The 57,671-nt window shown below is 40.4% G+C and carries 59 protein-coding genes, 6 tRNA genes and 3 rRNA genes (2 of these 68 only partly in view); 14 read left to right on the top strand and 54 right to left on the bottom strand.

Annotated elements, in window-relative coordinates; all coding sequences use genetic code 11:
- The 4 genes from bioD to O7776_RS19320 all read left to right on the top strand — a co-directional run.
- Positions 1-65, top strand: partial view of a dethiobiotin synthase gene (bioD, locus tag O7776_RS19305; RefSeq protein WP_274308511.1) — the 3' portion only. It extends 640 nt beyond the left edge of the window; 65 of the gene's 705 nt are visible here — the last part of the coding sequence; the start codon falls outside the window, past its left edge; its stop codon occupies positions 63-65.
- On the top strand, positions 46-1,413 hold the full coding sequence (gene bioA, locus O7776_RS19310; protein WP_274308512.1) for an adenosylmethionine--8-amino-7-oxononanoate transaminase: 1,368 nt from the start codon (positions 46-48) through the stop codon (positions 1,411-1,413). Before bioD ends, bioA begins: the two co-directional genes overlap by 20 nt.
- 3 nt (positions 1,414-1,416) lie before the next feature.
- Positions 1,417-2,007 carry a biotin transporter BioY gene (locus O7776_RS19315; RefSeq protein WP_274308513.1) on the top strand — a complete coding sequence of 197 codons (591 nt, stop codon included), beginning with the start codon at positions 1,417-1,419 and terminating at the stop codon, positions 2,005-2,007.
- 381 nt (positions 2,008-2,388) lie between these two features.
- Entirely contained in the window at positions 2,389-3,741 is a 1,353-nt protein-coding gene (locus tag O7776_RS19320) for an amino acid permease (RefSeq protein ID WP_274308514.1), read from the top strand.
- Here the strand turns inward: O7776_RS19320 and O7776_RS19325 are convergent.
- The 22 genes from O7776_RS19325 to O7776_RS19430 all read right to left on the bottom strand — a co-directional run bounded on the left by O7776_RS19325 (position 3,726) and on the right by O7776_RS19430 (position 20,223).
- Positions 3,726-4,007, bottom strand: a complete 282-nt coding sequence (locus O7776_RS19325; protein ID WP_337999450.1) for a LysE family transporter — start codon at positions 4,005-4,007, stop codon at positions 3,726-3,728. The genes O7776_RS19320 and O7776_RS19325 overlap by 16 nt on opposite strands.
- Positions 4,008-4,379: 372 nt before the next feature.
- Positions 4,380-6,179 (bottom strand): glutamine--fructose-6-phosphate transaminase (isomerizing), encoded by a 1,800-nt coding sequence (glmS, locus tag O7776_RS19330; RefSeq protein WP_274308515.1) that lies wholly within the window; start codon positions 6,177-6,179, stop codon positions 4,380-4,382.
- A gap of 703 nt (positions 6,180-6,882) precedes the next feature.
- Entirely contained in the window at positions 6,883-8,235 is a 1,353-nt protein-coding gene (gene glmM, locus O7776_RS19335) for a phosphoglucosamine mutase (protein ID WP_274308516.1), read from the bottom strand.
- 86 nt (positions 8,236-8,321) lie between these two features.
- Positions 8,322-9,332: a CdaR family protein gene (locus O7776_RS19340; protein WP_274308517.1), complete on the bottom strand. Its 1,011-nt coding sequence runs from the start codon at positions 9,330-9,332 to the stop codon at positions 8,322-8,324.
- Positions 9,325-10,161: a diadenylate cyclase CdaA gene (gene cdaA, locus O7776_RS19345; protein WP_241371100.1), complete on the bottom strand. Its 837-nt coding sequence runs from the start codon at positions 10,159-10,161 to the stop codon at positions 9,325-9,327. Before cdaA ends, O7776_RS19340 begins: the two co-directional genes overlap by 8 nt.
- Before the next feature lie 153 nt (positions 10,162-10,314).
- Positions 10,315-10,926 (bottom strand): zf-HC2 domain-containing protein, encoded by a 612-nt coding sequence (locus O7776_RS19350; RefSeq protein ID WP_274308518.1) that lies wholly within the window; start codon positions 10,924-10,926, stop codon positions 10,315-10,317.
- A gap of 13 nt (positions 10,927-10,939) precedes the next feature.
- Positions 10,940-11,503, bottom strand: coding sequence for an RNA polymerase sigma factor SigW (gene sigW, locus O7776_RS19355; protein WP_241371102.1), 564 nt, complete (start codon positions 11,501-11,503; stop codon positions 10,940-10,942).
- 145 nt (positions 11,504-11,648) lie between these two features.
- On the bottom strand, positions 11,649-12,554 hold the full coding sequence (gene rocF / locus O7776_RS19360) for an arginase (RefSeq protein ID WP_274308519.1): 906 nt from the start codon (positions 12,552-12,554) through the stop codon (positions 11,649-11,651).
- 185 nt (positions 12,555-12,739) lie between these two features.
- Positions 12,740-12,812, bottom strand: a tRNA-Lys gene (locus O7776_RS19365).
- A gap of 16 nt (positions 12,813-12,828) precedes the next feature.
- Positions 12,829-12,903: transfer RNA gene (locus tag O7776_RS19370), tRNA-Gln, on the bottom strand.
- A gap of 13 nt (positions 12,904-12,916) precedes the next feature.
- Positions 12,917-13,000: transfer RNA gene (locus O7776_RS19375), tRNA-Tyr, on the bottom strand.
- Between the two features lie 31 nt (positions 13,001-13,031).
- Positions 13,032-13,107 (bottom strand) — tRNA-Val (locus tag O7776_RS19380).
- 43 nt (positions 13,108-13,150) lie between these two features.
- Positions 13,151-13,225: transfer RNA gene (locus tag O7776_RS19385), tRNA-Glu, on the bottom strand.
- A gap of 139 nt (positions 13,226-13,364) precedes the next feature.
- Positions 13,365-13,440, bottom strand: a tRNA-Asn gene (locus tag O7776_RS19390).
- A 174-nt stretch (positions 13,441-13,614) separates the two neighbouring features.
- On the bottom strand, positions 13,615-14,898 hold the full coding sequence (locus O7776_RS19395; protein ID WP_274308520.1) for an alpha/beta fold hydrolase: 1,284 nt from the start codon (positions 14,896-14,898) through the stop codon (positions 13,615-13,617).
- 236 nt (positions 14,899-15,134) lie between these two features.
- Complete coding sequence (gene modB, locus O7776_RS19400; protein WP_274308521.1) at positions 15,135-15,815, bottom strand: molybdate ABC transporter permease subunit; 681 nt, start codon at positions 15,813-15,815, stop codon at positions 15,135-15,137.
- On the bottom strand, positions 15,796-16,617 hold the full coding sequence (gene modA, locus O7776_RS19405; protein ID WP_274308522.1) for a molybdate ABC transporter substrate-binding protein: 822 nt from the start codon (positions 16,615-16,617) through the stop codon (positions 15,796-15,798). Before modA ends, modB begins: the two co-directional genes overlap by 20 nt.
- Before the next feature lie 97 nt (positions 16,618-16,714).
- On the bottom strand, positions 16,715-16,948 hold the full coding sequence (gene moaD / locus O7776_RS19410) for a molybdopterin converting factor subunit 1 (protein WP_274308523.1): 234 nt from the start codon (positions 16,946-16,948) through the stop codon (positions 16,715-16,717).
- Complete coding sequence (locus O7776_RS19415) at positions 16,941-17,420, bottom strand: molybdenum cofactor biosynthesis protein MoaE (protein ID WP_274308524.1); 480 nt, start codon at positions 17,418-17,420, stop codon at positions 16,941-16,943. Before O7776_RS19415 ends, moaD begins: the two co-directional genes overlap by 8 nt.
- Positions 17,417-17,935 carry a molybdopterin-guanine dinucleotide biosynthesis protein B gene (gene mobB, locus O7776_RS19420; protein ID WP_274308525.1) on the bottom strand — a complete coding sequence of 173 codons (519 nt, stop codon included), beginning with the start codon at positions 17,933-17,935 and terminating at the stop codon, positions 17,417-17,419. The genes O7776_RS19415 and mobB overlap by 4 nt, the downstream gene beginning before the upstream one ends.
- A complete protein-coding gene (locus O7776_RS19425; RefSeq protein WP_274308526.1) occupies positions 17,905-19,194 on the bottom strand; it encodes a molybdopterin molybdotransferase MoeA in 1,290 nt (429 codons plus the stop codon). The genes mobB and O7776_RS19425 overlap by 31 nt, the downstream gene beginning before the upstream one ends.
- A gap of 12 nt (positions 19,195-19,206) precedes the next feature.
- Positions 19,207-20,223, bottom strand: a complete 1,017-nt coding sequence (locus tag O7776_RS19430) for a thiazole biosynthesis adenylyltransferase ThiF (protein WP_274310549.1) — start codon at positions 20,221-20,223, stop codon at positions 19,207-19,209.
- A gap of 114 nt (positions 20,224-20,337) precedes the next feature.
- On the opposite strand from O7776_RS19430, the gene O7776_RS19435 reads away from it, so the two are divergent.
- Genes O7776_RS19435 through moaC form a run of 3 tightly spaced genes read left to right on the top strand, consistent with a single transcriptional unit; the run spans position 20,338 to position 21,894 of the window.
- Positions 20,338-20,832, top strand: coding sequence for a MogA/MoaB family molybdenum cofactor biosynthesis protein (locus O7776_RS19435; RefSeq protein WP_274308527.1), 495 nt, complete (start codon positions 20,338-20,340; stop codon positions 20,830-20,832).
- Positions 20,829-21,419, top strand: coding sequence for a molybdenum cofactor guanylyltransferase (locus tag O7776_RS19440; protein WP_274308528.1), 591 nt, complete (start codon positions 20,829-20,831; stop codon positions 21,417-21,419). Before O7776_RS19435 ends, O7776_RS19440 begins: the two co-directional genes overlap by 4 nt.
- On the top strand, positions 21,412-21,894 hold the full coding sequence (gene moaC, locus O7776_RS19445; RefSeq protein WP_274308529.1) for a cyclic pyranopterin monophosphate synthase MoaC: 483 nt from the start codon (positions 21,412-21,414) through the stop codon (positions 21,892-21,894). The genes O7776_RS19440 and moaC overlap by 8 nt, the downstream gene beginning before the upstream one ends.
- Positions 21,895-21,939: 45 nt before the next feature.
- Here moaC and moaA read toward each other — a convergent pair whose 3' ends face one another.
- Genes moaA through O7776_RS19460 form a run of 3 tightly spaced genes read right to left on the bottom strand, consistent with a single transcriptional unit; the run spans position 21,940 to position 24,147 of the window.
- Entirely contained in the window at positions 21,940-22,956 is a 1,017-nt protein-coding gene (gene moaA, locus O7776_RS19450) for a GTP 3',8-cyclase MoaA (protein WP_274310550.1), read from the bottom strand.
- Positions 22,957-22,977: 21 nt separating this feature from the next.
- A complete protein-coding gene (gene fdhD, locus O7776_RS19455) occupies positions 22,978-23,787 on the bottom strand; it encodes a formate dehydrogenase accessory sulfurtransferase FdhD (protein ID WP_274308530.1) in 810 nt (269 codons plus the stop codon).
- A 12-nt stretch (positions 23,788-23,799) separates the two neighbouring features.
- On the bottom strand, positions 23,800-24,147 hold the full coding sequence (locus O7776_RS19460) for a Na-translocating system protein MpsC family protein (protein ID WP_274308531.1): 348 nt from the start codon (positions 24,145-24,147) through the stop codon (positions 23,800-23,802).
- Between the two features lie 631 nt (positions 24,148-24,778).
- Here O7776_RS19460 and fdhF point away from each other — a divergent pair.
- The 3 genes from fdhF to O7776_RS19475 are packed head-to-tail and all read left to right on the top strand — an operon-like array spanning position 24,779 to position 29,285.
- Positions 24,779-27,703, top strand: coding sequence for a formate dehydrogenase subunit alpha (gene fdhF, locus O7776_RS19465; RefSeq protein WP_274308532.1), 2,925 nt, complete (start codon positions 24,779-24,781; stop codon positions 27,701-27,703).
- 18 nt (positions 27,704-27,721) lie between these two features.
- Positions 27,722-28,198 carry a helical membrane plugin domain-containing protein gene (locus O7776_RS19470; RefSeq protein WP_274308533.1) on the top strand — a complete coding sequence of 159 codons (477 nt, stop codon included), beginning with the start codon at positions 27,722-27,724 and terminating at the stop codon, positions 28,196-28,198.
- 16 nt (positions 28,199-28,214) lie between these two features.
- Complete coding sequence (locus O7776_RS19475; RefSeq protein WP_274308534.1) at positions 28,215-29,285, top strand: P-loop NTPase; 1,071 nt, start codon at positions 28,215-28,217, stop codon at positions 29,283-29,285.
- 235 nt (positions 29,286-29,520) lie between these two features.
- On the opposite strand, the gene O7776_RS19480 is transcribed toward O7776_RS19475, so the two are convergent.
- The 4 genes from O7776_RS19480 to O7776_RS19495 form a co-directional block, all read right to left on the bottom strand.
- A complete protein-coding gene (locus tag O7776_RS19480) occupies positions 29,521-29,814 on the bottom strand; it encodes a hypothetical protein (protein ID WP_274308535.1) in 294 nt (97 codons plus the stop codon).
- 395 nt (positions 29,815-30,209) lie between these two features.
- Positions 30,210-30,324, bottom strand: a 5S ribosomal RNA gene (gene rrf / locus O7776_RS19485).
- A 64-nt stretch (positions 30,325-30,388) separates the two neighbouring features.
- Positions 30,389-33,316: ribosomal RNA gene (locus O7776_RS19490) — 23S ribosomal RNA — on the bottom strand.
- Positions 33,317-33,621: 305 nt separating this feature from the next.
- Positions 33,622-35,173: ribosomal RNA gene (locus O7776_RS19495) — 16S ribosomal RNA — on the bottom strand.
- The 16S, 23S and 5S rRNA genes sit together here, the layout of an rRNA operon.
- A 249-nt stretch (positions 35,174-35,422) precedes the next feature.
- Here O7776_RS19495 and O7776_RS19500 point away from each other — a divergent pair.
- Positions 35,423-36,070, top strand: coding sequence for a hypothetical protein (locus O7776_RS19500; RefSeq protein ID WP_274308536.1), 648 nt, complete (start codon positions 35,423-35,425; stop codon positions 36,068-36,070).
- A 41-nt stretch (positions 36,071-36,111) separates the two neighbouring features.
- Here O7776_RS19500 and O7776_RS19505 read toward each other — a convergent pair whose 3' ends face one another.
- The gene (locus O7776_RS19505) at positions 36,112-36,792 is read right to left on the bottom strand and encodes a KinB-signaling pathway activation protein (RefSeq protein WP_274308537.1); all 681 of its coding nucleotides are present in this window, start codon (positions 36,790-36,792) and stop codon (positions 36,112-36,114) included.
- A gap of 168 nt (positions 36,793-36,960) precedes the next feature.
- On the opposite strand from O7776_RS19505, the gene gerD reads away from it, so the two are divergent.
- Positions 36,961-37,554, top strand: a complete 594-nt coding sequence (gene gerD, locus O7776_RS19510) for a spore germination lipoprotein GerD (RefSeq protein WP_274308538.1) — start codon at positions 36,961-36,963, stop codon at positions 37,552-37,554.
- Between the two features lie 20 nt (positions 37,555-37,574).
- Here gerD and O7776_RS19515 read toward each other — a convergent pair whose 3' ends face one another.
- From O7776_RS19515 to O7776_RS19535, 5 genes are all read right to left on the bottom strand, one after another.
- On the bottom strand, positions 37,575-38,630 hold the full coding sequence (locus O7776_RS19515; RefSeq protein ID WP_274308539.1) for a P-loop NTPase: 1,056 nt from the start codon (positions 38,628-38,630) through the stop codon (positions 37,575-37,577).
- A gap of 74 nt (positions 38,631-38,704) precedes the next feature.
- The gene (locus O7776_RS19520) at positions 38,705-39,418 is read right to left on the bottom strand and encodes an N-acetylmuramoyl-L-alanine amidase (RefSeq protein WP_274308540.1); all 714 of its coding nucleotides are present in this window, start codon (positions 39,416-39,418) and stop codon (positions 38,705-38,707) included.
- A gap of 59 nt (positions 39,419-39,477) precedes the next feature.
- Positions 39,478-41,250: an ABC transporter ATP-binding protein gene (locus O7776_RS19525; protein WP_274310551.1), complete on the bottom strand. Its 1,773-nt coding sequence runs from the start codon at positions 41,248-41,250 to the stop codon at positions 39,478-39,480.
- Positions 41,251-41,275: 25 nt separating this feature from the next.
- The gene (locus tag O7776_RS19530) at positions 41,276-43,015 is read right to left on the bottom strand and encodes an ABC transporter ATP-binding protein (protein WP_274308541.1); all 1,740 of its coding nucleotides are present in this window, start codon (positions 43,013-43,015) and stop codon (positions 41,276-41,278) included.
- A 278-nt stretch (positions 43,016-43,293) separates the two neighbouring features.
- Positions 43,294-43,566 (bottom strand): 2-keto-3-deoxygluconate kinase, encoded by a 273-nt coding sequence (locus tag O7776_RS19535; RefSeq protein WP_274308542.1) that lies wholly within the window; start codon positions 43,564-43,566, stop codon positions 43,294-43,296.
- 212 nt (positions 43,567-43,778) lie between these two features.
- Between O7776_RS19535 and O7776_RS19540 the strand changes: the two genes are divergently transcribed.
- On the top strand, positions 43,779-44,603 hold the full coding sequence (locus O7776_RS19540) for a methyl-accepting chemotaxis protein (RefSeq protein ID WP_274308543.1): 825 nt from the start codon (positions 43,779-43,781) through the stop codon (positions 44,601-44,603).
- Positions 44,604-44,710: 107 nt separating this feature from the next.
- Complete coding sequence (locus O7776_RS19545; protein WP_274308544.1) at positions 44,711-45,745, top strand: C45 family autoproteolytic acyltransferase/hydrolase; 1,035 nt, start codon at positions 44,711-44,713, stop codon at positions 45,743-45,745.
- A gap of 181 nt (positions 45,746-45,926) precedes the next feature.
- Here the strand turns inward: O7776_RS19545 and rpsI are convergent, their stop codons facing one another.
- The 19 genes from rpsI to rplF form a co-directional block, all read right to left on the bottom strand.
- Positions 45,927-46,319, bottom strand: a complete 393-nt coding sequence (rpsI, locus tag O7776_RS19550) for a 30S ribosomal protein S9 (RefSeq protein WP_241370766.1) — start codon at positions 46,317-46,319, stop codon at positions 45,927-45,929.
- Between the two features lie 29 nt (positions 46,320-46,348).
- Positions 46,349-46,786, bottom strand: coding sequence for a 50S ribosomal protein L13 (gene rplM, locus O7776_RS19555; RefSeq protein ID WP_274308545.1), 438 nt, complete (start codon positions 46,784-46,786; stop codon positions 46,349-46,351).
- 236 nt (positions 46,787-47,022) lie between these two features.
- Positions 47,023-47,766, bottom strand: coding sequence for a tRNA pseudouridine(38-40) synthase TruA (gene truA, locus O7776_RS19560; RefSeq protein WP_274308546.1), 744 nt, complete (start codon positions 47,764-47,766; stop codon positions 47,023-47,025).
- 7 nt (positions 47,767-47,773) lie between these two features.
- Positions 47,774-48,571, bottom strand: coding sequence for an energy-coupling factor transporter transmembrane component T family protein (locus tag O7776_RS19565; protein ID WP_274308547.1), 798 nt, complete (start codon positions 48,569-48,571; stop codon positions 47,774-47,776).
- Positions 48,568-49,440 (bottom strand): energy-coupling factor ABC transporter ATP-binding protein, encoded by an 873-nt coding sequence (locus tag O7776_RS19570; protein WP_274308548.1) that lies wholly within the window; start codon positions 49,438-49,440, stop codon positions 48,568-48,570. The genes O7776_RS19565 and O7776_RS19570 overlap by 4 nt, the downstream gene beginning before the upstream one ends.
- The gene (locus tag O7776_RS19575; protein WP_274308549.1) at positions 49,416-50,264 is read right to left on the bottom strand and encodes an energy-coupling factor ABC transporter ATP-binding protein; all 849 of its coding nucleotides are present in this window, start codon (positions 50,262-50,264) and stop codon (positions 49,416-49,418) included. The genes O7776_RS19570 and O7776_RS19575 overlap by 25 nt, the downstream gene beginning before the upstream one ends.
- 460 nt (positions 50,265-50,724) lie before the next feature.
- Positions 50,725-51,102, bottom strand: coding sequence for a 50S ribosomal protein L17 (gene rplQ / locus O7776_RS19580; RefSeq protein ID WP_008406715.1), 378 nt, complete (start codon positions 51,100-51,102; stop codon positions 50,725-50,727).
- A gap of 58 nt (positions 51,103-51,160) precedes the next feature.
- Positions 51,161-52,105, bottom strand: coding sequence for a DNA-directed RNA polymerase subunit alpha (locus O7776_RS19585; protein WP_008406717.1), 945 nt, complete (start codon positions 52,103-52,105; stop codon positions 51,161-51,163).
- Positions 52,106-52,249: 144 nt separating this feature from the next.
- The gene (gene rpsK / locus O7776_RS19590) at positions 52,250-52,639 is read right to left on the bottom strand and encodes a 30S ribosomal protein S11 (RefSeq protein WP_241370760.1); all 390 of its coding nucleotides are present in this window, start codon (positions 52,637-52,639) and stop codon (positions 52,250-52,252) included.
- A gap of 26 nt (positions 52,640-52,665) precedes the next feature.
- Positions 52,666-53,031, bottom strand: a complete 366-nt coding sequence (rpsM, locus tag O7776_RS19595; RefSeq protein WP_241370759.1) for a 30S ribosomal protein S13 — start codon at positions 53,029-53,031, stop codon at positions 52,666-52,668.
- Between the two features lie 24 nt (positions 53,032-53,055).
- Positions 53,056-53,169 carry a 50S ribosomal protein L36 gene (gene rpmJ / locus O7776_RS19600; RefSeq protein WP_000868344.1) on the bottom strand — a complete coding sequence of 38 codons (114 nt, stop codon included), beginning with the start codon at positions 53,167-53,169 and terminating at the stop codon, positions 53,056-53,058.
- A 37-nt stretch (positions 53,170-53,206) separates the two neighbouring features.
- The gene (infA, locus tag O7776_RS19605) at positions 53,207-53,425 is read right to left on the bottom strand and encodes a translation initiation factor IF-1 (RefSeq protein ID WP_016839390.1); all 219 of its coding nucleotides are present in this window, start codon (positions 53,423-53,425) and stop codon (positions 53,207-53,209) included.
- 424 nt (positions 53,426-53,849) lie between these two features.
- Positions 53,850-54,503 (bottom strand): adenylate kinase, encoded by a 654-nt coding sequence (locus tag O7776_RS19610; RefSeq protein WP_241370758.1) that lies wholly within the window; start codon positions 54,501-54,503, stop codon positions 53,850-53,852.
- 60 nt (positions 54,504-54,563) lie between these two features.
- On the bottom strand, positions 54,564-55,859 hold the full coding sequence (secY, locus tag O7776_RS19615) for a preprotein translocase subunit SecY (RefSeq protein WP_274308567.1): 1,296 nt from the start codon (positions 55,857-55,859) through the stop codon (positions 54,564-54,566).
- Entirely contained in the window at positions 55,859-56,299 is a 441-nt protein-coding gene (gene rplO, locus O7776_RS19620) for a 50S ribosomal protein L15 (RefSeq protein WP_241370756.1), read from the bottom strand. The genes secY and rplO overlap by 1 nt, the downstream gene beginning before the upstream one ends.
- 34 nt (positions 56,300-56,333) lie before the next feature.
- Positions 56,334-56,516, bottom strand: coding sequence for a 50S ribosomal protein L30 (gene rpmD, locus O7776_RS19625; RefSeq protein WP_241370785.1), 183 nt, complete (start codon positions 56,514-56,516; stop codon positions 56,334-56,336).
- 10 nt (positions 56,517-56,526) lie between these two features.
- A complete protein-coding gene (rpsE, locus tag O7776_RS19630) occupies positions 56,527-57,027 on the bottom strand; it encodes a 30S ribosomal protein S5 (RefSeq protein ID WP_099425582.1) in 501 nt (166 codons plus the stop codon).
- Positions 57,028-57,048: 21 nt separating this feature from the next.
- Entirely contained in the window at positions 57,049-57,408 is a 360-nt protein-coding gene (gene rplR, locus O7776_RS19635; RefSeq protein ID WP_241370755.1) for a 50S ribosomal protein L18, read from the bottom strand.
- Positions 57,409-57,449: 41 nt separating this feature from the next.
- A protein-coding gene (gene rplF, locus O7776_RS19640; RefSeq protein ID WP_241370754.1) for a 50S ribosomal protein L6 crosses the window boundary here: on the bottom strand, positions 57,450-57,671 show its end. The gene runs 318 nt beyond the window's last position; 222 of the gene's 540 nt are visible here — the last part of the coding sequence; its start codon lies off the right edge, out of view; it ends in the stop codon at positions 57,450-57,452.

Genomic DNA, 57,671 nt, shown 5'->3' on the forward strand with positions numbered 1-57,671 from the left:
ATTATTCACTCAAACACACATCATTATTCGAAAGGCTGTATCAACATGACAAGACAGATATCTGACCTACAAGCTAAAGATTTACAGCATGTTTGGCATCCTTGCTCACAAATGAAGGATTATGAGCAGTTCCCACCCATTGTGATAAAAAGAGGGGAAGGTGTCTGGCTGTACGATGAACAGGAAAATCGATATTTAGATGCTGTATCATCCTGGTGGGTGAATTTATTTGGTCATGCGAACCCACGTATTAGCCAAGCATTAAGCGAGCAGGCATTTACATTAGAGCATGCTATATTTGCGAATTTTACGCATGAGCCAGCTGTTAAAGTAGCAGAAAAATTAGTGGAGTTAACACCGGTCGGCTTAAATAAAGTTTTTTTTGCAGATAACGGCTCCTCGGCTATTGAAATCGCCTTAAAAATGAGCTTTCAATATCATATGCAAAGCGGTAAACAGTCTAAAAAGAGATTTCTTGCATTAACGGATGCTTATCACGGTGAGACATTAGGAGCGTTATCGGTAGGTGGCGTAGATCTTTATAACGAAGTGTATCAGCCGCTATTACTCGATACTGTACGGGCGCAGGGACCTGACTGTTTCCGTTGTCCGTTTAACGATCGGCCCAAAAGCTGTCAGGCACAATGTATTCGTTATGTGGAAGAGGAGCTAGTTACTCATCATGACGAAATTACAGCTGTCATTATTGAGCCACTTATTCAGGCAGCGGCAGGGATGAAAATGTATCCGCCTAGTTACTTAAAACGACTTCGCGAATTATGTACAGTGTACGATGTGCATTTAATTGCAGATGAGATAGCGGTTGGCTTTGGTCGTACTGGAACATTATTTGCATGTGAACAAGCGGGCATTTCCCCAGATTTTATGTGCTTATCGAAAGGCTTAACAGGCGGGTACTTACCTCTTTCTACTGTATTAACGACAGATAAAGTATATGATGCTTTTTACGATGATTACGGAACAATGAAGGCATTTTTACATTCACACAGCTATACCGGAAACACACTAGCTTGTCGTGTAGCACTGGAAGTATTGACGATTTTCGAAGAGGAAGATTATCTCTCTATTATTGAATCTAAGGGAGAGCGGATGAGAAAACTTGCTTTAGAGGCATTTTCTGCGATGCCTTTTGTGGGTGAATATCGCCAGACTGGGTTAGTAGGGGCAATTGAGCTTGTAGAAAATCGAGTTACAAAGGAGCCATTACCGAGTGAAGAGCGGATTGGTTATCAAATATATAAAAGAGCTTTAGCAAAAGGCTTACTTATTCGACCACTTGGGAATATTTTGTATTTTATGCCGCCGTACATAATAACAGACGAAGAAATGGAATTTATGATAACAACGACAAAAGACACAATTGAACAATTTTTTGAAGAACGGGAGGGATAAGCTATGCAGCAACGTCAATCAACTCTTTCACTCGTCATTATTGCAATGTTTGCCGCTTTAACAGCAATTGGTGCTTTTATTAAAGTACCTTTGCCGGTTGTACCATTTACATTACAAATTGTTTTTGTTTTTTTAGCGGGATGCTTGTTGGGAAGACGAAATGGACTACTTAGTCAGCTCGTTTATATTTGTATTGGTTTAATAGGATTACCTGTGTTTACGCAAGGGGGTGGAATTACGTATGTTCTGCAGCCCACATTTGGTTTTTTAATCGGATTTGCAATGGCCGCGTTTGTTGTTGGATGGATGTTGGAAAAAGTAGAAGCACCGACAAAAAAACATTTTATTGGCGCAAATGTCGTAGGATTATTTCTAATTTATGCAGTAGCTGTACCATATCTATACGTATCCCTTAATTTTTGGTTAGATGTAAAAACAAGCTGGTCACATATTTTGGTAGTAGGGTTCTTAAATAGTATCGTAGCAGATTTTTGCTTAGCGATCCTTTCCGCTTTATTAGCACAGCGACTGTATCCGGTATTTCGTACTGCACGAGCATTAAAAATTGTCAGAATAGAACAGGAGCATATTTAGCGAGAGGTTTATAATTAGCGCAAGAGGTTATTGAAAGTAAATGTGTATGCTTAGGACTGACTATTTAAGGAAGAGCAAGCACAGCAATTAACGAAAAGTCGGTGTCGACCATTATAATCATAACTTAAATACTTCAGAGTGCCACCCGTAGGTTTGCAATAAAAATTGATTAACAGCATTCGGCGAACGTGATTCTATATTTTAGAAGAGACCCACATATTATTTGGGGTTATGGAGTCTGAACTCCTACACTTGAAGGATTTTGAAAGTGTAGAGCATTTAAAAGGACTAAAAAATATAGCACTACAAGTTCTTTCATCATCTCATTAGCACATAAATCCACTTTTTTGTGGAAGGCTATTTTCATGTGGAGGTGTAGAAATGGGAAAAAAAGCGTCGGGTGCTATCGACGAAACAGCTAATCTTACTTGGTGGCAATTATCCCTTATTGGAGTAGGTTGCATCATTGGTACAGGATTTTTCCTGGCATCAAGTATAGCAATTAAAATGACAGGTCTATCTGTTATCCTGGCCTTTATAATGGCTGCAACTGCAACATTTATCGTTTTTGAAGCACTAGCTAAAATGAATGCAAAGGATCCACAGAAAGGGTCTTTTCGTACTTATGCAAAAAAAGCATATGGGCGTTGGGCTGGGTTTAGCAGTGGTTGGGTGTACTGGTGTTCAGAAATATTAATTATTGGCAGTCAGCTTACTGCAATTTCACTATTAACTAAGTTTTGGTTTCCTAACATTAAATTGTGGATATTCGCATCAATTTATGCAGCGATCGGTCTCATTGTTCTCTTTATTGGAGCAAAAGCATTTGGGAAATTAGAAAGCGTATTTGCAGTAATGAAAATTGCGGCTATTTTTATGTTTATTGTGATTGCAGTTTTAGCGCTGACAGGAGTAATTGGCGGAAACTCAAAGCCTGAAATACCTCAGTCTGTAAATGAATTTTTCCCTAATGGTTTCATCGGATTTTGGAGCGCTCTAATATTCGCGTTTTATGCTCATGGCGGCATTGAAGTAATGAGCATCATGGCCATCCATCTTAGAAATAAGAAGGATGCACCTAAATCGGGTAAAGTGATGTTAGGGTTGCTTGGAATCATTTATGTTACCGCACTTTCGTTAGCGCTATTACTGAAGCCATATGATAAGTTCAAGGAGAATAAAAGCCCGTTTGTTGAGGCTTTATCAAGTGTTCATAATATCGAATTTTTCCCGCATGTGTTTACTGCAGCAATTATTATTGCCGGGTTTTCAACGATGTCTGCATCGCTGTTTTCGGTTACAACAATACTTGTGACTATTTCTGAAAATGGAGATGCTCCTAAAATATTCAGTCAACAAGAGAAAAAGAAATTCAAAATGCCATTACCTGCTATTGCTTTAACATCAACGGGGCTTGTACTTTCTATAGTTACCTCTTTATTATTGCCTGATAAAGTATACGAATATATAACGACTGCTGCGGCACTAATGCTCCTATATAATTGGCTTTTCATTTTAGTCATGTATCACAGATTAATTGAGCCGACCACTTCCGATAAAGTAAAAAGAGTCATTGGAATGATTCTGATCGTTTCAGCTGTTAGTGGAACACTCTTTCATCAAACAAGTCGTCCAGGCTTTTTTATCAGCTTAATATTTCTAGCGGTAATCGGGAGTATTGTATTTTTTATGCAAAAAAGATGGAAGAAGGAAGAGACTCAAAATAGTGTATGATAGGCCTGAATCCCAAAGTAAATACCGAATCCCATCACCACTAGGGATGAAAGGATGGAAATATTCTTTAAGACACTGGTCGATAATATCCTACGGGCACCACTGGATGTAGTAGCCATTATTGTATCCCACAAAATAATTCCAATGATGACGGCTAGGCTATTAATTATTATTTGATTATGCGTAATGACTTTGGTTGTTTCTGCAAGAACTGAACCATAGATCCCCAGCCAAAAAAGAATAGTAAGCGGATTCAAAAGTGACAAGTAGCCTATATTTCACCACTTTTGATACATAACTATGCCCATCAAGCTAAGATAACTTGTATCCCCATTTCATTCATTGGAGCGTATTTATTTAACTGAAGGAGTCTTGAATCAGATATTTGATTTACGAAATATCAAATCGGTCTTTATGTTTGAACAGCAGCAATCTTCTAGAAAATAGCCTTAATTAATAAGTGCCTTCCTCTATTGCATAAAGGAAGGCACTAGCTTTATAAATCAAAAAACACTACTCTATTATACATCCCAGTTATACATAAATTAGTTACTAACTTAAACCAATAGGGTACAACTATTTTATCCGGGTACAATTAAGTTGTGTTCTAACACTCACAGCTACTACTTTACAATACCTTACTCAACCGTTACCGATTTTGCAAGATTACGTGGTTTATCCACATCACAGCGACGGTGAAGGGCCGCGTAGTAGCTAATTAACTGTAACGGCACAACTGATACTAACGGTGTTAATAGCTCATGTACGCGAGGGATGACTAGGCGGTCGCCTTCTTCCTCCATACCTTCCATTGCAATAATGCAAGCGTTGGCACCGCGCGCTACGACTTCTTTCACGTTACCGCGAATGTTTAGTGAAACATCTTTTTGTGTTGCTAAAGCGAATACTGGTGTACCTTCCTCGATTAACGCGATTGTACCGTGCTTTAACTCACCACCGGCAAATCCTTCCGCTTGGATGTACGAAATCTCTTTCAATTTTAGAGCGCCTTCTAAAGACACACAGAAATCCATGTTACGGCCGATGAAGAATGCGTTGCGTGCGATTTTTAAATAGTCTTCGGCAATTTGCTCCATGACATCTTTAGAATCAACCATCGCTTGGATACCGTTCGCGACAATGGCAAGCTCTTGTTTTAAATCAAAATCAAGTGCGATTCCCTTTTGTTTTGCTACCGCGTAAGCAGCTACTGCTAATACTGCTACCTGTGCCACGTAAGCTTTCGTAGAAGCTACCGCGATTTCTGGGCCAGCATGTAATAATAATGTGTAATCGGCTTCACGAGAAAGCGTAGAGCCTGGAACATTTGTTACGGTTAATGCTTTGTAGCCTAGCTCTTTGATCTTTACTAATACTTGGCGGCTATCTGCTGTTTCACCTGATTGTGTAATAAACACGAATAATGGCTTTTCAGAAAGTAATGGCATGTTGTAGCCGAACTCACTTGAAATGTGTACCTCTACTGGAATTTTTGCGATTTTTTCGAAGTATTGTTTGCCGATTAAACCCGCGTGATAGCTTGTTCCTGCTGCAATAATATATAAACGATCTGCTTCGGCGATTGCGTTTAAAATATCCGCATCGATTGTTACATCTTCGCCTTGCTCGTAAGCTTGAATAATTTTACGGATAACAGTTGGCTGTTCATCCATTTCTTTTAACATATAGTGAGGGTATGTGCCCTTTTCAATATCTGAAGCATCAAGCTCTGCTGTAAATGGTGCACGATTAACAATACGGCCATCTAATGTAGCGATTTCCACTTTGTCTTTACGTACAATTACAACCTCTTTATCATGTAATTCGATAAATTGATCTGTTACTTGTAGCATCGCCATTGCGTCTGATGCGATAACGTTGAAATCTTCCCCAACACCTACTAAAAGCGGTGATTTGTTTTTCGCGACGAAGATTGTTTCTACATCTTGGTTATCAAGTAGCGCTAACGCATATGAACCATGCACTAATGATAATGTTTTACGGAACGCTTCTAATGTTGATAAGCCTTCTTTTGCAAATAGGTCTACTAATTGCACGATGACTTCCGTATCTGTATCAGAATTCATTTGAATCCCTTTTAAATAGGCTTTTTGTAATAAATGATAGTTTTCGATAACCCCATTGTGCACTAATGTATAGCGACCTGATGCACTCGTATGAGGGTGTGCATTTAGGCGATTTGGTACACCGTGCGTTGCCCAGCGTGTATGACCAATCCCTACTGCTGCCTCTACATCACCATCAACAGCTAAACGTAAATCGGCAATACGCCCTTTTTCTTTGAATACTGTTACGCCTTCTTCATTGTGTACCGCAATACCTGCTGAATCGTAACCACGATATTCTAATTTTTCTAAGCCTTTTAATAAAATTTCCTTCGCGTCTAATACGCCATTATATCCTACAATTCCACACATAATCCTTTACCTCCGCCTAGCGTACATCACTTTTAGACAATACAAAAGTAAACTACTGTATCTACCTTTTTTGGGGACGAAAAGAACCTGTGGCGTTTGTTCTCGTTTAGCAAAGCTCCCACAAGTATTAACCCAAAAAGATGATGTAGCTTGTCATAATTTTTGTTTAGAAATGCCTTTTCGTTTGTTTGTGCAAGAAATTGCTTTCCTGTTTTGAAAACGAATTACAACCGGGCATGTGCAGTTGGGAGGCATCCGCCGAAAATTCGATAAACCTCCGCCTCGTCAGCTAAGAATTTGTTACCGTCCGATTTTCTTAGCTCTGGCGCTATAATTGTTTTTCCGATTTGTTTTATGCGCTTCTAGTTCTCCCCTTTCGCGCAGCTCAATTTAAGAGCATCTACATCATACACAAAAACAATTTCATCCGTCAATGAATCCCTTCTAATGAAAGCGCTTCAGCTAAAAATATTCCCCATTTCGCATGAAAACGTAGAATATCTGAAGTCTATTCTGTTCTATTGTATGCAAATTGACTTATTCAGGATAAACAAATACTGCCTCATCTTTGTAAATGCTACAATATCATCCCCTTCAATTAGGTAGGTAAAACATACTTAGTCCAGTGCTACTAGTAAATAAAAAAACACCGGTAGTCCCCCAAAAATAAAGGTACTCCCGATGTCCGTAAAAATGCTATTAATTATTCAGTTAAACCCATTTCCGCGCGCACGACTTCTGCAATACGATTTACGAACGTTTCGCAAGCTTCTGTTGTTGCAGCTTCTACCATAACACGCACTAAAGGCTCTGTACCTGAAGGACGCACTAATACGCGGCCATTGCCGTTCATTTCTGCTTCCACTTCGGCAATTACTGCGGCCACTTTTTCGTTTTGTGTGACAGCATGCTTGTCTGTTACACGAACGTTTACTAATTTTTGAGGGTAAATTGTCATTTCAGCTGCAAGTTCTGAAAGCTTTTTACCTGTTGCCTTCATGATTGCTACCAATTGAATACCCGTTAATAAGCCGTCACCTGTTGTGTTGTAATCTAAAAATACGATATGGCCTGACTGCTCGCCACCAACGTTGTAGTCGTTTGCACGCATTTCTTCTACTACATAACGGTCACCAACTGCTGTTTGTACACTTGTCATTTCGTTTTCTTCTAATGCTTTATAGAAGCCCATATTACTCATAACTGTCGAAACAACTGTATTTTTCGCTAAGCGACCTTTTGCATTAAAGTACTTACCGATGATGAACATAATTTGGTCACCGTCTACGATTGCCCCGTTTTCGTCTACTGCGATTAAACGGTCGCCGTCGCCATCAAATGCTAAACCAATGTTAGCTCCACGCTCAATAACAAACGCCGCTAGTTTTTCAGGATGAGTCGAACCAACACCCTCGTTAATGTTTAGTCCATCTGGAGAAGCACCCATTGTTGAAATATCTGCTTCTAAGTCAGCAAATAAATGTGTCGCTAATCCAGAAGTTGCTCCGTGCGCGCAGTCTAATGCTACGTGTAAGCCAACGAAGTCCTCATCAACCGTTTGTTTTAAGTAAGAAATATACTTTTGACCACCTTCGAAGTAGTCTGTTACCGAACCAATGGCAGCACCAACTGGACGTGGTAATGTATCTTGTTCTGCATCAATTAGCGCTTCGATTTCTGCTTCTTGTGCATCTGTTAATTTAAAACCATCTGGACCGAAAAATTTAATGCCGTTATCCGCCACAGGGTTGTGTGACGCTGAAATCATTACACCCGCTTCTGCGTTCATCACACGTGTAAGATAAGCAACACCTGGTGTACTAATAACACCTAAGCGCATTACCTCTGCACCGATTGAAAGAAGACCTGCAACAAGTGCTCCTTCTAACATTTCCCCGGAAATACGTGTGTCACGTCCAATTAATACTTTCGGGTGGTCTTTAGCATCCTTTGTTAGCACATAGCCGCCAATACGACCTAATTTAAATGCGAACTCTGGTGTTAACTCGCTATTTGCGACACCGCGGACGCCATCTGTTCCGAAATATTTACCCATTACTTTTTCTCTCCCTCAACGCCTGACATATCATACGTGTTAAATTATTCGACTATAACGAATCGATTTGTTGACATTGTATATAATTAATTACCCTCAGTCTCGTCAGTGCTAACTTCAGCATCGACTTTACTAACGTTTTCTTCTTCGCTAACCGATTCATTAATTACATCTGCATGAATAGTCAGTTGATCTTGTGATAATTTTGTTGCCCCTGTTGGCAAAGTAATTTTAAAGTCATATGAACCCGATTCCTTTAGTTGAGCTCGATCTACTTCCACAACGACCTCTTTTAATGCGTCAATCGCTGTTTTTTTGCCGTAGACCGTTACTTTCGATGTCACTAACGATAATTTTTCAATCGTTACACCTTCAGGTAACTCCCCTGTCTCTTTCAGTGTAATCGGTAGCTCTCGGCTATATTCACTAATATCGACCTTCACATTTACTTTTTCTGGATTCACTTGTACGTCCAGCTTGTTTAAATCACGGTCTAATACTTTCACAGTAGCCTGTTGCTCGAATGATTTTTCAATTCCCTTATCCCCTGTAACCGTTGCCTTTACATAGCTAATGCTATCGATGACGCTTTTCGCTCCAGTAATCGATACGCGCGTTGGCTGGATTGTCATACTTTTTACGATAAAGTCGTCTTTGACAAGGCGATTATTCATCTCAGGTTCAACACGGAACTCTTCTGTAATCTTTTCTTCAATCTTCACATTGACAAATTTAGGATCGATTGAAACATTTAGTTTCTCAGAAAAGTTTTCTTGCTGTATTGTAACGCTATGTTCGCCAATTGCCAATGAGTTTAAATCGACAAACACTTTAAAGTCTTTCTCGAGCTTTGTTTTCATGACAATCGCTGATGATCCTGAAACTTTTACATCTACCGTGTCTGGAAGCCCTGTTACAAACAAATTTTCATGATCGTAGTACACTTCTAACGGTACATTTGTAATAACATCTGTTTCATTAGAGGAGCCCGTTTCCGCCATGCGCTTTTCTTCTATTTGGATATATAAAAATAGCGCCAACGCCAAAAATAGCGCTGTTAAACGTAGCATCCATGGGCTATCGAATAATTTATCCATTCTTCTTCCCTCCCCAAGTCCACTTAGAAGCTAAGTTAGAATCTTGCTCAGGGCCAAACCACATTTTACGTAATAGCTCTTCAAATTCTGAAAGTGATAAATTTCGGTGTAAATTACCATTTGCTGTAATACTGATTGCACCTGTTTCCTCAGACACAACAATGGTAATCGCATCTGTCACTTCACTCAACCCAAGAGCTGCACGGTGTCGCGTCCCAAGCTCTTTTGAAATAAAGGCACTTTCTGATAGAGGTAAGTAACAAGCTGATGCAGAAATTTGATCTTTTTGGATAATCGCTGCGCCGTCATGTAACGGTGTATTTGGAATGAAGATGTTAATAAGCAGCTCTGAAGAGATACTCGCATCCATTTTGATACCCGTTTCTACATATTCGTTTAAACCCGTTTCTTTTTCAATCGAGATTAGCGCACCGATTCGACGTTTCGCCATATAGCTGACTGATTTTTTCATCGCCTCAACTAAGCGAGATTGCTCATCCTCTTGCTGATTGTTTGTACGTTGGAATATCTTTCCGCGCCCAATTTGTTCTAGCGCCCTACGTATTTCTGGCTGGAATATGATGATAATCGCTAGGAAACCAAAATCAATGACCTCTTCTAACAACCAATCAAGAGTGTCTAAGTTAAACACATATGTAGCTAACTTCGCTAACACAATCATTAGCAACCCTTTTAACAATTGAACCGCTTTCGTTCCTTTTATGAGGGTTAATGATTTGTACACGACGTACCACACAAGCAGTACATCTAATATTTTAAAAATAATACCTACAGCTGCAATGTCTGTAAACTGCTGAAATATTTGCATGTGGCATCCCCCACTTTTAATAGCTAATCATATTGTACTTAAGTATAGCACAAATCATGTCTTGATTAACTTTCTTAACAGAAAAAAGTCTACCCAAGAGAGTAGACTTTTCTTTCTTTAGTAGAACGTTTTTTTTTCTGAAAAGTTTCTGCTTTATTCAAATAATGCTGTAAAATCATTGAAGCCTCTTTTGATTTTGTACCATAGCCATTCGAACATTTCATCGATTTCTTCGACTTGCCCTGTTACGACAGCAGTAGATGCCATGTAATTACCATTAATGACTGTAATATTGCCATCTACTTCTCCCTCTACGATAATGTCACCGTTTTTCACGACGATATCACCTTTTACGATCTCTCCAGCAGGTACAGTTACCGTTTGGCCATCCACCACTAAGTTTGGTTGTTTAGTTACTGAAAACTGCTCGTCATTTGGAAAGCTTCCTAACAACGTTGCACTCATAAACAAGCAAAACACAGCTGCTGCCACAAGCACCGGGTGATGACGGAACCATCGTTTTATGCCAACCGCACTTTTTCGTTTCGGTAAACGGCTCATTACTTGTTCCTCTAAATTAGGAGGGGCAGTAATATGCGCTGCACTCTTGATAAACGCAACCGTGTCACTTAATTCATGCATATGTTGTTGGCAATTTCGGCATGTTTGTAGATGTTGCTTTAAGTATTTCTCATGCTCACGACTAATATCACCATCTAAATATTCGTGCATATAATCCACGAATTGTGATGCACACGTTTTCATGCGTATCGTCCTCCTACAAATTGTTTAACTGTTTTCTTAATGCTTCTCGCCCACGATGGATACGGGTTTTTACCGTTCCTAATGGCATATCTAAAATTTCACTAATCTCCTGCAACGACAACTCTTCAATATATTTCAAAACGATGACCGAACGATATTTATCTGGTAATCGACTAATCTCATACTGAATACGGTCTTGAAGCTCCATTTGTTCTACTACCTCTTCAGGTAATTGCTCATCGGCGGCAATCTGCGAATACATATCTAATCCCTCTGTACCAGCAACCTCTGCATCTAAGTAATAATCGGGCTTCTTTTTACGTATTCGGTCAATACAAAGATTCGTCGCGATTCGATAAATCCACGTCGAAAATTTTCGTTTTTGATCATACGAATGAAGATTGATATAGGCACGTATAAATGCCTCTTGTGTGATATCCTCGGCTTCTTGCTTATTGCCAAGCATACGATAGCACACTTGATACAGCTTGTGCTGGTAGAGGTTAACAATATCGGCATATGCGTTTTGATCACCTTTAAGCACTTGCTTTATTCTTTTATTCACTAACGCATCCATCTGTCTTTCCTCTCCACCTTTTCAGCTGTTCTATATATACGGTCGGAACTTTTAAAGGTTTCATTTTTACAAAAATTAAATTTTAAAAGTCGGCTCTTTTATTATAACAAACTTTCGTTTTTTCCATTATATGTTTTTTTAACATTCATACTAAAGTTTCCCCAAATAACGAACCAATTAGCGCAACCGCAGCATCTGCTGTTTTATTGCGCTCATCTAAAATCGGATTAACCTCTACAAATTCTGCCGATGTTAGTAATCCGGATTCTTGAATCATTTCCATCGCTAAATGACTTTCACGATACGTAATTCCCCCTGCAACAGGCGTACCTACCCCTGGCGTATACAGTGGATCTAATGCGTCTAAATCCAATGATAAATGCAGTCCATCTACTTGCTGAGTTTTAAAATATTGAAGTGTCTCTTCCATAACATGTGTCATGCCTAAACGATCGATTTCATGCATCGTATACACTTTAATTCCACGTTCTTTAATTAGTACACGCTCTCCATCATCAATCGATCGCCCACCAATAATGATAATATTTTCAGCCTTAATTTTTGCTTCGCTATGCAAAATTGACGTTAAGCGCTCATGCCCTAGCCCAATACTCGTCGCAAGCGGCATACCATGAATATTACCTGATGGCGTTGTTTCTGGTGTATTTAAATCTGCATGCGCATCAAACCAAATAACTCCTAAGTTTTTATACTTCACAGAAAGTCCAGCGAGCGTACCAATTGCAATACTATGATCTCCACCTAATACAAGTGGTGTACGATTATTTTTCACAACAGTATCTACTTTTTCTGCAAGCGTAGTATTCACTCTTACAACTTCTTCTAAATTTAATAGTCGATGATCTTGTTGCTCCACTTCATCAAAATCAACGACCTGAATATTGCCCTCATCCGCAACATCATAACCAAGTGTTTTCAACCTATCCTGTAATCCCGCATAGCGAATCGCACTAGGACCCATATCAACCCCACGTCGTTGCTGACCATAGTCACACGGCACCCCTATAATTGAAATATTTTTATTCTCCATCTTTTGCATCTCCTAACATATCCTTATATTCTAGCTTCACTCTACTTAACTATGCTTAACTTATTAATTTCGAGTTTAAATATGTTTTTCCCTTTTAAAATGCAAAAAATCCCTTACTTAAAGTATTAAGTAAAGGATTGTAATTTTTATATTTAAGTACACTTCTAGATTTCAAAAAATAAAAGTGAGCCATGAAGGACTCGAACCTTCGACCCTCTGATTAAAAGTCAGATGCTCTACCAACTGAGCTAATGGCTCATAAAAAATAAAAAAATGGCTGGGGAACCTGGATTCGAACCAGGGCATGACGGAATCAAAATCCGTTGCCTTACCGCTTGGCTATACCCCAAACATTTTATAGATGGTGGAGGGGGACGGATTCGAACCGCCGAACCCTAAGGAGCGGATTTACAGTCCGCCGCGTTTAGCCACTTCGCTACCCCTCCGACATGTTGTAACACACTGTTTAAAGTTATATGGTGGAGGATGACGGGCTCGAACCGCCGACCCCCTGCTTGTAAGGCAGGTGCTCTCCCAGCTGAGCTAATCCTCCATACTAACAAGTGTTACGTTTTATTTTTTTATGAAGCCTTAAATGGTGACCCGTACGGGATTCGAACCCGTGTTACCGCCGTGAAAGGGCGGTGTCTTAACCACTTGACCAACGGGCCGGATTTTAGCATGTTTGTTGCTCTCTTTAAGACAAGATTTATAATATCATTATTATTAAAAATACGCAATAGCTTTTTAAGAAATTTTTGAAATAATTTTTTTCATTCAACTTTTCAATCTTAAAAAACGCAAAAAAAATGGCTCCGAAGGCAGGACTCGAACCTGCGACCTGCCGGTTAACAGCCGGATGCTCTACCAACTGAGCTACTTCGGAACGCTACTATTATGTAATGATGTACAAGTTATCTCTCGTACATTTATTATTATAGCAACGTTTTAAATTTATACAAGCAGTTTATTAAAATAATTTGAATATTTTACTTTTTATTATTTTTTTTAGAAGAAACGAGAAATTTTCTTCAATTTAAGGTCGCTAAAATCATCACATTTACTTTATAAACGAGGCGATTTCATCTATTAAACCGGTCGCTAATGGTAACTTGGGATCCGAATAGCTGGCAATATTCTGTTCACGATTTCCTTCTATGTCCTTTAACACATGATTCATTTTATCAAAATAATGTATGACCGCTTTGCCGTTTGCCGCTTGCAGGTTTTTTGCATCTGCTTCTGTCACTTGTATATCTTTTTTTCCTTGAAGAATAAGAATCGGCGCTTTAACATTTTTTATTTCCTGCTGTGGATCATATTTCAACCAAGAAATCATATATGGCTGTACAGAAGGTCTAAATAATGATTGTAATTCTGCCGGCACGTTCTCTACCTTTTCCCCCGCCTTTAACTTTCGAAGCGCTTTTTCGGATTCCTGCAATAAGTCAGGCGGTAACATCTCCGTCAGTTGTTCCATTAAAATCTCATCGACTGGTCTACCCGCACCTGCAATCGAGATTAGGGAATCTACTTCATTTTGTTGCGCTGCAATTGTCATAATTAAAGCACCTTCACTATGGCCAAGTAGATGAATTTCATTAAAACGCTTATCTTTTTCTGCATAGTCAATAATCGCTATTACGTCCTGTACATACATATTAAACGTCAAATTCTCTTCCCTTGTAATAAGTGCAGTATTTTCTCCAATTCCGCGCTTATCAAATCGGATTGATGCAATTCCTTGCTCTGCTAAGCTCTCTGCAATCATTTTTAAACCGTTGTTTGCTCCCCCGCCGATTGTATTGCCATCTTTATTCGTAGGACCTGAACCCGCGTGGATAATAACAAGCTCCCCAGTAGGTCGCTCGGGCATTTGCAAAGCTGCTTTAAGTTCTCCGTCTGCAACAGGAATATCTAGTTTTTCATAGGTAACAGCCGCTTCGGTATAAGGTTTTAAGGTAATAGGAAACGATTGTCCATTTTGCGTAAACATACCTTCTAGTTGGTCATCCTTCAGCGTTCCGGTAATATTAATTATTGAGCCTGCCAAATTGATTTTAATCTCGACATCAGAGTCATTATAAACAATCAATTCAAAGGGAAATTCACTTAAACCTTGTGCAGGCACCGAAATATTTCCGCTATTCTTTTCCAAATTTAAAATGATTTCAAGTGGCGACTGGGGAATATCAATCATTCCTTGCCATTTACCTATCAATGCTTCATTCATATTTACAACCTCCTGCTTCGTTTGCCCCTCTATTGGTAATTTACTTGCATTTTCGCTATTACAGGCTGTTAGCAACAATACAGTAGCTAAACTAAAAGCAATCTTTCGCATGGCTTTACCCTCCCGCTTAATTCTTCTTACATTTACGTGTATAACAGGGAAAAGTTTCAAAATAAAAAGGTTCTACTTTTGAGGCGAGCTGTTCCACTTTTGCATAGAGAGACTGAATTAACCGAGGAGTTAGCGCGGTTGCCTGGACGGGGATTAACCTTTCTTTATAAGTTGCCCATATTGCAGTGTATTATTTCTTCAACAAAAAAAGCCACCATATATGATGACTTTTATTCTTATGAATGTTTTGTCCGTACAATCAAGAGCATCATAAAGGAAATAATAACGATGGAAATCACCCACAGCCACGCCATTACCATATTACCGGAATCAATTGCTATATAGATCGCTGTAGAAATATTCTGTGTTTCTCCAGGTATATTACCGGCGAACATTAAGGTAGCACCAAATTCGCCTAAAGCCCGTGCAAAGCTTAATATACTTCCCGAAATAAGCGCCTTAGAAGCTAGGGGAACCGAAATATATAGGAAGACTTTCCATTCATTTGCTCCATCTAACCTTGCCGCTTCTTCAATGTCAGGATTTACTTCTTGAAATCCTGCCTTTGCGGACTGATACATTAGGGGAAATGCTACAACAATGGAAGCAATGACCGCAGCCCACCAAGTAAAAATGATTGGCTGCTTAAAAATCCACTGAATCGCCTGTCCCGCTATGCTATTATTCCCAAAAATAAAGATAAGAAAAAATCCGATAACTGTAGGAGGAAGAACCATTGGAAGCATTAGAATCGTCTCCAAAATGGCCTTCCCCTTAAAAGACTTTCTAGCAAATAGCCGGCCCGCCAAAGTTCCTAATATAATTACGACTATGCCAGATATAATGGATACTTTTAAAGATATCCAGATTGGGCTCCAGAACTCAAGCATAAAACTTTTATTTAGTAGTAAATCCATACTCTTCAAAAACCTTTAAAGTTTTTTCATTTTGTATATACTCGTAAAATTCTCTTGCTGCTTGGTACTGTTTAGAATTTTTAATGATACCAAGAGGATAAATAATAGGAGTATGTGTGGCAGGGTCGGCAGACGCAACAATTTCCACTTTATCTGAAACCAGTGCATCTGTTTTATACACAATTCCAGCTTTCACATTGCCTGTTTCCACGTAGGATAATACTTGACGGACATCCTTTGCATAAACTACTTTTGACTCAACAGTATCCCATATACCCAGCTTTTCAAGCGACTCTCTTGCATACTTTCCTGCAGGTACTGTTTCAGGTATTCCGATTGAAATTTTATCTACTTCTGCTTTCGCAAGATCTTCGAAATCTTTAATAGATTGTTCACCAGTTGGGACAACTAATACGAGTTCATTTCCAAGAAGGTCCAAGCCGTCTTCTTTTGCAATATTTCCTTGCTCAACCAATAAATCAAACTTATCTTCTGCCGCTGAGAAAAAAAGATCAACTGGCGCACCTTGAGAGATTTGCTGTTGCAAGGAACCAGAAGCCCCATAATTGAATTTTAAAGTTACTTCAGGATGTTCTTCCTCATATGTATGCTGTATAACATCCATTGAATCCTTCAAACTTGCTGCTGCTGATATAATTAATTCCACATCTTCCGTGCTTTTTGATACGGATGGAGTTTCTTTATTGTCTGAAGATTGATCTGTGGCCTCGTTATTAGAACACGCCACCATAAACACAAGTAAAAATAATAAAGTACTAATAAATTTAAAACTTTTTTGCATGTTTGCACCTCTTCCGTACTTTCTGCAATTAGTTAAATCGCCTTTCATCTCACAAATTATCCAGGGATTTAGTAAACTGCCCCAACTACACCTTTTTTTACCCTCCACTAATAGGCGGGATAAAAGCGAGTGTATCTCCATCATTCAAAATCACTTCATCTTCAGCAAATTCCTCATTTACAGCGGCCATCATCTGTTGTAAAGATAGTTTAGGGTATTGATTTTCCATCCACACTTTAATTTGACCAACAGTATGACCTGATAGATCTACTCTCAATTCTGATTCACCGATTGCTTCTTGCAAGTGTGCAAATAATAAAATCTTAATCATGAAAGATCTCCTTTTTGATTGGTGGATTTCCTTTTGGATAAGGAACATTTTCTAACTGATCGCCAATCCATTCGGTACCATCTTCCCAATATTCTTTTTTCCAGATGGGGACGATTTGTTTAATGCGGTCGATCGCATATTCGTTAGCCTCATAAGCCACTTTACGGTGCGGGGATGATACCGCAATAACAACGGCAATATCCGTAATTTCTAAATGACCTACACGATGTGTTATGGCCACTTTCACTTCCGGCCATCTCTCTTGTATCTCTTTAGAGATTTGTTTGAACATTTTAATGGCCATTGCTGGATAGGCTTGATATTCCAGATGCAGTGTTTTTTTACCCTTCGTCAATTCACGTACTGTCCCGATAAAAAGCGTAATCGCACCAGCATTTCTGCTAACTACTTTTTGCTTAACTTCCTCAATATCTATTGGTTTATCTACAATTTCAAATAACTGTGTGTTCATGAGCTCCGCCTCATTTCTTTCATTAAAAATTCCATATATTGTGCATTTTCATGAATCGAAAAAGTTGGGTATTCCAGCGGCTTTTCCAGTGGATAGGCTGGCCAATAGATTACACAAATAATATTGGTCACTTTTTCGAGCAATTCTTGATCTTCTATTGTTCGCAAAAGGACAACTTTCGGATAGTGTTCGTTCTTATATCCCTCAATCAGAATGACATCCATGTTAAAGGATGCATAAATCGCTAGAATATCAGCAAGCTGCCAGTTGCTTTGGGAAATACTTATTCGCAAAGTGCCGTCTCCTTCAACTGCGGTCACATGTGCCCCAGCCTGCTCGTGACGGAAACTATCTTTTGAATTGTCGCCAATAGGGATACCGCCATGTCCATGATGCTTGATCGTTCCCACATAGAGTCCCTCAGAAGCGGCTTGTCTAATAAGCTGCTCCATTAATGTGGTCTTCCCACTATTCTGGTAGCCTACTATCTGTATGATTTCACGATATTGTCCCATGGCCACTCACTTCCTTGTAAATCTTCCAGCAATAAAACTTCTACTTGCATGCCTTTTTCGTATCCGCGTGAGCCTCCAGGCAATACAATCAAGACATTGGCATTGGCTAACGAAGAAACCGCACTCGATTTATCAAAACCAGAAGGAACTGCAACTAGTTGACCGTTTTCTTGTGATGCATTCCCTCGCACAAAACGGGTAAACGGATTCGCTTTTTTGAAATCAGCCCCTAAAATAGCCAGCTCTTTGCGAAGATGCGGTTTCTTATTGCCAAATGCTGTCCGGACAATGGGACGTACAAATAATTCAAACCCAACATAGCAAGCAGACGGGTTTCCTGAAAGCCCAAATAATAACTGACCGTCCCTGGCAGCTACAGTTGTTACACTCCCTGGCCGCATTGCCACTTTATTAAACAATACGTCTGCACCAATGGCTTCATAAATCGCAGGCAGGTAATCATAATCACCCACGGAAACGCCTCCAGTTGTAATGAGTATGTCTACTTCCTGTAATGCTTTTTTTACAGCATCAATACATAAATTCAGATCGTCGCTCAATTTGCCGTAATATTTGGCTGTTGCCCCTGCACGTTCAATTTGAGCCATAGTCATATATGCATTACTATTTCGAATCTTGCCAGGCTGCAAAGATTCGTTTGGTTCAAGCAGCTCGCTTCCCGTTGCAATGACACCTACAATGGGTTTACGAAAAACAGGAACTTGATCAAAGCCAAAGGTAGCAAGCAAAGCCACAACACCTGGATTAATATATTGCCCTTTTTCAATAAGGATTGCGCCTTTTTGAACGTCCTCTCCCTTATAGGATATATTTGTTCCAGCTTCAAAAGTTCGCTTAATTGCCATATACATTTGATCATTTTCTTCAAATGAATTTGTCAATTCTAACATGACAACTGCATCACAGCCTTTTGGAATAGGGGCACCTGTCATAATACGCACTGCTTCTCGAACCCCTACTTCTTTTTCGAATAGAAAGCCTGCGCCAATTTCTCCCACGACATGAAAGGTTATTGGATTTTCTGAACTCGCTTCTTCACTATCCGCCGATCGGATTGCATAACCATCATAAGGTGAACGATTAAAAGCTGGTACATCGGCATCTGCTGCAACGTCTTCCGCTAAAAAGCGCCCATGCGCTTGCAGCAATGAGACGAATTCTATTTTCCCTTGTCCCCCCAATTCCATTACACGTTGAACAGCCTCTCCCACTGCTATCGGTTTTCTTTTTTCCAACATCCGAAATCCCCCTTATCCTAATAAACGATGATAAATGCTTTTTGCTTCTTGTATATTCTGAATACCATGAATTACTACTCGTCCATCCTGGAAAATTACGAATCGATAATTTGGTGTTTGCAAAGAAAGTAAATAAAGGTTTTTTTGAATTTCACCGTATGGACGAAGTTGAACAGCAAGTTGACCTAAATTATATTGAATTGGTTTAGGTGGACGAATTTGTACAGCATCACGACCGCATAGTATCTCTGATTTTGTTTGATTTTCATAGGATAAATAGGGATACGTAGGGTTTTTGCCGCAAGATGGACAATCCTCTTTGCGCATTTTCTCCACATTAATTTCATAGTGCTGATTTTGCCAAGCATCAAAAGTTAAGTACGTTTTTCGTCTGGCTTTTTCATCGCCTACCAAAATTTTGAATGCCTCTGTGACTTGATAAGCTGCTACGATTTGAACAGCCGGACTTATAATTCCCACCGTATCGCAAGTCATCCCTGTGTTCGGCATCATTTTCAGCAAACAATGCAGACAAGGTGTAATGCCTGGGACAATTGTATATGTCGCTCCATAACTGCCCACACAGGATCCATAAATCCATGGAATTTGATATTTCTGTGCGATATCATTCATCATAAAGCGAATATCGAAATTATCCGTTGCATCTATCATGAGATCTACACCTTTAAGGAGTCCCTGTAATTCCTCTGTACTGGCATCAAGAATCAACGCGTTGATTTCCAACTCCGAGTTAATGCTCTGGAGTCTCTTTTTTGCAGCAATGACTTTTGGGACTTTTTCCTGTGCATCTTGTTCGGTATACAGTTGCTGCCTTTGTAAGTTGCTCCACTCGACATAATCGCGGTCTATAATCGTCAACTTTCCGATACCTGCTCTAACAAGTGCCTCCGCGCTTGCGCTTCCAAGTGCGCCAACACCAATAATAAGGACATGCTTTTGTTGTAGCAGTTGCTGACCTTTTTCTCCGATTGGGCTGAATAATTGCTGTCTAGAATATCTATTATGCATCAACGTTTTTGCCTTTCTTTTTCTGAATTTTAATTTGACCTTTTTATTTATAGCCTTATAATAAAAGCAATGTTTTTCAATAAAAATCATCTCTGGAAAAGGAGGTATACTCCCTTGCACCCTTCACATCATGATCTCCGTATAGGAGCTGCCATTTTAACCGTGAGCGACACGCGATCAACGGCGGATGATCTTGGCGGCCAACGAATTCAATCATTACTTCGAGAAGCTTCTTTTGAAGTAATAGACTATCAAATAACAAAAGATGAACCATCCGAGATAACAAATCATGTAAAAAAATGGTGTTCAAATCAAAGCATCAATGCGATAATCGTCACTGGCGGAACAGGTTTTACACCAAGAGATCAAACCTATGACACCATTCTCCCCCTTTTCGAAAAAGAAATGGTAGGTTTTGGAGAATTGTTTCGGTCATTAAGTTATGAAGAAATTGGTCCAAAAGCCATGTTTAGTCGTGCAACAGCAGGATGCCGGGAAAAATCCGCCATCTATGTACTGCCAGGTTCCCTCAATGCGGTAACTCTTGCAATGACTAAACTCATTCTCCCTACTGTACAACATTTTGTCGGTGAGCTGGATCGCCTATGAAAATTGCCGGTGTTGTTTTAGCTGGCGGTCAATCTTCTAGGTATGGCCAGCCAAAAATGTTTGAACTGTTTGCTGATCAGCCTTTGTATAAGAATAGTCTTATTGCCTTACAAGAAAATCGGCTACAGCCTTTAATCATCGCTACGAATGCCAGCCTGCAATCGAAATTCGCAGGAGATAAGATCCACATAATTATTGAGGACCAGCCTCATCAGGGACCTTTGTCCGCCTTGCAAAACATCATGATAAATTTCCCTGATGTTGAGTGGTTTTTTATGCTAGCTAGTGATATGCCTTATATGAATGCAGATTTTGTCCAAACCATGCTTACATTTATCGATGATCATTATGATGCGATTGTTCCTGAACAGGTTTCAAGAATACAACCTCTTGCTGCCATTTATCGACGTACTGCCTTATCAAAAGCAACGCGATTAATCCAGCAAAACAAGAAAAGCATGAAAGTTCTGTTAGAGCAAATTCAAGTTTGTTATGTTGATTTTGAAGAAGAATATCCAACATTCGTCAATATCAATACTCCACTCGATTGGTCACAAACAGCTAAAAAGGAGTCAACTTATGAATAATTTTACCCACTGGAACGAAGAAGGTCGCCCTAAGATGGTCGACATTTCAGAAAAAGAAATTTCAAAACGCACAGCCATCGCCCGCAGTACCATTACTTTATCTGATGCTGTCTATGAAGCCATCCAACAAGGCGGCATAAAGAAGGGTGATCCTACACAAGTAGCACAAATTGCAGGGATTATGGGTGCCAAAAAAACAGCAGATATTATCCCGATGTGTCACCCGATCATGCTGCAAGGAACAGATTTCCAATTTGAGTACAAAAAAGCAGATGATGGCTATGAACTTCATATTCAAGCTACCGTAAAATGCAGTGGGAAAACAGGTGTCGAAATGGAAGCATTAACTGCTGTGTCCGTTGCCGCGCTGACATTTTATGATATGTGTAAAGCCGTCGATAAAAATATGGTGATTAAAGAAACCTATCTTGTTCAAAAAACAGGTGGAAAAAGCGGCACTTATATGCATAAATAAGCAGAAAAAATCCGGCAATATTTTGCCGTTTTTTTCTGTTTTTCTTTATCCGCCGATGTGCGACATTTCGATTTTTGATTTTTTTCTTTTTTCCATCGTCTGTTCATTTCGTTCATCAGAATAGCGGTCATTTCTATTCTCCCAAACTTCCGATATGCATTGGGTGATTGTTGCATCATCTGCCTCTGTTCTTAATAATTCTCGTAGATCCGTTCCTTCTGTTGCAAAGAGGCAAGTATATAATATCCCTTCCGCTGAAATACGGGCACGCGAACAAGTTGAACAGAATGAATCTGTTACAGATGATATGACACCTACTTCACCTGTATCATCTAGATATTGATAGCGCGTAGCTACTTCACCTTTATAATTAGGCTCAACTGCTTGGAGCGGAAAAACTTGATGAAGCTGATCAATAATTTCCTTCTTCGACACAACATCGTTCATTCGCCAACCATTTGAGTTCCCTACATCCATATATTCAATAAAACGAAGAATATGCTGTTTGTCTTTGAAAAACTCTGCCATTGAAACAATATCTTGTCCATTTACACCTTTTTGAACTACCATGTTAATTTTCACTAGCAAGCCCGCTTCTGCAGCTTTTTCAATGCCCTCTAATACTGTTTTCACTTTTCCCCTATGACCATTTATCTGGAAGAAACGCCCTTCATTTAACGAATCCAGACTAACCGCAACTCTTGATAATCCTGCTTTCGCCAAGTCACTGGCATATTTTTTCAATAAAGTGCCATTGGTTGTTAAGGCAATGTCTTCTACTCCATCAATACGGTGAATGCGTTCAATTAATTTGGGCAAATCTCTTCGCAGTAAAGGCTCGCCACCTGTAATGCGAACTTTTTTCACACCTAGTGAAACAAAAATCTTTACTAATCGTTCGATTTCTTCAAAACTTAATATTTTATCGGGCGGTAAAAATGCGAAGTCTGGGCCAAATACTTCCGCTGGCATGCAATATTGACAACGAAAATTACAACGATCTGTCACTGATATCCTTAAATCTCTTAGTGGTCTGTGCAATTGATCTCGCAGATTAGTAATTTTTATTCTCCTTCTTTCCTATTAGTCGATTGGTTCATTTGCAGGTAATTGAATACGCTCTTTATGGGTATAAATATTTAGTGTGTTTTGCCTAATAAAACCGACCGTTGTAATCCCCAGCTGCTCCGCCAATTCCAAAGCCAATTCTGTAGGTGCTGACTTGGACAGGACAATTTCACAGCCGATTTTTGAAACTTTTAGTAATATCTCAGACGAAATCCTTCCGCTAAATACAATGATTTTGTCTCTCATACTTATGTTATTTCTTAAGCAATATCCGTAAATTTTATCAAGTGCATTATGACGTCCAATATCCATGCGACTTAAGACAATACCATTCACATCGCATAGTGCTGCATTATGAACACCACCAGTTTTTTGGAATGTCACAGCCGAATTCTGCATCTCCTCCATTAGACGAAAACAATCATCTGTTGTAATGCGCACATTAATACCTTCCATTTTTTTGGATACTAATGCATCATTAACAAAAACGAAACCTTGGCGGCTCATGCCACAACAAGAAGTGATATAGCGTTTATTTTGAACTTGTTGATAGATAGGATTTATTTGCTTTGTTTTAACATGCACAAAACCATCTTTTTCCTGGTACCAAATTTCTTCAATATCCTCAAAACTGCGAATGATTCGTTCTGATGCTAAATATCCCACTACCATATCTTCTACATACTCCGGTGTGGAAACCATTGTAACGAATTCTTGCTGATTAATCTTAATTGTGACCGCGTGTTCTGTGACAACTAGATCTTCTATTTCTTTAACTTGATTATTTTCAATGCGCAGAATTTCTCGGGTTACTGCTTTTTTCATAAGTTAACCTCTTTATTCACTAATATTTTTCTCAAAAATAAAAACAGAAATAGCAAAATCTTCTTCAATTTTGATATCTGTAAATAAATGGAGTAGCTTTGTGCCCATCAATTCTTCCATACCTTCCGGGGTTGCTTTATAATACAAATCTTGGATCATGCTTGTACGTGCTGCATGAACCATTTTTAACCCTTCCGGTGTACTCGCAATAAACTTTTCTGTTGGTGTAAGATTGCCATGCAATGTTGAAATTGCCATGTTTTCTGTAAAAATAGTATGAATACGCTCTGGTCCTTTACCAAATAATTCTTTACGCAGTTTTCGAATAATATCGTTAAATTCATGTATTTTTTTTGACATTCTGATGATTCTCCTAACGTAAATATACTTTTTTTCCTTTGTTTTCCGTGATGGCACCCTTACATTTTGTTAATAATATAGCAACTTAAAAAAAATTTAAAGGAAAAATAATTTTAGGTAATGATTAACTTGAATCGAAATTTACGATAAATATTGTCCATTTTGAATGAAAACGCTATAATAAACATATTACAAATGGAATTGATCTATTTTGTTTCATATGTCTTGGTTTCACAAAAAAAGTGGAACTATTTGCAGATGGGGTCATAATATTTGAGTTCTATTGTTACATCTAAAAAATTAAAAGTAGATTGAGTTTTTAGCACGGCCTGCTATGAATTTTATCCACCATGATTAATCAGCATGTGAGAACCATGCCGTTTCATGGTGGATTTTTTTATTTTTTAGACATGTCAGCAATTTGAAAACCTCGCTAATGAATCGTTTTTAAATCACTCATGTTTAGAAACGCCGGTAAATCCGGAATAGCATTTTATAAGTTCATCCTAACAAAAGATAACAAGATAATGATTATTCCGAATCACCAACTGAACGTTCTATTTCGCTTTACCATAAGCATTAACCTGTTTTCATATAATTGATTGACACATAGCAAAAGGAGGAGTTTACCTTGACTAACATTAAAATTAATGGCGTACCGTATGAAGCAGCAGAAGGAGCTACAATTCTTGAGACCATTAATCGATATTCAATTGCCCATCCGCAGATTTGTCACGTACCTGCCGTTGACCCCATCGAAACTTGTGATACATGTATCGTTGAAGTGGGTGGACAATTAGTTCGTTCTTGTTCAACAAAAGCGATTGACGGTATGGATATCCAACTTACTTCTGAGAAGGCGAAAGCAGCACAAACAGAAGCAATGGACCGTCTACTAGAAAACCACTTATTGTACTGTACCGTTTGTGATAACAACAACGGCAATTGTAAATTCCATAACACAGCAGAATTGATGGAAATTGAACATCAGAAATATCCTTTTGAGCCAAAAGTAGATCCACATGAAGTGGACATGTCCCATCCATTTTACCGATATGATCCTAACCAATGTATCGCATGTGGACAATGTGTAGAAGTCTGTCAAAACTTACAGGTTAATGAAACATTATCCCTGGATTGGGAAGCAGAACGGCCACGCGTTATTTGGGATACTGGCGTTAACATTAATGATTCTTCCTGTGTGAGTTGCGGACAATGTGTAACCGTATGTCCATGTAACGCTTTAATGGAAAAATCCATGCTTGGAGAAGCTGGATTTATGACCGGGATTAAACAGGATATGTTAGATCCGATGATCAATTTGATCAAAGAAGTTGAACCAGGATATAGCGGTATCTTCGCAGTATCAGAAGTCGAAGCTGCCATGCGCAGTAAACGTACTAAAAAAACAAAAACCGTTTGTACTTTTTGTGGTGTAGGCTGTTCGTTTGAAGTTTGGACAAAGGGACGCAAAATTTTAAAAGTAGAACCATCTGAAGGTCCGGTAAATGCGATTTCTACTTGTATAAAAGGGAAATTCGGCTGGGACTTCGTCAACTCTGAAGAACGAATTACAAAACCACTAATTCGTAAAAACGATGTATTTATCGAATCATCATGGGATGAGGCATTAGATTTGATTACTGAAAAACTTGGCGGTATTCAAAAAGAATTTGGCCCTGGTTCTGTTGGTTTTATCTCTTCTTCAAAAATTACGAATGAAGAAAACTACTTAATTCAAAAAATGGCACGTCAATTATTTGGCACAAACGACGTTGATAACTGTTCACGTTATTGCCAATCTCCAGCTACAGATGGCTTATTGCGCACAGTTGGTTTTGGCGGTGATGCAGGGACAATCCAAGATATTGCGAAAGCTGGTCTTGTTATTATTGTTGGGGCAAACCCTACAGAAGGTCACCCTGTTTTAGCGACTCGCGTAAAACGTGCCCACAAGTTACATGGTCAAAAATTAATCGTTGCCGATGTTCGCAAGCACGAAATGGCTGAACGCTCTGACATCTTCATGCGTCCAAAACAAGGTACTGACCAAGTTTGGTTAATGGCTGTTACAAAATATATAATTGATCAAGGTTGGCATGACGAAGCCTTCATTAAAGAGAATGTCAATTTCTATGATGATTTCAAGCATATCCTTGAAAAATACACACTCGACTATGCAGAAGAAATGACAGGCATTTCTAAAGAGGTATTGATCAATGTTGCCGAAATGATTCGTGATGCTGATGGTACATGTGTTCTTTGGGGTATGGGTGTTACACAAAATACAGGTGGTTCTTATACTTCAGCAGCTATTTCAAATCTTCTTTTAGCTACTGGTAACTATCGCCGTCCAGGTGCAGGTGCCTACCCTCTTCGTGGTCACAACAATGTACAAGGTGCTTGTGACATGGGTACATTACCAAACCTATTACCAGGCTATCAAAAAGTCACAGATGACGAGGCACGTGCTAAGTTTGAAAAAGCATATGGTGTTGAAATTCAACCACAACCAGGTCGTACAAATCCGCAAATGTTGGATGCGATTATGGAAGGTAAAATGAAAGCTATGTATCTAGTAGGTGAAGATATGGCTCTCGTAGATGCAGATGCGAACCACGTAGATAAAGTTCTTTCATCTTTAGACTTCTTTGTTGTACAAGATGTATTCTTATCACGCACAGCTCAATATGCAGATGTTATTTTACCAGCAGCACCATCTCTTGAAAAAGAAGGTACATTTACGAATACAGAACGTCGTGTTCAACGCTTATATCAAGTTTTACCAACACTTGGTGAATCAAAAGCGGATTGGGAAATCCTTCAAGCAGTAGCTTGTCGCTTAGGAGCAGACTGGAATTACAGCCACCCTAGTGAAATCTATGACGAAATGGCTAGTCTTTCTCCAATTTTCTCTGGAAATAACTACGATGTATTAGAAGATTGGGGCAGCTTCCTGTGGGGTAGCCATGATGGTACAAATACACCATTACTATACGTAGATGGCTTTAACTTCCCTGATAAAAAAGCTCGTTTTGCTTTAAACGATTGGGTAAAACCTGTTGAATATGAAGCACAGTACGATTGTCACATTAACAATGGACGTATGCTAGAACACTTCCACGAAGGAAACATGACAAATAAATCAAAAGGTATTCAATCAAAAGTACCTGAAATTTTCGTAGAAGTATCACCAGAATTAGCGAAAGAAAGAGGCATTGAAGATGGAACTCTATTACGTTTAGTTTCTCCGAATGGCGCACTAAAATTAAACGCCCTTGTAACAGATCGTGTACAAGGTAACGAGCTATTCTTACCAATGAACTCTACTAGCAAAGATTCAGCGATCAACTTCTTAACAGGTTCAGCTGCTGATGTTAATACATCAACACCTGCCTATAAACAAACAAAAGTTAGAGTGGAAGTACTGAAAGCAAAAGGAAAATCACCACTTCCTAGAACAAATCCAAGAAACAAAGAGCGTCACCCACAAAACGGTGTCGAAGTACAACGTAAATGGAATCGACCTGGCTACGTTCACTTAACAACAAATTAATGGAAGGGAGTGAAATGTATGGCTGCACCAATTAACACCATTAAAAAACAACAATTAACAGAAGAACAATTAAAAGAACAAAAACTAGAAAATTTAAAACATCTTCTTTCCGAAAATGAAGACACAGTAAATCAAGTGTTTACTATCATGGCCGAGTTAAATGATATTGGCGCACTAGAAGCTGCTACAAAACTTCTTGAAGCAAAAGAAGATGTTGCCCATATTGCACTTGGTCAGTTGACTCGCAAACCAGTTACGAATCTCATCAACAACTTAATGGGTGCTGCAGGTGCTTTAACGAACTTGAATCCAGAAACAACAACAAAGCTAATAGACAGTTTAACTATCGGCTTAGATGAAGCAAACAAAGCATTAGAAAGTGACGAAAAAATCAGTGTCTTCAAGTTGGCAAAGCTGATGAAAGATCCAGATGTCAATCGGGCATTAAACTTTGGCATCCACTTCTTACAAGGGCTTGGCAAAGGCTTAAAATAGAAACGAGGTTTGTTAAATGCTAACAAATGAGAACATTTTAAATGCACTGAAAGAAGTTAATGACCCAGAACTTCATAAAAGCGTCGTTGAGTTAAATATGGTGCGCAATATACAAATTGAAGGGACGCATATCTCACTTGACGTGATCTTAACGATTCAAGGCTGCCCATTAAAAGCAAAGATTCAACAAGATATTGAACAAGCTTTAAAAGAACTTGGCGCTACAAGTGTCTCCCTTACATTCGGTTCAATGACAGATGAAGAACGCCGCAATTTAACAGCTTCTTTAAAAAATCAAAATGTGACAGATCAAGGGATGCCTAAGATGCTTAAGCCTGATTCCGGCGTCAAATTCATCGCCGTAACGAGTGGTAAAGGCGGTGTTGGAAAATCGACTGTTACGATTAACTTAGCAGTTGCCCTTGCCCGTCTTGGAAAAAATGTCGGTATTTTAGATGCTGACATTTATGGCTTTAGTATTCCTGCTATGATGAAGATAAATCAAAAACCAACAATGCTTGACCAAACTGCTATTCCTGTTGTGAGTGATGGAGTAAAAATCATGTCGATGGGCTTTTTTGCAAAGGACAATCAACCTGTCATGTGGCGTGGCCCAATGCTCAATAAATGGATTCGCAATTTTCTTGTCAACACTCATTGGGGCAATTTGGATTATCTGCTGCTGGATTTACCGCCCGGAACAGGAGATATTGCCATCGATGTGGCGGCAATGATACCGCAAGCACAAGAAATAATTGTAACAACACCGCATAATGCTGCTTCTCATGTAGCCTCACGTGCAGGTTTGATGGCTCAGCACACCAAACATACCATTTTAGGTGTTATTGAAAATATGGCTTACTTTGAAAATTCAGATGGCGAAAAGCACTATCTTTTCGGTCAAGGTGGTGCCGAACAATTAGCAGATGAACTTGATGCAAATGTCATTGCCCAAGTTCCATTTGCTCACCCTGAGGAAAATACCGGTTCTTCGGTTTATGATGAAGACTCCATTATTGGTGAAATATTTACGCATCTTGCAGAAGATATTATTCATCAAAAAGATATAGAATTCTCAGCTTTATAGGAACCTTCTCCTTAATATAATAGAAAATACTCAAGCAACCAGTCGTAGGATGTCCCCTGTAACTGGTTGCTTTTTGTTAGATGGATTATTCCCAAAGAAAAAACATCTCCATATTGAATGTTCGGCAACTAAACCCGAAATTAATTGAAGATGCTTTTATTATTTATTTTAATATAAGTTCTTTAAAACGTACGATGATTTTATTTAAATGTATTTCAATTAGACATCTCACTATTTATAGTATATACCCCGCTCTTTTTAAAACCTGCATAAAATAAAAGCGATACGTATTTTCAACAAAATTGTCTAATGGCAACCCCACATTCAATTGATACTTCGTAAAAATAAAATAAAATCTTTTATCCCATTTTAAACGCAATAATTCACCCGCTTCTTCGCCATATTTCTCGGTAAACTCTGTAATTAAAGGCTCGATTATATGAAAGCAGTAATTTTTTAAGTTTTCAAGAGCCTCGATATCTTTTTGCTTTTGAAAACGCATAATCCAATCTGCTAATTGTTCGTTCATTGTGTTGCCATCTTTCTATCTATGGTTTTCTTCCTATTTATTATATCATTTTTTATTCATCTTTACGGATTGATTTTTGCCTGCTCTCGCCTAGCTAGTTCTTTTAATAATAGTTGATAGATATACTTCATGTGCCATAAACGAAACCTTGTTTACTGCCTCAGCTTTATGGACTCATTGCAATTGCTTGCAGCTGCAAAATGGACTCATACAGCAAAAAACCAAAGGAAGCGTCCGAAAAATTACTTTAGGATGCCTTCTTTGGTTTTAATTTTTATATTCATACAACGCCGAGGCATCGTTGATAGATTCCCTCGTCATTTCATAGTGACTTATGTACTTATTTATTTGCATTAAAAAAGCCACTACTGACTAAATCAGCAGCGACTTTTTGAGCGAAGCGACGTCCTACTCTCACAGGGGGAAACCCCAACTACCATCGGCGCTAAAGAGCTTAACTTCTGTGTTCGGTATGGGAACAGGTGTGACCTCTTTGCCATCATCACTTCACTTATTAAATTGAAAGATTGTTCTTTCAAAACTGGATAAACGGTTCATTGATTTTCGTAAACATGTGGTTAAGTCCTCGACCGATTAGTATTCGTCAGCTACATGTGTCGCCACACTTCCACCTCGAACCTATCTACCTGATCGTCTTTCAGGGGTCTTACTTACTTGCGTAATGGGAAATCTCATCTTGAGGGGGCTTCATGCTTAGATGCTTTCAGCACTTATCCCGTCCACACATAGCTACCCAGCGATGCCTTTGGCAAGACAACTGGTACACCAGCGGTGTGTCCATCCCGGTCCTCTCGTACTAAGGACAGCTCCTCTCAAATTTCCTACGCCCACGACGGATAGGGACCGAACTGTCTCACGACGTTCTGAACCCAGCTCGCGTACCGCTTTAATGGGCGAACAGCCCAACCCTTGGGACCGACTACAGCCCCAGGATGCGATGAGCCGACATCGAGGTGCCAAACCTCCCCGTCGATGTGGACTCTTGGGGGAGATAAGCCTGTTATCCCCGGGGTAGCTTTTATCCGTTGAGCGATGGCCCTTCCATGCGGAACCACCGGATCACTAAGCCCGTCTTTCGACCCTGCTCGACTTGTAGGTCTCGCAGTCAAGCTCCCTTATGCCTTTACACTCTACGAATGATTTCCAACCATTCTGAGGGAACCTTTGGGCGCCTCCGTTACCTTTTAGGAGGCGACCGCCCCAGTCAAACTGTCCGCCTGACACTGTCTCCTACCCCGCTAAGGGGCATGGGTTAGAAGTTCAATACAACCAGGGTAGTATCCCACCGACGCCTCCTTCGAAGCTGGCGCTCCGAGATCTCTGGCTCCTACCTATCCTGTACAAGTTGTACCAAAATTCAATATCAAGCTACAGTAAAGCTCCACGGGGTCTTTCCGTCCTGTCGCGGGTAACCTGCATCTTCACAGGTACTATAATTTCACCGAGTCTCTCGTTGAGACAGTGCCCAGATCGTTACGCCTTTCGTGCGGGTCGGAACTTACCCGACAAGGAATTTCGCTACCTTAGGACCGTTATAGTTACGGCCGCCGTTTACTGGGGCTTCAATTCGCAGCTTCGCTTGCGCTAACCACTCCTCTTAACCTTCCAGCACCGGGCAGGCGTCAGCCCCTATACGTCACCTTACGGTTTTGCAGAGACCTGTGTTTTTGCTAAACAGTCGCCTGGGCCTATTCACTGCGGCTCTCTCGGGCTATACACCCTACCAGAGCACCCCTTCTCCCGAAGTTACGGGGTCATTTTGCCGAGTTCCTTAACGAGAGTTCTCTCGCACACCTTAGGATTCTCTCCTCGACTACCTGTGTCGGTTTGCGGTACGGGTACCTCCCACCTCGATAGAGGCTTTTCTTGGCAGTGTGAGATCAGGAACTTCCTCCATACGGAGTCGTCATCACAGCTCAATGTTAAAGTACGCGGATTTGCCTACGCACACACCTTACTGCTTGAACAGAGACAACCAACGCTCTGCTTACCCTACCCTACTGCGTCCCCCCATTTCTCAAACGGTGGGGAGGTAGTACAGGAATATCAACCTGTTATCCATCGCCTACGCCTATCGGCCTCGGCTTAGGTCCCGACTAACCCTGAGCGGACGAGCCTTCCTCAGGAAACCTTAGTCATACGGTGCATGGGATTCTCACCCATGTTTCGCTACTCATACCGGCATTCTCACTTCTAAGCGCTCCACCAGTCCTTCCGGTCTGACTTCAACGCCCTTAGAACGCTCTCCTACCACGCATACCAACGGTATGCATCCACAGCTTCGGTGAATCGTTTAGCCCCGATACATTTTCGGCGCAGCGTCACTCGACCAGTGAGCTATTACGCACTCTTTAAATGATGGCTGCTTCTAAGCCAACATCCTGGTTGTCTAAGCAACGCCACATCCTTTTCCACTTAACGATTACTTTGGGACCTTAGCTGGTGGTCTGGGCTGTTTCCCTTTTGACTACGGATCTTATCACTCGCAGTCTGACTCCCGTGTATAAATATCCGGCATTCGGAGTTTGTCTGAATTCGGTAAAGCGAGATGCCCCCTAGTCCAAACAGTGCTCTACCTCCGGTATTCTCAATCACGAGGCTAGCCCTAAAGCTATTTCGGAGAGAACCAGCTATCTCCAAGTTCGATTGGAATTTCTCCGCTACCCACACCTCATCCCCGCACTTTTCAACGTGCGTGGGTTCGGACCTCCAGTAAGTGTTACCTCACCTTCATCCTGGACATGGGTAGATCACCTGGTTTCGGGTCTACGACCACGTACTAATTCGCCCTATTCAGACTCGCTTTCGCTGCGGCTCCGTCTTATCAACTTAACCTCGCACGTAATCGTAACTCGCCGGTTCATTCTACAAAAGGCACGCTATCACCCATTAACGGGCTCTAACTACTTGTAGGCACACGGTTTCAGGATCTATTTCACTCCCCTTCCGGGGTGCTTTTCACCTTTCCCTCACGGTACTGGTTCACTATCGGTCACTAGGTAGTATTTAGCCTTGGGAGATGGTCCTCCCAGATTCCGACGGAATTTCACGTGTTCCGCCGTACTCAGGATCCACTCTGGAGGGACTGAACTTTTGACTACAGGGCTTTTACCTTGTTTCGCGGACCTTTCCAAGTCGCTTCGTCTAATCCAATCTTTTGTAACTCCGTATAGAGTGTCCTACAACCCCAAAGAGCAAGCTCTTTGGTTTGGGCTCTTCCCGTTTCGCTCGCCGCTACTCAGGGAATCGAATTTTCTTTCTGTTCCTGCAGGTACTTAGATGTTTCAGTTCCCTGCGTCTGTCCTCATCACGCTATGTATTCACGTGTAGATACTATCCGATTAAAGATAGTGGGTTCCCCCATTCGGAAATCCCCGGATCAAAGCTTACTTACAGCTCCCCGAGGCATATCGGTGTTAGTGCCGTCCTTCATCGACTCCTAGTGCCAAGGCATCCACCGTGCGCCCTTATTAACTTAACCAAAAGTTAAACTTACTTAAAAAGTAAGATTTTAAGGATATTGCACGATCAATTTCTTGATCTATGTTTGTTTATTACTTATCAATGTCGTTTTATCCAGTTTTCAAAGAACAAAGCAGCGAACTTCCATCACATCGTGACTAAGCTTCACTGAATTTGCTTCATGCAGTCTTGCGGCAATAGCGCTAGCGGCAGGAACAAATATTTTTTTTGAAGTATTCCATTCAATTAAGAATAAACCTTCAAAACTGAACAGCAACCGTTAATGTTTCATTCCCTAGGAATGAATTCCGAAAATATCCTTAGAAAGGAGGTGATCCAGCCGCACCTTCCGATACGGCTACCTTGTTACGACTTCACCCCAATCATCTATCCCACCTTCGGCGGCTGGCTCCATAAAGGTTACCTCACCGACTTCGGGTGTTACAAACTCTCGTGGTGTGACGGGCGGTGTGTACAAGGCCCGGGAACGTATTCACCGCGGCATGCTGATCCGCGATTACTAGCGATTCCGGCTTCATGTAGGCGAGTTGCAGCCTACAATCCGAACTGAGAACGGTTTTATCGGATTAGCTCCCCCTCGCGGGTTGGCAACCGTTTGTACCGTCCATTGTAGCACGTGTGTAGCCCAGGTCATAAGGGGCATGATGATTTGACGTCATCCCCACCTTCCTCCGGTTTATCACCGGCAGTCTCCTTAGAGTGCCCAACTAAATGATGGCAACTAAGAACAAGGGTTGCGCTCGTTGCGGGACTTAACCCAACATCTCACGACACGAGCTGACGACAACCATGCACCACCTGTCACCGTTGTCCCCGAAGGGAAAACTGTATCTCTACAGTGGTCAATGGGATGTCAAGACCTGGTAAGGTTCTTCGCGTTGCTTCGAATTAAACCACATGCTCCACCGCTTGTGCGGGCCCCCGTCAATTCCTTTGAGTTTCAGTCTTGCGACCGTACTCCCCAGGCGGAGTGCTTAATGCGTTAGCTGCAGCACTGAGGGGCGGAAACCCCCCAACACTTAGCACTCATCGTTTACGGCGTGGACTACCAGGGTATCTAATCCTGTTTGCTCCCCACGCTTTCGCGCCTCAGTGTCAGTTACAGACCAGATAGTCGCCTTCGCCACTGGTGTTCCTCCAAATCTCTACGCATTTCACCGCTACACTTGGAATTCCACTATCCTCTTCTGCACTCAAGTTCCCCAGTTTCCAATGACCCTCCCCGGTTGAGCCGGGGCTTTCACATCAGACTTAAGGAACCACCTGCGCGCGCTTTACGCCCAATAATTCCGGACAACGCTTGCCACCTACGTATTACCGCGGCTGCTGGCACGTAGTTAGCCGTGGCTTTCTAACAAGGTACCGTCAAGGTAGCGCCAGTTACTACGCTACTTGTTCTTCCCTTGCAACAGAGTTTTACGAACCGAAATCCTTCTTCACTCACGCGGCGTTGCTCCATCAGACTTTCGTCCATTGTGGAAGATTCCCTACTGCTGCCTCCCGTAGGAGTCTGGGCCGTGTCTCAGTCCCAGTGTGGCCGATCACCCTCTCAGGTCGGCTACGCATCGTCGCCTTGGTGAGCCGTTACCTCACCAACTAGCTAATGCGCCGCGGGTCCATCCTATAGTGATAGCCGAAACCATCTTTCAACTTCCAACCATGTGGTTCAAAGTATTATCCGGTATTAGCTCCGGTTTCCCGAAGTTATCCCAGTCTATAGGGTAGGTTACCCACGTGTTACTCACCCGTCCGCCGCTAACGTCATTGGAGCAAGCTCCAAATCCATTCGCTCGACTTGCATGTATTAGGCACGCCGCCAGCGTTCGTCCTGAGCCAGGATCAAACTCTCCATAAAAGTAGTTTGAAAGCTCATTTGCTTTGCTAGCGATTCTAACAATTAAGTTAGAAATCTTTTTTGCTTCATTTAAGAAGCTATATTCATTAACGTTGCTTGTTCAGTTTTCAAGGTTCATGTTGTTTCGTTTGTCGCGTCATCTCTTGGCGACTCACTTATAGTAACATCGTATTGTTATAATCGTCAACACTTTTTCATAAGTTTTTTATAGAAATACGTTTCTAACACATAGAAAGAGGGTATCCCAACATGTTTAAAGTATTGGTATCACTGGCTTTATGTATGATTATTGTTTTCTTTTATTTCGATGAAAAAAATAGTATTTTACCTGTTTTTCAGTTAACAGAAGCACCAACAGTTATTACTAAAGGTCAATATGGAGCTAGCTTAATTGTTGAAGTAAGTTATTCTCACGAAGGATTTGAGGAATGGGTTGCTTCGTTATCAAAACCATATCCACTCTTTTTAGTAGATACAGATTGGATACTACGTAGTCCGGAAGCGGTAAAACTACTAATAGAACGAAATATCCCTTTAGGTTTGCTAGGTTCTACACAAAGTCAATATGAAGAAAAGGATTCACTATTAGATAGTCAACTTACGATTTTTCAAAAAAACTTCCAGCAATCGCCTCTTTGGTTTGCTACACGGGATTACACGGTAGGTGAAGCAATGCAGCAAACTTTACACGAACGCGGTATCAATATAGTTGCCCCTACTTATTCCTTTGTTACTCCAAACACTACTACAGTAGATGGCGATTTTATCAGCATCCCTTTACACCGAGACCAAGAAGTTTCTTTTCAGGAAATACAACAATATCTAAAAACCCACCCATTTGTATCAATAGAACAAAATTTATTTGGTTATGATATTGCAACTAAACGCTTACCATAAAAAAGGAATGTCCCAGAATTACTTCTCGGACATTCCTTTTCTTATGCTTTGGCCACGTTTGTTGTTTCTTTTCTTACTTTGCGGCGTTCTTCTAGTTTTTTTCGATCTGCTTCTGACTGCGAATTGTATTTTGGCAACATCAAAATTTGGAATGCATTAACCGCTACTAATGGGAATAATAATAGCGCTACATATACATCAATATTATCTTGGCGTCCCACTAATGCAATAATCCACTCTAATGATGTAACAACAATCATAAAGAACATTGTTGAAATGAGTACATGTGGTTTTTGAGTCATCTTTACTTTTTTGATGGCTGTCAGTATTGCTGCTCCCACCAAAACAACAAGAAGAGTACCATAGATAATCCAGTCAACAGCTGTTTCTGCACCAGGAGCGAAACGGAATACAATAATATCTACTAATACTACGAGAATTAACACTACTTGTACCCAATTCCACAAAGTTAATGATCTAAAAATATTTACCCCAACTTGGTGTAATGTTAAATATGCAAAGAAACCAGCCTGTGCCATCACACTCATCGTAAATCCTAAAATAATATTCCAAATGACTGCCGCCAAAAATTCGGTAATCTCACCGTTCGTTAAATATGGTTGGTAAAAGTCCCAACGAATTATTAACGAGGCAACTGCATTAACTAAGCCACCAATTAACAACGCCCAAAAAGCGAATTTAACCCAGTTTCGTATCGTCACGAACATACCTCCATTTTTTTAATACACTTGTATATTTTAACAACACCATAATAAAAAAGCGACCTTGCTTAAAGCTTATTACATAATTTTTATAAAATTGTGAACAATAAATGAAAGCACTTTAGGTCATTTTGCTTTGTTATTACAATGTGGAAAGGACGGATTTTGATGCGACATTTTTTCATTTTGCTGATACTTGCACTTTCACTCGCCGGCTGTAGTGATGCTAAATCAACAACACTTTCCTATGAAGAAGTGAAGAAAATTATGGTCGATGCCATACAAACGGAGGAAGGTAAAAAGGCCATTCGTCAGTTGTTCGAAGATAAAAGCTTTCGTGAGCTCCTCATTTTAAATACTGAAGAAATCAAAAAAGCCACTGAGGAAACTTTACTCTCAAAAGAAGCAGCCGACTTTTGGATGACAACCTTTGAAGACCCGAAATTTCAAGAAACTTTTGCTAAAAGTATGCAAAAGCAGCAAGAGGATTTAATGAAAAAGTTATTAAATGATGCCTCCTACCAAGAAGACTTAACCTCCTTTTTTGGTCAACCCGATATGCAAAAACAGCTCGAGACAATTTTAAAGGGTGCTGTTATGCGGAAAGAACTTGAAAAAGTAGTTATGGAAACGATTGAAAACCCACTCTTACAATCGAAATGGCAGGAGCTTGTAAAGAAAAGCAGCGGCGAGCAGGAAGACGACTCAAAGAAAAAAGAAGGGGAGTCTGGTGCAAAAAAAGAAGAGGCATCTTCGCAATGAAGAGCCTCTTTATAAAAGCTTTATTTCGCTAATGAATCTACAATGCCTTGAGCAATTTGTAAATAATTTTTTCCTATTGAGTGTTCCGCTGCATAAATTGAAGGTGCAAAATCTTCCTCTGTCCAATCAGGCTGACCAAGCGGAATTTGTCCAAGTAAATTAGTACGTAATTCGTCAGCAAGCTTCGGACCGCCGCCCTGACCGAATACGAACTCTTTTTCACCAGCTTTATTTTCATACCAAGCCATGTTTTCGATAACACCTAAAATATCATGGTTTGTTTGTAATGCCATTGCCCCTGCACGTGCTGCTACGAATGCAGCTGTTGGGTGCGGCGTTGTTACGACAATCTCTTTTGAAGCCGGTAGCATTTGATGAATATCAAGCGCTACGTCACCTGTACCTGGTGGTAAGTCTAATAGTAAGTAGTCTAAATCGCCCCAATCAACATCGCGGAAGAACTGATCTAACACTTTACCTAGCATTGGTCCGCGCCATACAATTGGTGCGTTGTTTTCTACGAAGAAGCCCATAGAAATTACTTTTACACCTAAACGCTCTACTGGGTAAATACGGTCGTCTTTTACAACTGGCATTTCTGTAATACCCATCATATCAGGTACAGAGAAACCGTAAATATCCGCATCGATTAAGCCCACTTTTTTGCCTAAACGTGCTAAAGCAACTGCCATGTTAACCGATACTGTTGATTTTCCTACGCCACCTTTACCCGAAGCAATCGAAATAAATTGCACGCTTGATAATGGTGATAAAATATCTTGTGCTTCCGCTTCTGTTGCTTGTCCGCGGAATGCTTTTAATACTTCTTGAGGTAACTCTTCAAAACGAATCCCCACAGAAGCCGCGCCATTCTCTTTTAGCACCTCAACAATTTTCATTTGAAGTTGCATTTGCTCAGGCGTATTTGTTTTTGCAATCGCAATACGAACGCTTACGTGCTCTTTTTCTGCTTTAATTGAAACGTTTGTTACACCTTTTGTTTCTGCTAATGATTTATGTAAAAACGGATCTTGTAATTCGCCTAATAGGTCTCGGACTTGTTGCTCGTTTAACACATCAAACACTCCCCTAGAATGAAATTTCTATAGTTAGTATATCATAATCGCTTCGTATTGTTATTACATGTTGCCTAGTCGAATGCTGCATGCACGTAATTCTCGATGCCGCGTGCAATTGCAAATGCCATTTTGTCTTGGTAATTTTCACTAGCAAGTAAGTTTCGTTCCTCTTCATTACTTAAAAAGCCTGTCTCCACTAATACAGCAGGTACTTCTGCCTTCTTCAGTAAATAGACTTCCTTAATCGACAATGCCTCGCGCGTCGTGTTTTCCAATGTTTCACGAATTGTTTGCTGAATCGCCTTCGCTAAATCCTCGCTACTAGCATGACCAGACTTATGATAAAACACTTGTGCGCCGCGCCACTTACTATTTGGGATAGCATTGGCATGAATCGTAATAAATAAATCCGGCTCATGTTGCTTTACTAACGCCTCTCGTAAGAAAATATCCTGTTTTTTACGTTCACGATTCGTTGGGAAATCTTCATTTGGTGCATGTTCATTTAATACGTCTCCATCTGTCGTCCGCGTTAAAATCACTTCGGCACCCAAACGTGTCAGCTGCCGCGCTACCTTATTTGTTATTGCTAACGTAATTTCCTTCTCCACTACATCACCATTCGACGCACCACCATCTAAGCCACCGTGCCCTGCATCGAGCATAATTTTCATACCACCTAATGGCTCAGGCAAAAAAAATCGTTTATCCGATGCGCTCGTTTCATAAACAACGACCATCATCGAACAAAACATTACAAATATCAGTGCAAGCCAACGCCTCAAAAAAACACCGCCCTTTTTGCCTACTATACGCAACAGGGTGGTCGTTTATTCAAATTGATTTAGTTTACCATTAGTTGCTGCTGCAGTGATGCATAAAATCCACGTGCCTGCATTAATGAGACATGATTGCCTTGTTCTAAAATTTGACCATCTTGAATCACTAAAATTTGATCAGCGTTTTCAATTGTCTTCAAGCGGTGTGCAATGACAAAACTTGTACGTCCTTGCATTAAATTATTCAAGCCTTTTTGAATATGCACCTCAGTCATCGTATCTACACTCGAAGTCGCTTCATCTAAAATTAAAATATCTGGGTCTTCTAAAATCGCTCGTGCAATTGCGATTAACTGACGCTGCCCCTGACTTAAATTCAACCCACCACTCGTCAGAGCGGTATCATACTGCTCTGGTAAATATTTTATGAAATTATGTGCACAGGCAATTTTCGCCGCATCTTCTACCTCAGCATCCGTTGCACTAAGCTTCCCAAATCGAATATTTTCACGAACAGTCCCTGAAAATAAATACGTATCTTGCAGAACAACGCCCACATGGTCGCGCACATTGTTCATTTTAAAATTTACAATCGGCTCACCATCTAATAATATTCGTCCACCCGTTGCATCGTAAAAGCGTGTTAGTAGCTGAATAATAGTTGTTTTCCCAGAACCTGTTGGGCCAACAATGGCAATTGTTTCACCCGCTTTTGCTGTAAAATCAATACCCTTTAACACCGGCTTGTCCTTCTCATAACCAAACTGGACTTGTTCGAACACGACATCACCATTTAATTTCACTTTTTCTTTCGCATTCGGGATATCTGCAACTTCCCGAGCCTCATCTAAAACTTCAAACACACGCTCCGAACCGGCAATGGCTGACTGAAATGTATTCAGTAAGTTCGATAATTGATTAATCGGGCGGAAAAATTGGCGCGTATACGTTACAAACGATGCAATAATTCCAATCGACAGACCGCTCGTTACCGCCATTATGGCACCAGTACCAATAACCAAACTTAAGCCTAAATTATTCATAAAATTATTGATTGGTCCCATAAAGCCCGAAATAATATCGGCACGCATCGCAGAGCCGCGCAGCTTTTCATTTGCTACGTTGAATTCCGCTAATGTTGCTTTTTCTTTACTGAACAGCGTAATAATGTCGGCATTAGAAATCGTTTCTTCGATATAGCCGTTCAAATTCCCTAAATCACGCTGACGCTCCTTATAGTTCACGCTACTACGCTTAATAATTTGCTTCGACGCCCATACGATTAGCGGAATAATTGTTAACGTTACAAGGGCCAGTCGCCAATCTAAATAAAACAATGCAAATGCCGTCCCGACAATTGTTAAGAAGCTCGAAACAATTTGAATCACACTTTGCGACATGGCAGCATTTAGGTTTTCAATATCATTTGTCATACGGCTCATTAAATCGCCCTGCTGCTTTTGATCGAAAAACGCCAGTGGTAATGCTTGATATTGTTCAAATAGCTGCTGACGCAAACGGCGAATTGTTCTTTGGGAAACACGAATCATCACAAACTGCTGTGCCCATGTTAAGAAAGACGATGCCGTATAAATTCCTGCTAAGATGAGCGCCATTCGAATTGCACCTGATACGTTGAATTTCACGATATAGTCGTCAATTGTTTTCCCAATCATATACGGACCAATTAAGCTCAGTAGCGTACTAATAATTACAAAAACGACAACGGTCATCAATTCAACGCGTTGAATACGCAAGTAACCCCAAATACGCAGTAACGTTTGCTTTTGATTTTTCGGCTTTACTATCGGCCCTGTTAAGCGCCCCTGTCTAGCCATTGGTGACGAAGGTCCTCCTTGATGTCTATTCACCTACAGTCACCCCTTTTTCTGCCTGCGTTCTCGCCATTTCTTGATACAATGAGCTCGTTTTTAGTAATGCCTCATGCGTTCCTTGTGCAACGATTTCTCCGTCATCCATAACAAAGATTTGATCTGCATGACGAATCGATGAAATTTTTGACGACACGACAAACTTTGTAGCCTCCGTAAATTTAGAGTTAATGGCATTTTGAATCGTTTTCTCAGAAATACTATCAACCGCGCTTGTGACATCGTCTAAAATTAATATTTGCGGTTGGCGGATGAAAGCGCGTGCCATAGCAAGACGCTGCTTTTGACCACCCGATAGATTCGTCGCCCCTTGTGTTAATTCATGCTCGGTATAGGCTGGTAATTTATTGACGAATTCTTGAGCATTGGCCGCTACTAACGCTTCTAAAACATCTTGCTCAGTTGCTTCCGTTTTACCGAAACGTAAATTTTCAGCAATTGTCTTTGAAAACAGTGTTGCCTTTTGCGGTGCATAGCCAATTGCCGCGCGTAAATGTTGTAAATCATAGTCTTTAATATTCCTACCATCAATTTTGACCTCACCTTGATCGACATCAAATAGTCGTGGTAGCATTTTCACTAATGTTGATTTTCCACTACCAGTCATCCCGATAATGCCAACTGTTTCGCCCACGTTTACATGGAAGCTCACATTTTTCAATACCGCTTCTGTCTCTTTTACATATGAAAAATGTACGTTTTCAAATTTCACGCTACCTTGGATAGGATACTTGGCCACATTTTTGGGACTGGTTAACTCTGTTTGCTCTTCAAGCACTTCGACAATTCGCTCTGCACTTGGAATCGCGCGTGCTAATTGAATGAGTACGTTTGCTGAGCTTGTTAAACCTTGCATAACCATCATTAAATAGTTGATAAACGCTAGTATCACACCGACTTGTAACGCATTGTTATCGACCTTAATTGCACCCATCCATAATGCTGCGACAATTCCTAAGTTTACGATGAACATTGTAAGCGGACCTAATGTCCCAATAATTTGATCAGCCATCATACTGCGCCTCATCAACTGTGTATTCACATCTTCAAACTGCTCGATTTGGTGGTCTTTGCGATTATACGCTTTAATAACACGAATACCGGCTAAGTTTTCTTGCACCTTCGAATTTACTTGATCGACTACCTTTTGCACTTTATAGAACAACTTCCCCGAAAGCGCTGTAAAGTAATACATGAAAAACGCTAAAACTGGCACAACAACTAATAATATTGGGAATAGCTCACGTGCCGTAATAAAAACAATAACAATCGCCCCGATAAACATCATTGGTCCGCGCACAAAAATTTTCAGCAGCATCGTTAATGCACGCTGAAGCATTTCAATATCACTCGTTAAATTCGTTACCAGTTTACCGAGCGTAAATTTATCCTTACTTTTATTTGAGAAATAAGTAATCGTTTCATATAAGTCATGACGTAAATCCGTCGAAAAATTGACCGCTGTCCGGGAGGCATAGATTGAGCATCCTACACCTCCAATCAGACCAATCAATGACGTAGCTAGCATCAGACCAAACATTTTTACGATATATGACGTATCACCTTTTGCGATGCCATCGTCAATAATATGCTTTAAAATGGTTGGTTGTAATAAATCCATCCCAACTTCGATAAGCATCATAACCGGTGCAATAATGGCAAAAAGAATATACGGCTTTACGTATTTCGATAATTTCCAAACTGCCTGCATAAATTCCGTTCACTTCCTTAATATCAATTACGCCGGCGTAATTGCGTCCAGGTTTTTTTCAAACTCGCTTGAAAAACTCCCCTAAAAAATCTGTGACATCCGCCGGGGCTTGGGCCAACACGATGTTGGTCACTTAGGCGTTGCCGCACGATGCGGCGCTCTTAGCCTAAGTTCACCTGTTCAGCCGTGGTTTGAACCCCACTTATAGAAATAGGGGACTTCTATACCTGTCGCTTTGCTTATAGAACAAAAGATTTTGCTGAATCAAGTTAAAAACCTCAGTCTTCCTGTTGAACATTTTCTAAAATTTCATTGAGCTGGAATAGCGCAACAAAATCATTCATAATCGCTTCTGTAGCCTTTAACTCCCCTGCAATAACAGGATGAATCGACTGCAATTCTGGTACTGCTAACTGTTTCTTTAATGTATCGCGCTTTGTTTCTAGCTGACGATAAAATTCTAACGCACGCCCACGCCGAAATGTTTGTGCCCCTTTATAGCGTGGCGAGCATTCCCCTTCACCACGTCGTCCTCTTCCTTCTGGTCGCATAAATATCCACCTCACACTTCCAATTATCGATGAATACAATTGTATACGAATGTATTCAACTTTGCTAGTAATATTATTTTCTATTAACTAATATTAGAGAAATTTGACCTCCCCCATTTCCACTTATAATAATTTGGTATATAGTAGAGGGGATTCAGGGATTGAACGAATTATTTGATAATAAGGTTATTCAAATAGAAGGAGTGAATAGGATGAATCCGAAATTAAAAGTCATTGTTGATTCAATTGATTTTTATCAAGCTACATATCCCGAAGATGCCTGTATATTGATTTTTGATACGGAAAAAGTCATTGGCTACAAACGTGGGAAAAAGGTCGATTTAAAAATTACTCTTAGCGAAACAGTAGAACAGCACCGTAACACAACAAGTGTACGTGCAATGAGAAGTGGCAAAATTTTGCGCGAAGAACGCAGTGCTGAAGGTTTTGGCTTCCCTTACATCGCTTCATCAGTACCAGTCGTTGATAATGGAAAAGTTGTTGGAGTTGTAACAGGGGTTATTTCAAACTTCCGTGTCAGCAATATGCGCATCGTTGCAGAAGAACTTTCTGCCGCTGTACAAGAAATGTCGGCCACTACCGAACAGCTTGCACATGCTAGTTCTGATGTTTCAAATCGTATCGAAGAGCTGTCACAATACGCCGAGCTGATGAATGGGAACATCCAACAAATTAACTCCATTGTAAATGCTGTGAAGGATATCGCAATGCATTCGAAAATTTTAGGATTAAACGCTTCCATCGAGGCCGCTCGCTCTGGCGAACATGGTAAGGGCTTTGCAGTTGTCGCCAATGAAATTCAAAAAATGGCACAAAATAGTACCGATAGCGCCAACAATATTGCTAAGCAGCTTGTGGATATTACAGATTCAATTGAACATATTAATGCCTATACAAAACAAATTTCATCGTTCACTGAAGAATACACAGCGAGTATGCACGAAATGAGTGAAGGCTACACAAGCATCAATAAAATTGGACAAAAGCTACTCGATCTTGGAGAAGTTAACCATTAATTTTTTGCCCTTTTATGAAAGCACTTTCTCAACCGAGAGTGCTTTTTTTGCGCCTTTCTCTCAAAAAGGCTACGATACATATAATGACTTTTATTAAGGAGTTTCCAATGAAAAAAGTTACGAGTGATATCCTACAATTTAAAGGTTCACATTATGATTTTGGCGTTTATCAAGGTGAGCTATTAAAACGGTCGCCTCTTTTAAAAAATCGGGAATCGATGTACAAACGCTTCACACAAAAGTTCACCGTAGATGCACCACATATCAAACACTTATTGAATACATTTGCACCGCACATCACGGATGAAATCGAGGGACTTGCCTATGCGCTTGCCTTCACCGAAAAACAAGCACTATTGCACTTCGCCGGCTACTATGCCAACATCAAGAGTGGCTGCTCGATTACTACTAACCCTCGCTACATGATTCGTAATTACGATAATGCGCCAAGCTCTTACGATGGACGCTTTGTGTTCTTTGCCCCAACGGATTCGGGTTTTGCATCCATGGGACCAACAATGCAAGTTACCGGGCGAATGGACGGATTAAACGAAAAAGGGTTAGCAATTGGCTATAATTTCGTCAATACCAAAAACAACGGAGACGGCTTTGTTTGTAATATGATCGGTCGCATACTACTTGAGCGTTGTGAATCAGTAGACAGTGCCATTGGGCTACTACGCGACATTCCACACAAACATTCATTTAACTATGTATTACTTGATGCAACTGGGAACTCAAAAATCGTCGAGGCATCCCCCCGTCATGTTGCCGTACGTGAAAATATTGCCTGTACAAATCATTTTAATATTCTACTAGAAGAAAACCGGTACCGAATGGAAGACTCACTTGCACGTGAACAAGTCATTTCAGATGCACAACAGAACGTGCTAACAACACAAGAAGCCTTTAAATTAATGAACGGGATTGAACGAGGTGTGTTTGCAACAAAGTATGGGGCTTGGGACGGTACACTCCATACAGCTGGTTATCTACCAAGTGAGCGTAAGGCTATTTTTGCGCTTGGTGGTAATGCATTGCCGGTACTCTTTGATTTGGATGGATGGCTTCAAGGAAAGCGCTTAATGATTACAAAGTTAAAAGGTGTGCTTGATGCCAATGAAGGCTTTGCAAATATGTAGAAGAATTCAGCAAAACCCAACTCGTGCGAAAATAACGCGAGTTGGGTTTTTCCGTATGTAGATTATTCTAAAAAATTTATACTTTCCTAACCCTTCTCCAACTTTTTAGAATCTAAAAGAAAAAAACCCTCTCTCGAATATACGAGAAAGGGTTTTGAAAAACGTTGATATAATCGAATGATTAACGTTTTGAGAACTGAGGTGCACGACGAGCGCCGCGTAAACCTGGTTTTTTACGTTCTTTCATGCGAGAGTCACGAGTTAATAGACCTGCAGCTTTTAAAGCTGAACGGAAGTCTGGGTCAACTTGTAATAATGCACGAGCGATACCGTGACGGATTGCTCCAGCTTGACCTGTGAATCCACCACCGTTTACGTTAACGTGAACGTCATAAGAACCTTTAGTTTCAGTTGCTTCTAATGGTTGGTTGATGATTAAATGTAAAGTTTCGTATGGTAGGTAATCTGCAACATCACGGTTGTTGATTACTACTTTACCTTCGCCTGGTACTAAACGTACGCGAGCAGTTGAGCTTTTACGGCGACCTGTGCCGATGTATTGTACTTGTGCCAAAGTTATTTCCTCCTATTGTAATTTATTTATTAACCACGTAGCTCGTAAGCTTCTGGTTTTTGTGCAGCATGTGGATGCTCAGAACCAGTGTAAACGTTTAATTTACCAAACATTTGACGACCTAAAGAGTTCTTTGGAAGCATACCTTTGATTGCTAATTCTAACATTTGTACTGGGTACTTTTCTTTCATTTCACCAGCTGTACGTTGTTTTAAACCACCAGCGAATTGAGTGTGACGGTAGTAAATTTTCTTTTGTAATTTGTTACCTGTTAACTCAATTTTGTCAGCGTTGATGATGATTACGTGATCACCTGTATCAACGTTTGGTGTGAAAGTTGGTTTATGTTTACCGCGTAAGATAGAAGCTACTTCAGAAGCTAAACGACCTAATGTTTGGCCTTCTGCGTCAACTACTAACCATTTACGTTCTACTTCTTGACCTTTAGCCATGAAAGTTGTGCGCATGTTTGTATCCTCCTAATCGATATAAAATTACCGTTATTTTTCATTATATACACTTATAAGTTTTCGGGGCTTATTTTGTGGTGGTAATGAAAATACCATACATCATCATATAATAACCACATTCATAAGTCAAGATATTTAATTGAACACCTGGAGATGTTGTTAACACCTTTTGTAGTGCCTTTTTCAATCATTTTTAAATATAAAAACACTATTTTCCGAAAAAATTTTTTCATTTATTCATAAAAAACTTGTTCTAAATATAAGCCATGTGCAGGCGCTGTTTTACCAGCATTTGCACGGTCCCTTGAAACAATTGCCTGTGCAACAGAATCCACATCACGACGCCCCGTACCTACTTCCCACAACGTGCCTGCAATAATGCGCACCATATTGTATAAGAAGCCTGTACCTGAGATCGTCATATGAAGTTCTTCGCCGTGCCAAGCAAGCTCTAACCCATGCACCGTACGCACCTTATCAACGACACTCGTATTCGCCGCGCAAAAGCAGCTAAACTCATGTGTACCGATAATGGCACCAGCCGCACGTTGCATCGCTTCTACATTAGGCTCAATACCATTTGCCTCAACTGTGTAATGACGACGAAATGGGCTTTGTACAGCGCTACAATCCCAAATGTAACGATAGCGCTTGCCTGACACATCAAAGCGCGCGTGAAAATCATCCGCAACTTGTTCCACCGCTAATACACGAATATCACGCGGTAGCTGCACATTTAATGCCTTCTGATACTTTTCAACAGGAATCTGAAGTGTCGTATCAAAATGAATAACCTGGCCAGTCGCATGTACACGTGCATCGGTACGACCGCTTGCCGTAATTTTCACGCTATCACCCTTATGCATCTTCGCTAATACTTTTTCGATTTCAAGCTGAACGGTACGCTCGCCAGGCTGCACTTGATAGCCAGCAAACTGCGTACCATCATAGCTAATTGTTGCTCTTAGTCTCATCATGATTCTCCTAGCTACGTAGCATAAATAGCACAACGGCAACTGCCACAAGTAGCGCTAAACTAATTGTGTCTTTCGTCATCCATTTTAGCTGACGATATTTCGTACGTCCCTCACCACCACGATAGCCACGTACCTCCATCGCTGTTGCTAAATCCTCTGCACGTTTAAACGCACTGACAAATAGCGGTACTAATAGTGGCACAACCGCCTTTAAACGATCTTTTATTGGCCCGGCACTTAAATCCGAGCCACGTGCCATCTGTGCCTTCATAATTTTATCTGTCTCATCCATCAATGTAGGAATAAAGCGCAATGAAATCGACATCATTAACGCCAGCTCATGCACCGGCAGTTTGAAACGTTTAAACGGATTCAACAATGTCTCTAGCCCGTCTGTTATCGAAATAGGTGAAGTCGTTAACGTTAATATCGACGTCATAAATACGAGCATTAAGAAGCGCATCGAAATGAACACCCCTTGACGCAAGCCCTCTTCATAAATTTTCATAAAGCCTAAATCTAAAATAACGGCTCCCTCTTTTGTCATTAGTAAATGCAAAATCAACGTGAACATCATTAAAAAGATGACCGGCTTGAGCCCATTAATTAAAAAGTACAAACGGATTTTAGATAGCAATATAACAAAAAGCGTCAATGCCAATAAAATTGCATATGTTATGACATTGTTTGCTAAAAACACGACAATAATAAACGCAAAGACAAATAACAATTTTGAACGTGGATCCAGCTTATGTACAAATGACTCCCCTGGAATGTAACGACCAAAAATCATTTTTTCCATCATGCCTCATCACGCCCCTTTCGAACAGTAAGGCCAATTTCAAGTGCCAACTCTTCTTCCGTTAAGCATGTTTTAACAAGTTGCTTCCCTATCATTTTCTCTACTTGGCGCTGGAATTTTACTACACGTGGTGGCTCTAAATGATATTTTGCAAGCAACTGCTCATCTCCAAAAATATCCCTTGGCTCACCAATTATTACACAGTTACCTTCATGCATGATGGCCACTTGATCAGCATAACGTGCCGCGTCTTCCATACTGTGCGTTACAAGAATCGTCGTTAAACCCTTTTTTTGATGTAATTCATAAAATAAGCCCATAATCTCTTTTTGACCACGAGGATCAAGCCCAGCAGTTGGCTCGTCTAAAACGATGACTTCTGGCTCCATTGCTAGCACTCCTGCAATCGCCACACGACGCATTTGCCCTCCTGATAAATCAAACGGCGACTTTTCTAAAATGCTTTCTGGTAAGCCTACAAGCGTAATTAGACTTCGTGCCCGTTTTTCGGCCTCTTGTTGTGAAACACCGAAATTCATAGGTCCAAATATAATATCCTTTAAAACCGTTTCTTCAAATAATTGATGCTCAGGAAATTGAAAAACAATACCTACCTTTTGACGAATTGACTTTAAGTCTTTCGCTTTTTTTTCGGCTTCAATTATGCGGTCGCCAATTTTGACTGTACCTTCTGATGGCTTTAATAACCCGTTAAAATGCTGCAATATCGTCGACTTACCAGAACCCGTGTGTCCAATAATGGCTTGATATGTACCACTTTTAATCGATAAGTTCACATCATGTAATGCGTACTTTTCAAACGGTGTGCCCTTCGAGTAGGCATAGCTTACTTGTTGAAGTTGGATGTCCATAAATCATTCACCAGCTCTTCTTCTGTCATATGTTTCCCCACAAGCTGTATACCATGTGCTTGTAAGAGGTTTGTCATTTTCATCGCAAACGGTAGATCGAGCCCAAACTTCACAAGCTCTTCTCCTAATGCAAAAATTTCTGACGGTGTGCCTTGCGCATACTTTTTGCCTTCATTCATAAAAATAATGCGATCTGCTAACATTGCCTCTTCTAAATCATGTGTAATCGCTAGTACAGTTAAGCCAATTTCTTCACGAAGCGCTTGTACGATCGTTAGTACTTCTTCACGCCCTTGTGGGTCCAACATTGAAGTCGCCTCATCTAAAATTAAAATTTGTGGCTTCATCGCTAATGCCCCTGCAATCGCGACACGCTGCTTTTGACCACCTGATAAATGATGCGGCTCATGGTTGATATAGCCTTCCATTTTCACTTGCTGTAAGGCTTCCTTTACACGCTGTACCATTACTTCATGGGGTACGCCATTATTTTCTAATGAAAACGCGACATCATCTTGCACTGTAGCACCGACAAATTGGTTATCTGGATTTTGAAACACCATACCCATTTGTGCACGGATGTCCCAAATATTCTCTTCCGTTAACACATCACGCTTAATACGTATTTCGCCTAACTGAGGGAATAACAAACCACTCATTAGCTTAGCTATCGTCGATTTACCTGAACCATTGTGTCCGACAATCGCAATCCATTCCCCTTTATTGATTGAAAACGTCACATCTTCCACAGCGTTACGTACTTTCTCGTCATCCGGTGTATAAGAAAATGTCACATTGTTAAATGATAAAATCTCATCCGTCATCTTCTTGTGAAGCTCCTTCCCGTTTGTCATCTATTCAATTTAAGGCTTCTATTACCCAGGAAATAACAAATACTATCGACATATATAAAAATAAAGCACGTTTTCAAACAAGTTTTGCCGCAAATGGCCACCTATTTAAACGTACTTTATGTTTGCATATGTATCGGAATTTAGGGGCTCAATCCTTCATTCCAAAATAAAAAAGCGCGCACCTCATTCAGAGAAATGCGCTTGTCGTTACATTTACAAAACACCTGGGTGCTCAAGCCCTGATATTTGTTGAATGAGGTGCGGAGAGCTAAACGAGACGCCTAAGTTACCTTACCGCTCATCATAACGCTCAGCTTAATTATTGTCGTATAAATCAATTACTTCTTTCCAGTAAACTGTAAGAAGTTAAAAAAGAGGGGTGCGGGTTCAACCGGTGAACCGGACACCCCTCTCACCCGTATGTTAAGAATTAAACTAATTCGATAACTACTACTGGTGCGCCGTCTCCACGACGAGGACCTACTTTAAGGATGCGTGTGTAACCACCTTGACGCTCCGCATAACGAGGTGCGATATCATCAAATAGTTTTTGAAGTGCGAAAACAGTTTTTTCTTCTTCGCCTTCACCAACTGTTACTAGCTCACGACGGATGAATGCTGCCGCTTGACGACGAGCGTGTAAATCACCGCGTTTACCTAAAGTAATCATTTTCTCAACAGCTTTACGAGTTTCTTTTGCACGCGCTTCTGTAGTTTCGATGCGCTCGTTGATAATTAAATCAGTAGCTAAGTCACGTAATAATGCTTTACGTTGAGAACTTGTACGACCAAGTTTTCTGTAACCCATGGACGTTTCCCTCCCTTTTAAATATATCTGATCTAGCTAAAATTTTATATTTCTTCGCTTAGTCTTCTTTACGTAATCCTAAACCAAGCTCTTCTAACTTATGCTTAACTTCTTCTAAAGACTTACGACCAAGGTTACGAACCTTCATCATGTCATCTTCTGACTTATTAGCTAACTCTAATACCGTATTGATACCAGCGCGCTTTAAGCAGTTATAAGAACGAACAGAAAGATCAAGCTCTTCGATAGTCATCTCTAATACTTTTTCTTTTTGATCTTCTTCTTTTTCGACCATGATTTCAGCAGTTTGTGCCTCATTAGTCATGCCTACGAAGATATTTAAGTGTTCAGTTAAAATTTTCGCTCCAAGTGAAATCGCCTCTTTAGGACCGATGCTTCCATCTGTCCATACATCAAGTGATAACTTGTCGTAGTCAGAATTTTGTCCAACACGAGTGTTCTCTACTTGGAAGTTGACGCGTGAAACTGGAGTGTAAATAGAGTCGATCGGGATCACGCCGATAGGAAGATCCTCACGTTTGTTTTGATCAGCAGGAGTATAACCACGGCCACGTTGAGCGTACATACGCATACGTAAATGTCCGTTTTTAGCGATCGTTGCGATATATAGGTCTGGGTTTAAAATTTCTACATCACTGTCATGTGTAATGTCAGCAGCAGTAACCGTACCGTCACCCTTTACATCAATCTCAATAACTTTTTCTTCGTCAGAGTAGATTTTTAAAGCTAGCTTTTTCACGTTTAAGATGATTGAAGCAACATCTTCTACAACGCCTTCTACAGTTGAGAATTCGTGTAATACGCCATCAATTTGAATTGATGTTACAGCAGCTCCAGGTAAAGAAGACAGAAGGATACGACGTAAAGAATTCCCCAAAGTATTACCATATCCGCGTTCAAGCGGTTCTACAACAAATTTGCCGTATTTGGCATCTTCGCTAATCTCCACTGTTTCAATCTTTGGTTTTTCAATTTCGATCATTCCAATTTACCCTCCTTCAAAACATCTAATGTATAGGTTATACCATCATAGTTGTTAATCTAAGTTAGATTTTATAATGCACAAGACTTATTGTACAAGTAACATGATGTAACTAGAAGTAATTATACCCCTAATTTTCACCTATTACACACGACGACGTTTTGGCGGACGGCAACCGTTATGTGGAACTGGAGTAACGTCTTTAATAGCTGTTACTTCTAATCCAGCCGCTTGAAGTGCACGAATTGCAGCTTCACGACCTGAACCAGGACCTTTAACTGTAACTTCTAGAGACTTTAAACCGTGCTCCATAGAAGTTTTTGCAGCTGTTTCAGCAGCCATTTGAGCTGCGAATGGAGTAGATTTACGTGAACCACGGAAACCTAAAGCACCAGCTGAAGACCATGATAACGCGTTACCTTGCGCATCAGTGATCGTTACGATTGTATTGTTAAATGTAGAACGGATGTGTGCAATACCGTTTTCGATATTCTTTTTCACACGACGTTTACGAGTTTGTTGTTTACGAGCCATGTTAAGAAGGAACCTCCTTTACTTAATTATTTTTTCTTGTTCGCTACAGTCTTACGAGGACCTTTACGCGTACGAGCGTTGTTTTTCGTGTTTTGACCACGAACTGGTAAACCACGACGGTGACGGATACCACGGAATGAAGCGATTTCCATTAAACGTTTGATGTTTAAAGAAACTTCACGACGTAAGTCACCTTCAGTTTTGTATGAAGCTAATTGTTCACGGATTAGGTTTAATTGATCTTCTGTTAAGTCTTTTACGCGAGTACTTTCGTCAATACCTGCAGCAGCTAATACTTTTGAAGAAGTCGTTTTACCTACACCGTAGATGTAAGTTAATGAGATTACAACGCGTTTGTCGCGAGGAATGTCAACACCAGCAATACGTGCCATTCGTTAGTGCACCTCCTTGATTAATTATCCTTGTTTTTGTTTGTGTTTAGGATTTTCACAGATTACCATTACTTTACCGCGTCGGCGAATTACTTTACATTTTTCGCAGATCGGTTTCACAGATGGTCTCACTTTCATCTAACCTAACCTCCTTAATAGTCCGGAGTGCAAAAGATTATTTAAAACGGTATGTGATACGACCGCGAGTTAAATCATAAGGAGATAACTCAATAGTAACCTTATCTCCAGGTAGGATACGGATAAAGTGCATACGAATCTTTCCAGAAACGTGTGCAAGCACAGTGTGCCCATTTTCTAATTCTACCTTAAACATCGCGTTTGGCAAAGTCTCAACAACTGTCCCTTCGACTTCAATTACATCGTCTTTCGCCATCTTCCAAGTCTCCCTTCTATATGTTAGTGTCAAAAAACTCATGCGAGCTCTTCCAACTGTTTTTCTTCTAAATAAAGTAAGAAACAACTCGTTTCAACATATGTTTTGGATTGCATGAGAGATGTACAATAAGACGCTCGTCTGGTTTCGCTTCACACAATCCATGGAAAAACAGATTCTTTTAAGAACCGCATCCCTTTATGTTAACACGATAGCCGGAATGTCTTGATGAGAGATTCATACCCGTTACACAGATGCTTCCACGAAACCCATTATACGTTACCAAGATGTCATCACACTATAAAAATGCTCAACCTTAGTAGTATATACCGGGCATAATATGCTTTTGCAACTCTCAAAAAATTATGTTTCGTTGTTGCCTCCGCATGACTACCGCGGAAGCTGTCTAGCGCCCGGACGGATATCAGCTGCGGCTGCCCTGCAATAGAGCATCAAGATCAGCAAATACTTTTGAAATTTCTTGCTGTCCATTAATATTTGTAAGTACATCCTTTGCTTTATAGAAATCAAGTAAAGGTTGCGCTTGGTTCATATTTACTTCCAGACGGTTAGCTACAGTTTCAGGATTGTCATCCGCACGAGTGTATAGCTCGCCACCATCTTTGTCACATTTCCCTTCCTCTTGTGGAGGATTGAAAACTAAGTGATAAGATGTACCGCAAGTTTTACAAATGCGACGACCACTTAGACGTGCGATTAACTCATCTTTTTCAACTTGAACATTAATTGTATGCTCAACTGGACGACCTAATTCTTCAAGGATGCTATCTAAAGCTTCAGCTTGAGGAACTGTACGCGGGAATCCATCTAATAAGAATCCTTTTTCGCAGTCAGCTTGTGAAAGACGCTCGCGAACGATACCAATCGTTACTTCATCAGGAACTAAAGCCCCTTGATCCATAAACGATTTAGCTTGTAAACCAAGTTCTGTGCCTTCTTTAATGGCAGCACGGAACATATCGCCTGTAGAAATATGAGGGATTGCGTACTTCTCAACAATTTTGTCAGCCTGAGTACCTTTACCGGCACCTGGTAGACCCATTAAAACGATATTCATACGAATGCTCCCCTTCAAAACTATGCTGGCAAGGAAACGAAGTAGTTTCCTAAACCTGCATTATTTCATAAAGCCTTTATAATGACGTTTCACTAGTTGAGACTCTAACTGTTTCATCGTTTCTAACGCTACACCAACTACGATAATCATACTTGTTCCCCCGATTTGAGCCGAAGCTGGCAGGTTCATAAAGTTAATGAATAATATTGGCATAACCGAAATAACTACTAAGAAAATAGCTCCAACAAATGTTAATCGATAAAGTACTTTTGTTAAATAAGCTTGAGTGTCATTACCTGGGCGAATACCCGGGATATACGCACCTTGCTTTTTCAAGTTGTCCGCTACATTTTCTGGGTTCACTTGAATGAACGCATAGAAATATGTAAACGCAACGATTAATGTAACATAGATTAACATCCCAACAGGTTTTGTATAATCAAATGTGTTCGTAATGAACGCTGTTACATTATTATCGCCAAAGAACGTTGCTAAAGTTTGTGGTGTTACGATAAACGCTACCGCGAAGATTACCGGAATAACCCCTGCAGCATTTACTTTTAACGGTAAGTGCGTTTGTTGAGCACCAATTTTAGGTGAGTTCCCTGCAACTCGTTTTGCATATTGAATTGGGATTTTACGCAACGCTTGTTGGATGTAAATAACCCCTACAATAACTGCAAGTAGCACTAAAACTAATAAAGCTAAGATTGCGATGTTAATGAATAACTGCTCTCCTGCTCCTTCAATTTGTTGTGCATAAATTTGGTTTACTACATTAGGCATCGCAGCAACGATACCAGCGAAGATAATGATTGAAATACCATTACCAACACCATGTGCAGTAATTTGTTCAGATAACCAAAGTAAGAAAGCTGTACCTGCTGTTAACACAACAGCAATCGTTAAGTACGATTGAATACTAGTATCTGTAATCAATGATCCACCGTAGAACTGGTTGAAACCAAAGCTCATTGCAAAAGATTGAATAAAGGCTAATACAATCGTGAAGTAACGTGTGAATTGAGCAAGTTTGCGTCGCCCAACATCACCTTGTTTCGCCCATTCTGAAAACTTAGGCACGACATCCATTTGTAATAACTGAACAATGATTGAGGCTGTGATATAAGGCATAATCCCCATCGCAAAGATCGAGAAGTTTGCTAATGCACCACCGCCAAACGTATTAAGGAAACCAACTAAGTTAAACTCATCAGTTGCCTTTAATACATTAGCGTCAACGTTTGGTACCGGGATAAATGTCCCGATACGATAAACGATTAACATTAATAGTGTAAAGATGATTTTATTTCGTATATCTCGAACGCGCATAAAGTTAGAGATCGTCTGAAACATTAGATCACCTCAGTAGTTCCGCCAGCGTTCTCAATTGCTTCTTTAGCAGAAGCTGAGAATTTGTGAGCTTTAACTGTAAGCTTAACGTTTACAGTACCATGACCTAGAATTTTGATTCCAGCTTTTTCATTGCTCACGATACCAGTTTCTAATAATAATGCAGGTGTTACTTCTGCACCATCTTCAAAACGGTTTAATGCATCAAGGTTAACGATAGCGTATTCTTTACGGTTAATGTTCGTAAAGCCACGTTTAGGTAAACGACGGAATAGTGGGTTTTGACCCCCCTCAAATCCTGGGCGAACGCCGCCGCCAGAACGAGCGTTTTGACCTTTATGACCTTTACCAGAAGTTTTACCGTTACCAGAACCGATACCACGACCAACGCGGTTACGTACTTTACGTGAACCTTCTGCTGGTTTTAACTCATGAAGTTTCATATGGGTGGCACCTCCTTGTTCGTATATATTGAAATTAAATTTCTTTTACAGTAACTAAGTGAGCTACTTTTGTAATCATACCACGGATTGCAGCGTTATCAGCTTGTTCCACAGTTTGGTTTAATTTACGTAATCCTAATGCCTCAACAACTTTACGTTGGTTTGGTTTAGTACCGATCACAGATTTAGTAAGGGTGATTTGTAATTTAGCCATTATAATTCCCCCCTTATCCTAATAACTCTTCCACTGATTTACCGCGTAGTTTTGCTACATCCTCTGCGCGTTTTAATTCAGTTAAACCTGCTACAGTTGCACGCACCATGTTGATTGGTGTGTTTGAACCAAGAGATTTTGAAAGAATATCAGTAATACCAGCTAGTTCTAGTACCGCACGTACTGGACCACCAGCGATAACCCCTGTACCAGGAGCAGCAGGTTTGATTAAGATTGAACCTGCACCGAAGCGACCTTGCACTAAGTGTGGAGTAGTTCCACCCACGCGTGGTACTTCGATTAAGTTTTTCTTCGCGTCTTCAACAGCTTTGCGGATTGCGTCTGGAACCTCTTGAGCTTTACCAGTACCGAAACCTACATGACCATTTTTATCTCCTACTACTACTAGAGCAGTGAAGCGGAAGCGACGACCACCTTTAACAACTTTAGCAACACGGTTGATTGTTACAACGCGTTCTTCAAGTTCTAATTTGTTTGCGTCAATGCGACTCATGAAGTATGTCCCTCCTTCTTATTAAAATTCTAAGCCGTTTTCACGTGCAGCTTCTGCTAAAGCTTTCACACGTCCATGATATAAGTAACCGCTACGGTCAAATACTACAGTTGTAATATTTTTTTCAGCAGCGCGTTTAGCGATTGTTTCACCGATTTTAGCTGCAGCTTCTACGTTTGAGCCCATACCTTCGAAAACTTTTTCTTGAGTATTAGCAGAAACTAAAGTTACGCCAGCTACGTCATCGATTAATTGTGCATAGATGTTCTTGTTAGAACGGAATACGTTTAAACGTGGACGTTGTGCAGTACCCGAAATTTTAGAACGAACACGCCCATGACGTTTTTTACGAACTTGATTTTTATCTTGTTTCGTAATCACAGTGGTCACTCCTTTCATATATTAATGCGACTTAAGCCGCATTATTTACCTGTTTTACCTTCTTTACGGCGAACGATTTCACCTTCGTAACGAATACCTTTACCTTTGTACGGCTCTGGTGGACGTACGTCGCGGATGTTAGATGCTAAAGCACCAACACGCTCTTTAGAAATACCTTTAACGATGATTTTCGTGTTTGAAGGAACTTCAACCTCTAAACCTTGTTCAGGTGTAAACTCAACTGGGTGAGAGTAACCAACGTT

This window comes from Solibacillus daqui, assembly GCF_028747805.1.
GTDB lineage: Bacteria > Bacillota > Bacilli > Bacillales_A > Planococcaceae > Solibacillus > Solibacillus daqui.

Coding starts and splice junctions, on each gene's coding strand:
- O7776_RS19565 (WP_274308547.1), bottom strand. CDS start 48,571: ATGATGGAAAAAATGATTTTTGGTCGTTACATTCCAGGGGAGTCATTT.
- O7776_RS19460 (WP_274308531.1), bottom strand. CDS start 24,147: ATGTCAAAAAAAATACATGAATTTAACGATATTATTCGAAAACTGCGT.
- rpsE (WP_099425582.1), bottom strand. CDS start 57,027: ATGAGTCGCATTGACGCAAACAAATTAGAACTTGAAGAACGCGTTGTA.
- infA (WP_016839390.1), bottom strand. CDS start 53,425: ATGGCGAAAGACGATGTAATTGAAGTCGAAGGGACAGTTGTTGAGACT.
- O7776_RS19475 (WP_274308534.1), top strand. CDS start 28,215: ATGCTAACAAATGAGAACATTTTAAATGCACTGAAAGAAGTTAATGAC.
- O7776_RS19315 (WP_274308513.1), top strand. CDS start 1,417: ATGCAGCAACGTCAATCAACTCTTTCACTCGTCATTATTGCAATGTTT.
- O7776_RS19320 (WP_274308514.1), top strand. CDS start 2,389: ATGGGAAAAAAAGCGTCGGGTGCTATCGACGAAACAGCTAATCTTACT.
- O7776_RS19470 (WP_274308533.1), top strand. CDS start 27,722: ATGGCTGCACCAATTAACACCATTAAAAAACAACAATTAACAGAAGAA.
- O7776_RS19480 (WP_274308535.1), bottom strand. CDS start 29,814: ATGAACGAACAATTAGCAGATTGGATTATGCGTTTTCAAAAGCAAAAA.
- modB (WP_274308521.1), bottom strand. CDS start 15,815: ATGGATTTACTACTAAATAAAAGTTTTATGCTTGAGTTCTGGAGCCCA.
- rpsK (WP_241370760.1), bottom strand. CDS start 52,639: ATGGCTCGTAAACAACAAACTCGTAAACGTCGTGTGAAAAAGAATATC.
- sigW (WP_241371102.1), bottom strand. CDS start 11,503: ATGGATGCGTTAGTGAATAAAAGAATAAAGCAAGTGCTTAAAGGTGAT.
- truA (WP_274308546.1), bottom strand. CDS start 47,766: ATGATGAGACTAAGAGCAACAATTAGCTATGATGGTACGCAGTTTGCT.
- moaC (WP_274308529.1), top strand. CDS start 21,412: ATGAATAATTTTACCCACTGGAACGAAGAAGGTCGCCCTAAGATGGTC.
- glmM (WP_274308516.1), bottom strand. CDS start 8,235: ATGGGTAAATATTTCGGAACAGATGGCGTCCGCGGTGTCGCAAATAGC.
- rplO (WP_241370756.1), bottom strand. CDS start 56,299: ATGAAACTTCATGAGTTAAAACCAGCAGAAGGTTCACGTAAAGTACGT.
- mobB (WP_274308525.1), bottom strand. CDS start 17,935: ATGGGACAATATCGTGAAATCATACAGATAGTAGGCTACCAGAATAGT.
- O7776_RS19570 (WP_274308548.1), bottom strand. CDS start 49,440: ATGGACATCCAACTTCAACAAGTAAGCTATGCCTACTCGAAGGGCACA.
- rplQ (WP_008406715.1), bottom strand. CDS start 51,102: ATGGGTTACAGAAAACTTGGTCGTACAAGTTCTCAACGTAAAGCATTA.
- secY (WP_274308567.1), bottom strand. CDS start 55,859: ATGTTTCAGACGATCTCTAACTTTATGCGCGTTCGAGATATACGAAAT.
- O7776_RS19575 (WP_274308549.1), bottom strand. CDS start 50,264: ATGACGGATGAGATTTTATCATTTAACAATGTGACATTTTCTTATACA.
- moaD (WP_274308523.1), bottom strand. CDS start 16,948: ATGATTAAGATTTTATTATTTGCACACTTGCAAGAAGCAATCGGTGAA.
- O7776_RS19610 (WP_241370758.1), bottom strand. CDS start 54,503: ATGAATATCGTTTTAATGGGTCTACCAGGTGCCGGTAAAGGTACTCAG.
- glmS (WP_274308515.1), bottom strand. CDS start 6,179: ATGTGTGGAATTGTAGGATATAATGGCGTATTAGACGCGAAGGAAATT.
- rpmJ (WP_000868344.1), bottom strand. CDS start 53,169: ATGAAAGTGAGACCATCTGTGAAACCGATCTGCGAAAAATGTAAAGTA.
- gerD (WP_274308538.1), top strand. CDS start 36,961: ATGCGACATTTTTTCATTTTGCTGATACTTGCACTTTCACTCGCCGGC.
- O7776_RS19350 (WP_274308518.1), bottom strand. CDS start 10,926: ATGAAAACGTGTGCATCACAATTCGTGGATTATATGCACGAATATTTA.
- O7776_RS19500 (WP_274308536.1), top strand. CDS start 35,423: ATGTTTAAAGTATTGGTATCACTGGCTTTATGTATGATTATTGTTTTC.
- O7776_RS19440 (WP_274308528.1), top strand. CDS start 20,829: ATGAAAATTGCCGGTGTTGTTTTAGCTGGCGGTCAATCTTCTAGGTAT.
- rpsM (WP_241370759.1), bottom strand. CDS start 53,031: ATGGCACGTATTGCTGGTGTTGACATTCCTCGCGACAAACGCGTTGTA.
- O7776_RS19585 (WP_008406717.1), bottom strand. CDS start 52,105: ATGATCGAAATTGAAAAACCAAAGATTGAAACAGTGGAGATTAGCGAA.
- O7776_RS19395 (WP_274308520.1), bottom strand. CDS start 14,898: ATGCGAAAGATTGCTTTTAGTTTAGCTACTGTATTGTTGCTAACAGCC.
- O7776_RS19545 (WP_274308544.1), top strand. CDS start 44,711: ATGAAAAAAGTTACGAGTGATATCCTACAATTTAAAGGTTCACATTAT.
- O7776_RS19535 (WP_274308542.1), bottom strand. CDS start 43,566: ATGCGACCAGAAGGAAGAGGACGACGTGGTGAAGGGGAATGCTCGCCA.
- rocF (WP_274308519.1), bottom strand. CDS start 12,554: ATGGAGAATAAAAATATTTCAATTATAGGGGTGCCGTGTGACTATGGT.
- bioA (WP_274308512.1), top strand. CDS start 46: ATGACAAGACAGATATCTGACCTACAAGCTAAAGATTTACAGCATGTT.
- O7776_RS19530 (WP_274308541.1), bottom strand. CDS start 43,015: ATGCAGGCAGTTTGGAAATTATCGAAATACGTAAAGCCGTATATTCTT.
- O7776_RS19340 (WP_274308517.1), bottom strand. CDS start 9,332: ATGGATAAATTATTCGATAGCCCATGGATGCTACGTTTAACAGCGCTA.
- rplM (WP_274308545.1), bottom strand. CDS start 46,786: ATGCGCACAACTTTCATGGCTAAAGGTCAAGAAGTAGAACGTAAATGG.
- modA (WP_274308522.1), bottom strand. CDS start 16,617: ATGCAAAAAAGTTTTAAATTTATTAGTACTTTATTATTTTTACTTGTG.
- cdaA (WP_241371100.1), bottom strand. CDS start 10,161: ATGCAAATATTTCAGCAGTTTACAGACATTGCAGCTGTAGGTATTATT.
- fdhD (WP_274308530.1), bottom strand. CDS start 23,787: ATGAAAAAAGCAGTAACCCGAGAAATTCTGCGCATTGAAAATAATCAA.
- O7776_RS19425 (WP_274308526.1), bottom strand. CDS start 19,194: ATGTTGGAAAAAAGAAAACCGATAGCAGTGGGAGAGGCTGTTCAACGT.
- O7776_RS19540 (WP_274308543.1), top strand. CDS start 43,779: ATGAATCCGAAATTAAAAGTCATTGTTGATTCAATTGATTTTTATCAA.
- O7776_RS19525 (WP_274310551.1), bottom strand. CDS start 41,250: ATGGCTAGACAGGGGCGCTTAACAGGGCCGATAGTAAAGCCGAAAAAT.
- O7776_RS19430 (WP_274310549.1), bottom strand. CDS start 20,223: ATGCATAATAGATATTCTAGACAGCAATTATTCAGCCCAATCGGAGAA.
- O7776_RS19415 (WP_274308524.1), bottom strand. CDS start 17,420: ATGAACACACAGTTATTTGAAATTGTAGATAAACCAATAGATATTGAG.